The 57,671-nt window shown below is 61.0% G+C and carries 50 protein-coding genes (2 of these 50 only partly in view); 13 read left to right on the top strand and 37 right to left on the bottom strand.

Translation table 11 applies throughout. The features are described 5' to 3' along the window. Positions 1–3,898: the 5' portion of an SdrD B-like domain-containing protein gene (locus tag ACYU0X_RS15945; protein WP_461901678.1), read on the bottom strand. 2,258 nt of this gene lie to the left of the window's left edge; the window shows 3,898 of its 6,156 coding nt (coding positions 1–3,898); it begins with the start codon at positions 3,896–3,898; its stop codon lies beyond the left edge, outside the window. A gap of 594 nt (positions 3,899–4,492) precedes the next feature. On the opposite strand from ACYU0X_RS15945, the gene ACYU0X_RS15950 reads away from it, so the two are divergent. Next, positions 4,493–5,071, top strand: coding sequence for an NADPH-dependent FMN reductase (locus ACYU0X_RS15950; protein WP_418907745.1), 579 nt, complete (start codon positions 4,493–4,495; stop codon positions 5,069–5,071). A 198-nt stretch (positions 5,072–5,269) separates the two neighbouring features. On the opposite strand, the gene ACYU0X_RS15955 is transcribed toward ACYU0X_RS15950, so the two are convergent. Further along, on the bottom strand, positions 5,270–5,644 hold the full coding sequence (locus ACYU0X_RS15955; protein ID WP_418907746.1) for a winged helix-turn-helix transcriptional regulator: 375 nt from the start codon (positions 5,642–5,644) through the stop codon (positions 5,270–5,272). An 80-nt stretch (positions 5,645–5,724) separates the two neighbouring features. Here ACYU0X_RS15955 and ACYU0X_RS15960 point away from each other — a divergent pair, with 80 nt between their 5' ends. After that, positions 5,725–6,132: a RidA family protein gene (locus tag ACYU0X_RS15960; protein WP_418907747.1), complete on the top strand. Its 408-nt coding sequence runs from the start codon at positions 5,725–5,727 to the stop codon at positions 6,130–6,132. 126 nt (positions 6,133–6,258) lie between these two features. Here ACYU0X_RS15960 and ACYU0X_RS15965 read toward each other — a convergent pair whose 3' ends face one another. Then, positions 6,259–7,725, bottom strand: coding sequence for a chlorohydrolase family protein (locus tag ACYU0X_RS15965; protein ID WP_418907748.1), 1,467 nt, complete (start codon positions 7,723–7,725; stop codon positions 6,259–6,261). Positions 7,726–8,459: 734 nt separating this feature from the next. Here ACYU0X_RS15965 and ACYU0X_RS15970 point away from each other — a divergent pair. After that, positions 8,460–8,975 (top strand): tetratricopeptide repeat protein, encoded by a 516-nt coding sequence (locus ACYU0X_RS15970; RefSeq protein ID WP_418907749.1) that lies wholly within the window; start codon positions 8,460–8,462, stop codon positions 8,973–8,975. Here the strand turns inward: ACYU0X_RS15970 and ACYU0X_RS15975 are convergent. Beyond that, complete coding sequence (locus ACYU0X_RS15975; RefSeq protein ID WP_418907750.1) at positions 8,972–10,294, bottom strand: YjiH family protein; 1,323 nt, start codon at positions 10,292–10,294, stop codon at positions 8,972–8,974. The genes ACYU0X_RS15970 and ACYU0X_RS15975 overlap by 4 nt on opposite strands. A gap of 763 nt (positions 10,295–11,057) precedes the next feature. On the opposite strand from ACYU0X_RS15975, the gene ACYU0X_RS15980 reads away from it, so the two are divergent. Then, positions 11,058–13,019: a S8 family serine peptidase gene (locus tag ACYU0X_RS15980; RefSeq protein WP_461901679.1), complete on the top strand. Its 1,962-nt coding sequence runs from the start codon at positions 11,058–11,060 to the stop codon at positions 13,017–13,019. 275 nt (positions 13,020–13,294) lie between these two features. Here the strand turns inward: ACYU0X_RS15980 and ACYU0X_RS15985 are convergent, their stop codons facing one another. Then, entirely contained in the window at positions 13,295–14,305 is a 1,011-nt protein-coding gene (locus ACYU0X_RS15985; protein WP_461901680.1) for an FUSC family protein, read from the bottom strand. 266 nt (positions 14,306–14,571) lie between these two features. Continuing rightward, complete coding sequence (locus ACYU0X_RS15990; protein WP_461901681.1) at positions 14,572–15,489, bottom strand: LysR family transcriptional regulator; 918 nt, start codon at positions 15,487–15,489, stop codon at positions 14,572–14,574. Positions 15,490–15,629: 140 nt separating this feature from the next. On the opposite strand from ACYU0X_RS15990, the gene ACYU0X_RS15995 reads away from it, so the two are divergent. Further along, the gene (locus ACYU0X_RS15995; RefSeq protein WP_461901682.1) at positions 15,630–16,181 is read left to right on the top strand and encodes an AAA family ATPase; all 552 of its coding nucleotides are present in this window, start codon (positions 15,630–15,632) and stop codon (positions 16,179–16,181) included. A gap of 70 nt (positions 16,182–16,251) precedes the next feature. After that, positions 16,252–16,665 carry an SRPBCC family protein gene (locus ACYU0X_RS16000; protein WP_461901683.1) on the top strand — a complete coding sequence of 138 codons (414 nt, stop codon included), beginning with the start codon at positions 16,252–16,254 and terminating at the stop codon, positions 16,663–16,665. 69 nt (positions 16,666–16,734) lie between these two features. Here ACYU0X_RS16000 and trpS read toward each other — a convergent pair whose 3' ends face one another. The 10 genes from trpS to eat form a co-directional block, all read right to left on the bottom strand. Further along, complete coding sequence (gene trpS / locus ACYU0X_RS16005) at positions 16,735–17,775, bottom strand: tryptophan--tRNA ligase (RefSeq protein ID WP_461901684.1); 1,041 nt, start codon at positions 17,773–17,775, stop codon at positions 16,735–16,737. A 139-nt stretch (positions 17,776–17,914) separates the two neighbouring features. Further along, positions 17,915–18,097 (bottom strand): hypothetical protein, encoded by a 183-nt coding sequence (locus ACYU0X_RS16010; RefSeq protein ID WP_418907757.1) that lies wholly within the window; start codon positions 18,095–18,097, stop codon positions 17,915–17,917. Between the two features lie 142 nt (positions 18,098–18,239). Then, positions 18,240–19,196, bottom strand: a complete 957-nt coding sequence (locus tag ACYU0X_RS16015) for a D-alanine--D-alanine ligase family protein (protein ID WP_461901685.1) — start codon at positions 19,194–19,196, stop codon at positions 18,240–18,242. Continuing rightward, complete coding sequence (alr, locus tag ACYU0X_RS16020; protein WP_461901686.1) at positions 19,193–20,296, bottom strand: alanine racemase; 1,104 nt, start codon at positions 20,294–20,296, stop codon at positions 19,193–19,195. The genes ACYU0X_RS16015 and alr overlap by 4 nt, the downstream gene beginning before the upstream one ends. Next, positions 20,293–20,952, bottom strand: coding sequence for a M15 family metallopeptidase (locus ACYU0X_RS16025; protein WP_461901687.1), 660 nt, complete (start codon positions 20,950–20,952; stop codon positions 20,293–20,295). Before ACYU0X_RS16025 ends, alr begins: the two co-directional genes overlap by 4 nt. Before the next feature lie 200 nt (positions 20,953–21,152). After that, positions 21,153–21,953 (bottom strand): 3-oxoacyl-ACP reductase, encoded by an 801-nt coding sequence (locus ACYU0X_RS16030; RefSeq protein ID WP_461901688.1) that lies wholly within the window; start codon positions 21,951–21,953, stop codon positions 21,153–21,155. A gap of 36 nt (positions 21,954–21,989) precedes the next feature. Further along, entirely contained in the window at positions 21,990–23,366 is a 1,377-nt protein-coding gene (locus tag ACYU0X_RS16035; RefSeq protein WP_461901689.1) for an aldehyde dehydrogenase family protein, read from the bottom strand. Continuing rightward, complete coding sequence (locus ACYU0X_RS16040; RefSeq protein ID WP_418907763.1) at positions 23,363–24,130, bottom strand: gamma-glutamyl-gamma-aminobutyrate hydrolase family protein; 768 nt, start codon at positions 24,128–24,130, stop codon at positions 23,363–23,365. Before ACYU0X_RS16040 ends, ACYU0X_RS16035 begins: the two co-directional genes overlap by 4 nt. Before the next feature lie 33 nt (positions 24,131–24,163). Further along, entirely contained in the window at positions 24,164–25,561 is a 1,398-nt protein-coding gene (locus ACYU0X_RS16045; RefSeq protein WP_418907764.1) for a glutamine synthetase family protein, read from the bottom strand. Between the two features lie 54 nt (positions 25,562–25,615). Further along, positions 25,616–27,052, bottom strand: a complete 1,437-nt coding sequence (gene eat / locus ACYU0X_RS16050; protein WP_461901690.1) for an ethanolamine permease — start codon at positions 27,050–27,052, stop codon at positions 25,616–25,618. A gap of 175 nt (positions 27,053–27,227) precedes the next feature. Here eat and ACYU0X_RS16055 point away from each other — a divergent pair, with 175 nt between their 5' ends. From ACYU0X_RS16055 to ACYU0X_RS16065, 3 genes are all read left to right on the top strand, one after another. Beyond that, positions 27,228–27,953, top strand: a complete 726-nt coding sequence (locus ACYU0X_RS16055; protein WP_459274398.1) for a FadR/GntR family transcriptional regulator — start codon at positions 27,228–27,230, stop codon at positions 27,951–27,953. A gap of 99 nt (positions 27,954–28,052) precedes the next feature. Then, entirely contained in the window at positions 28,053–28,742 is a 690-nt protein-coding gene (locus ACYU0X_RS16060) for a response regulator transcription factor (RefSeq protein ID WP_461901691.1), read from the top strand. Next, entirely contained in the window at positions 28,732–29,826 is a 1,095-nt protein-coding gene (locus ACYU0X_RS16065) for a sensor histidine kinase (RefSeq protein ID WP_461901692.1), read from the top strand. Before ACYU0X_RS16060 ends, ACYU0X_RS16065 begins: the two co-directional genes overlap by 11 nt. On the opposite strand, the gene ACYU0X_RS16070 is transcribed toward ACYU0X_RS16065, so the two are convergent. From ACYU0X_RS16070 to ACYU0X_RS16170, 21 genes are all read right to left on the bottom strand, one after another. Next, on the bottom strand, positions 29,823–30,110 hold the full coding sequence (locus tag ACYU0X_RS16070) for a putative quinol monooxygenase (protein ID WP_418907769.1): 288 nt from the start codon (positions 30,108–30,110) through the stop codon (positions 29,823–29,825). The genes ACYU0X_RS16065 and ACYU0X_RS16070 overlap by 4 nt on opposite strands. 128 nt (positions 30,111–30,238) lie before the next feature. Then, complete coding sequence (locus tag ACYU0X_RS16075) at positions 30,239–31,177, bottom strand: hypothetical protein (protein WP_461901693.1); 939 nt, start codon at positions 31,175–31,177, stop codon at positions 30,239–30,241. Positions 31,178–31,441: 264 nt separating this feature from the next. Then, positions 31,442–32,665: an amidohydrolase family protein gene (locus ACYU0X_RS16080; protein WP_418907771.1), complete on the bottom strand. Its 1,224-nt coding sequence runs from the start codon at positions 32,663–32,665 to the stop codon at positions 31,442–31,444. 39 nt (positions 32,666–32,704) lie between these two features. Beyond that, positions 32,705–33,703: an ABC transporter ATP-binding protein gene (locus ACYU0X_RS16085; protein ID WP_461901694.1), complete on the bottom strand. Its 999-nt coding sequence runs from the start codon at positions 33,701–33,703 to the stop codon at positions 32,705–32,707. Continuing rightward, positions 33,700–34,707 (bottom strand): ABC transporter ATP-binding protein, encoded by a 1,008-nt coding sequence (locus ACYU0X_RS16090; protein ID WP_461901695.1) that lies wholly within the window; start codon positions 34,705–34,707, stop codon positions 33,700–33,702. The genes ACYU0X_RS16085 and ACYU0X_RS16090 overlap by 4 nt, the downstream gene beginning before the upstream one ends. Positions 34,708–34,709: 2 nt before the next feature. After that, positions 34,710–35,711, bottom strand: a complete 1,002-nt coding sequence (locus tag ACYU0X_RS16095) for an ABC transporter permease (protein ID WP_309409901.1) — start codon at positions 35,709–35,711, stop codon at positions 34,710–34,712. A gap of 10 nt (positions 35,712–35,721) precedes the next feature. Then, positions 35,722–37,437 (bottom strand): ABC transporter substrate-binding protein, encoded by a 1,716-nt coding sequence (locus ACYU0X_RS16100; protein WP_461901696.1) that lies wholly within the window; start codon positions 37,435–37,437, stop codon positions 35,722–35,724. Between the two features lie 52 nt (positions 37,438–37,489). Continuing rightward, on the bottom strand, positions 37,490–38,479 hold the full coding sequence (locus ACYU0X_RS16105) for an ABC transporter permease (RefSeq protein ID WP_418907775.1): 990 nt from the start codon (positions 38,477–38,479) through the stop codon (positions 37,490–37,492). Positions 38,480–38,719: 240 nt separating this feature from the next. Then, entirely contained in the window at positions 38,720–39,379 is a 660-nt protein-coding gene (locus ACYU0X_RS16110) for a GntR family transcriptional regulator (protein ID WP_418907776.1), read from the bottom strand. A 13-nt stretch (positions 39,380–39,392) separates the two neighbouring features. Further along, positions 39,393–40,379 carry an ornithine cyclodeaminase family protein gene (locus ACYU0X_RS16115; RefSeq protein ID WP_418907777.1) on the bottom strand — a complete coding sequence of 329 codons (987 nt, stop codon included), beginning with the start codon at positions 40,377–40,379 and terminating at the stop codon, positions 39,393–39,395. A 209-nt stretch (positions 40,380–40,588) separates the two neighbouring features. Next, positions 40,589–42,031 carry an amidase gene (locus ACYU0X_RS16120; RefSeq protein WP_418907778.1) on the bottom strand — a complete coding sequence of 481 codons (1,443 nt, stop codon included), beginning with the start codon at positions 42,029–42,031 and terminating at the stop codon, positions 40,589–40,591. Positions 42,032–42,060: 29 nt separating this feature from the next. Next, positions 42,061–43,431 carry an MFS transporter gene (locus ACYU0X_RS16125; protein ID WP_461901697.1) on the bottom strand — a complete coding sequence of 457 codons (1,371 nt, stop codon included), beginning with the start codon at positions 43,429–43,431 and terminating at the stop codon, positions 42,061–42,063. A 388-nt stretch (positions 43,432–43,819) separates the two neighbouring features. Continuing rightward, positions 43,820–44,587 (bottom strand): maleate cis-trans isomerase family protein, encoded by a 768-nt coding sequence (locus ACYU0X_RS16130; RefSeq protein ID WP_418907780.1) that lies wholly within the window; start codon positions 44,585–44,587, stop codon positions 43,820–43,822. Positions 44,588–44,600: 13 nt separating this feature from the next. Continuing rightward, positions 44,601–46,034 (bottom strand): amidohydrolase family protein, encoded by a 1,434-nt coding sequence (locus ACYU0X_RS16135; RefSeq protein ID WP_418907781.1) that lies wholly within the window; start codon positions 46,032–46,034, stop codon positions 44,601–44,603. After that, a complete protein-coding gene (locus ACYU0X_RS16140) occupies positions 46,031–46,798 on the bottom strand; it encodes an aspartate/glutamate racemase family protein (protein WP_418907782.1) in 768 nt (255 codons plus the stop codon). The genes ACYU0X_RS16135 and ACYU0X_RS16140 overlap by 4 nt, the downstream gene beginning before the upstream one ends. Then, a complete protein-coding gene (locus ACYU0X_RS16145; protein WP_418907783.1) occupies positions 46,795–47,463 on the bottom strand; it encodes a GntR family transcriptional regulator in 669 nt (222 codons plus the stop codon). The genes ACYU0X_RS16140 and ACYU0X_RS16145 overlap by 4 nt, the downstream gene beginning before the upstream one ends. Before the next feature lie 17 nt (positions 47,464–47,480). After that, entirely contained in the window at positions 47,481–48,809 is a 1,329-nt protein-coding gene (locus ACYU0X_RS16150; RefSeq protein ID WP_418907784.1) for an MFS transporter, read from the bottom strand. A 247-nt stretch (positions 48,810–49,056) separates the two neighbouring features. Next, positions 49,057–50,508: an amino acid permease gene (locus ACYU0X_RS16155; RefSeq protein WP_461901698.1), complete on the bottom strand. Its 1,452-nt coding sequence runs from the start codon at positions 50,506–50,508 to the stop codon at positions 49,057–49,059. A gap of 140 nt (positions 50,509–50,648) precedes the next feature. Further along, positions 50,649–51,329: a GntR family transcriptional regulator gene (locus ACYU0X_RS16160; RefSeq protein WP_418907786.1), complete on the bottom strand. Its 681-nt coding sequence runs from the start codon at positions 51,327–51,329 to the stop codon at positions 50,649–50,651. A 93-nt stretch (positions 51,330–51,422) separates the two neighbouring features. Beyond that, positions 51,423–52,784: an LssY C-terminal domain-containing protein gene (locus ACYU0X_RS16165; RefSeq protein ID WP_461901699.1), complete on the bottom strand. Its 1,362-nt coding sequence runs from the start codon at positions 52,782–52,784 to the stop codon at positions 51,423–51,425. Between the two features lie 102 nt (positions 52,785–52,886). Then, on the bottom strand, positions 52,887–53,258 hold the full coding sequence (locus ACYU0X_RS16170; protein WP_418907788.1) for a DUF3817 domain-containing protein: 372 nt from the start codon (positions 53,256–53,258) through the stop codon (positions 52,887–52,889). A 201-nt stretch (positions 53,259–53,459) separates the two neighbouring features. Here ACYU0X_RS16170 and ACYU0X_RS16175 point away from each other — a divergent pair, with 201 nt between their 5' ends. The 4 genes in view from ACYU0X_RS16175 to ACYU0X_RS16190 are tightly spaced (at most 15 nt apart) and all read left to right on the top strand, a layout consistent with a single transcriptional unit that may run on beyond the window. Further along, positions 53,460–54,191 (top strand): ABC transporter ATP-binding protein, encoded by a 732-nt coding sequence (locus ACYU0X_RS16175; RefSeq protein ID WP_418907789.1) that lies wholly within the window; start codon positions 53,460–53,462, stop codon positions 54,189–54,191. Then, complete coding sequence (locus ACYU0X_RS16180) at positions 54,188–54,961, top strand: ABC transporter ATP-binding protein (protein ID WP_418907790.1); 774 nt, start codon at positions 54,188–54,190, stop codon at positions 54,959–54,961. The genes ACYU0X_RS16175 and ACYU0X_RS16180 overlap by 4 nt, the downstream gene beginning before the upstream one ends. Continuing rightward, entirely contained in the window at positions 54,958–56,181 is a 1,224-nt protein-coding gene (locus ACYU0X_RS16185) for an MFS transporter (protein WP_461901700.1), read from the top strand. Before ACYU0X_RS16180 ends, ACYU0X_RS16185 begins: the two co-directional genes overlap by 4 nt. Positions 56,182–56,196: 15 nt before the next feature. Further along, positions 56,197–57,671, top strand: partial view of an ABC transporter substrate-binding protein gene (locus ACYU0X_RS16190; RefSeq protein ID WP_461901701.1) — the 5' portion only. 46 nt of this gene lie beyond the right edge of the window; only the first 1,475 of its 1,521 coding nucleotides appear in the window; its start codon is at positions 56,197–56,199; its stop codon lies off the right edge, out of view.

The following is a 57,671-nucleotide window of genomic DNA, read 5'->3' on the forward strand; positions in this document are numbered from 1 at the left end:
CGGTCTCAACCGTGGTGACGGTTTCTCCGTCAGCGTTGACGAGGGTTACAGTGACGCCTTCAGCGCCAGCTTCACCTTCATCCTGAATACCGTCCTTGTCCAGGTCGTACCAGACGAAGTCACCAATCGAACACACCTCAGCAGCCGGCGGAACAATACCCGCGTCCACATCAGTACGATCGTTCGGCACCTCGCCACCAACAGTGAACTCATCAGTCACACCAACAGTCGGGTCATCCTCAGAAGGAACCGGATCGGAATCAACACCCTCATCCTCACCCGCATTCGGGGCAGTGAACGTATTACCCTCCGGCAGATCCGAGAACTGAACACGATAAGTACCGCACTCAATACCCGAGAACACATACAGACCATTGGCATCAGTGGTCAACGGCTCAACACCCTCAACCGGAGTGCCATCAGCATTCAGCAGAGTAACGGTCACACCCTCAACCGGGGCCTCACCCTCATCCTGAACACCATTGCCATTCTCATCAACCCAGACATAGTCACCAATCGAACACACCTCAGCAGCCGGCGGAACAATACCCGCGTCCACATCAGTACGATCGTTCGGCACCTCGCCACCAACAGTGAACTCATCAGTCACACCAACAGTCGGGTCATCCTCAGAAGGAACCGGATCGGAATCAACACCCTCATCCTCACCCGCATTCGGGGCAGTGAACGTATTACCCTCCGGCAGATCCGAGAACTGAACACGATAAGTACCGCACTCAATACCCGAGAACACATACAGACCATTGGCATCAGTGGTCAACGGCTCAACACCCTCAACCGGAGTGCCATCAGCATTCAGCAGAGTAACGGTCACACCCTCAACCGGGGCCTCACCCTCATCCTGAACACCATTGCCATTCTCATCAACCCAGACATAGTCACCAATCGAACACACCTCAGCAGCCGGCGGAACAATACCCGCGTCCACATCAGTACGATCGTTCGGCACCTCGCCACCAACAGTGAACTCATCAGTCACACCAACAGTCGGGTCATCCTCAGAAGGAACCGGATCGGAATCAACACCCTCATCCTCACCCGCATTCGGGGCAGTGAACGTATTACCCTCCGGCAGATCCGAGAACTGAACACGATAAGTACCGCACTCAATACCCGAGAACACATACAGACCATTGGCATCAGTGGTCAACGGCTCAACACCCTCAACCGGAGTGCCATCAGCATTCAGCAGAGTAACGGTCACACCCTCAACCGGGGCCTCACCCTCATCCTGAACACCATTGCCATTCTCATCAACCCAGACGAAGTCACCAATCGAACACACCTCAGCAGCCGGCGGAACAATACCCGCGTCCACATCAGTACGATCGTTCGGCACCTCGCCACCAACAGTGAACTCATCAGTCACACCAACAGTCGGGTCATCCTCAGAAGGAACCGGATCGGAATCAACACCCTCATCCTCACCCGCATTCGGGGCAGTGAACGTATTACCCTCCGGCAGATCCGAGAACTGAACACGATAAGTACCGCACTCAATACCCGAGAACACATACAGACCATTGGCATCAGTGGTCAACGGCTCAACACCCTCAACCGGAGTGCCATCAGCATTCAGCAGAGTAACGGTCACACCCTCAACCGGGGCCTCACCCTCATCCTGAACACCATTGCCATTCTCATCAACCCAGACGAAGTCACCAATCGAACACACCTCAGCAGCCGGGACAAACCCGGCGTCGTAGGTGTGGTTCGCACCGCTTGTAGGCGTCACCAATTCAATCGTCGGCACGCCCTGCTCGTCGAGCACTGCGTTCGAGTCGATTGCAGTGTTTTCTCCCGCGAGTTCGGTCGTCAGCTCCAAGCCTTCAGCCGTGGTTCCGGCAGTTTCGAAATGCAGGGAACACTCAACATTCTGTGCCAAGCCACCGTCGACATTCGAGTCGTTGAAGTAGTATTCGCCGTCCTCATTCGTCGTGGTCGTGGCCGTAGTGGTGCCGCAGGTCAAGGTGACCACGACCCCGGAAACCGATTCCTCGTCGGCGTCCTGCACTCCGTCGCGATCGGTATCGATCCACACGCGGTTACCGACCTCTACGTGATCGGCGACGAGGGCATCGAGATCTCCCAGCCCTGAAGCCTTACCCATGGATCCATCGCGGGTGAAACCGCCGTCTTGGGTCCAGGAACTATTTATCGTCGCCCAACCATTGCCGTCTTTACCGCCATACTGACCGGTGGCGTTCTCGTAGAAACGGAAACCGTTGGTCCAGATTGCGTCTCCTACGTCAAAACCAGTACCGACGAAATCAACGAAGCCTGGAATCTGCAATACAGCACCGAGAGCGATCTGATCGTGTGCTCGAACCCCGTTAGCATCTACGAACTCGTCGTCGTAGTACTCACCGCCATCAACTCCAATACCGTTGTTGGGGAAGGCGCCAGTGGTACCACCGCACGAAGCGTTTGACTCGAGCGCGAAACTTCCGTCGCCGGTGGCACAGGCACGAAGAAGCTCACCGGCAGTGGCCGACGAATAGGGATCGTCCGTGTTATCCGTCGGGTGACCTGCTTGGTAGCCCGCTTGATCACCGAACCGGTCCTTAACAGCAACCGTAAGATCCCCGTTCTCATCGAATCCGATATCGGAGACCAGTGGTTGTGGGTAAGCGATCCACTCTTCAGTTGAGCCCTGCCAAATAGCTGCCGGGTCATCGGTCCACGCGTGCCAATTTGCGGTGGGGTCCGGTGCCACGTTGAACGCAGTACCGCGTTCGTAGTCCATCGGTACTTCAAGAACGGGGCCGGTCCCAACGAGAGTGCCGTCCAGCGCCAACTCGAAAATATATCCACGCAGGTCTGCTTCGGTTGGTCCAGCGCAGGTACCGCTGACCCAGACACTTCCGTCATGGACAGATACCCCAAATGGCCTAACATTCTCCGAAGCGCAACTGGCTCCGGGAAGAGAGGACAAGTCAGCGATCGCTGCCGGCTCACCGGCAACTGGCGTTCCGCTACTCATGTCTACGGGCACCTGATACAGCGACTTATCGTTCAAGTTAACCGCGTAGAGCGCATCAAATGAAGGAGTCGCGGCAAGGCCACCCAGTCCGATCTTGCCGATCTCTGGCCAGGCGGCCATGTCATGGAACCAGTCATAGGCCGCTGGCCCCGCTTCCGACCCAAGAGGACGCGGATCGGTTCCCACATTTGGGATCGTGGCAAAGACCGAAGCATTCGGGTCTGCAGCGGTATCAGTGAGGTAGATTGCGCCAAGGCCGCCTGGGCCGGTAATGACGTGGCGCTTGAACAGCGCGGAGCTGGCAACGTGGTTTTCGCCAAGATTCGCGATGCCCCAGATCGCGCCGGTCTGCGCCACGGTGGCTTCCGTCGTTGCGCCACGTTGATCACCGCGGTCGCCATACAGCATCGAACCGATGCTGCGCTGGGTTGACGGGTCGATCCAGTTCGTCGTGTTTTCAGTAGCCTGTGCCCGTTGCTCGGCCCAAACTAAGGGCGGATTATCATCGGCTGGCTGCCCGGGGATGACGAAGCCGACATCTGCGGTTTTACCCGGTGCCACGAACTGGACTGTGGAACCTGCGGTAGCACCGTCGATTCCAACTGGTGCTGGCGCGTATCCATCAGGGGTAGAGAATTCTAGGCGAACCTCAACCGAATCATCGGCGGTATCGACGTCAAGCACATAGTTGCCGTCGGCCGAAGTAACTGCCGTGCCGGCTTCCTGACCTTCGCTTCCGAAGGCAGTAACCTGAACGCCTTCGAGACCGCTTTCCCCTGCGTCGTATTGACCGTTGGAGTTCCTGTCATTGAAAGCAGAACCGGTAATTTGTCCCTGTGCTGCATTGGCAGCGGCTGGAACTAAGCTACTCGCAAACAATCCCAAGACGAGCACGGCGGCTGTTGATGCAGCGCGTGCTTGTCTTCCCTTACGCGCATTCCTTGGTTCAATACCAAGCCCGCTAGCTCGCGGGCGTGATCTTATTCGTTCCACGAATACGTACCCTTCCTCTGAGAAACTTGAAGGCGAGTCAAACGACCCAGCCTTCCGAGCTCGGGCCTTTCATCTCTAAAGATGCGAGTATGACCCGACGGCTATTTCCACCCAGCACAAATAAGGCATGCTAGGTACTTCAACGGCTCCCCCTTATACCGTCGGCAGCAGTAGCCAGAGCCGATCCTAGAGTTATGGAGATGCATAATTCTACGAGTTGACCAAAAACATAAATGGTCATCGCCCAAGCAATTTTGTTGCAGTTTCAATTAACTGGAAGGAATCTCTTGTTTCATTAGGTCGTTTCCAGATTTCCGCTCGCCAAGGTGGAAAATCGTGAAAATTTGCATCCATTGATGTAAATCTCGCGTAGATAGAATTCGTCGGTGACTTAAGACTGGAGACTGCGGGAGGAGCTCAACATCAGAGTATTAGCCAACTCGGACGGCAGATTCCCTAGCGAAGTAGGCAGAATCTTTCTGCTAGGGTACGGGTGTGCCACTGACACTCCCTGTGATTTCCTGCAGCCTTGACCCCGCCAGCCTTAGCCGCGGCTTGGCCGTCCAAGCAGCGCAAATCCTGCAGAATCACGGGCACAATTCGGAAGTAATCGATCTGGCGGAATTCGAACTTCCAATCTTCGACAATAACGAGATTTTCAGCGACCCAGGATTTGCGCTTTTACATCGGCGCATTCGGGAAAGCGACGGCATTGTCCTCACTTTCCCGATTTACAATTGGGCTCCCAACGCCGCAGTCAAATCTCTGATTGAAGCTACCGGAGCCACCGGCGATGGCCGTAATACCTCGGCGTGGTTCGACAAGGTCGTTTCGTTCGTGTGCTCGGCTGGTCTCCCACACAGTTACATGGCGACGACGTCGCTTGCCGGTTCGTTGATGAATGATTTCAAGTGCGTGATCAACCCGTATTCCGCATACTTTTCCGGTCGCGACTGGGAAGAGGGAAAGCTTTCAGATGACCGGACGAAACGTCTTACCAAGACCATGCATGTTCACGCCGAACTCGCTGCCCTACTCTCCTCGCGTAGCTACACGTCAACATGGGAAGTGTAAGTTCATCGCGTTCAACCTTCAGAGAAATCGCGAAACGCAACCCTATTCTCAAGGGCTCCAGGCTACTAATCCGGATGACCGCCACAACTCCCTAGGACTTCCCTGAAGCAATCCACTCAGGTAACAAGCTCAAGGCACTGCCTTATTGGGTCGGCATGTCAGCGCCTAGGTGCTCTACTGGCCGAATACTAGAGAAATCTATGAGTCTGCCCCGGCTTCAGCGTCGTCAAATGCTTCGCGCGCGGCGTCAATCTCCGGTAAGTAGTCCTCGGCCCATTTCAATAGTTCATCCACCGGCCTGCGCAGGGTTTTCCCGAGTGGTGTAATGCTGTACGTTACTGCGACCGGACGAGTGCTGGCCACGCTCCGCTCTATGACACCGTTTCGCTCAAGTCGTCGCAGAGTTCCCGTCAATGACTTCTGAGTAACCCGTGGAATCGCCCGGCGTAACTCATTGAATCGACAAGGTTTCTCACAAAGTTCGTTCATGACCGAGAGCGACAATTTGTCGAGCACTTGATCAAGCAGCTCACGGTGCGCCGGCGTGACGCGTAGCTCGTTAGTGGTATCCATGCTGAAACCTAGTCTCGTTGAAGTGCCCCGTAACGGGCGCATAGCTTGATGATACCCACTCACAACAAAGGAGAAACTCCGTGGCCGTTCATCGATTCAGTCCCGCCAATATGCTGGAACCAGCCCCCTATGACCACGTCGCGGTTGCGACTGGCACTCGTCACATCCATGTCGCCGGACAGGTGGCGTACCGACCTGACGGTGCGCAAACTCCGGACAATCTCAGAGATCAGGCGGCGCAAGCCTTACGCAATACCGCAACGGGATTGGCCTCTGTCGGCGCGACCTTCGACGATGTCGTCCGGCTAACGATCTACGTCACCGACTGGCAAACTGGGAAAATCAACGAGCTCATGGAGGGCATCTATTCCGTAGCCCAAGAAGTGGGGCTACCTACCCCAATGCCACCGTCCTCGCTCATCGGCGTCGAAATGCTCTTTGATGCCCAAACGCTCATAGAGATCGAGGCGACGGCCATTCTCGATTAAGCCCAATGGTGGGCTGCTACATTGCAACTGTGGCATGCCCACCAACAACACGTCGTACCTCGGAGCCGACCGTCAGGAGGCCCCCAACTCCGAAAGCCGCCTGCGACGATATCCTAGGGACGAAAGTTAGCGCACCGGAAAGCTCGCCGGGAAGAGCTCCGCGGTGGGCCGATGCTTATAGTCACTGACGCTAAATGCGGCCATGTACTTATCTAGAAAATCTTGTGCGCGCCGCTGATAGTCGCTGGTGTCCACGGTAACGATCTGTTTGTCGGACACGATGGTTCGTCCGGCCACCGCGACATGTGTGATATCGCGGCCGTCGCAGTTCATGATTAGAGTGCGGATCGGGTCGGCATTCGGTCCGATATGGGTGCCGTTGAGGTCCAGCACGAAATAGTCGGCCTGCGCACCGGGCGCCAGCCGGCCCAGATCCTCGCGACCTAACGCATTCGCCGGCTCTAAGGTAGCGGCCCGGAAGAGATCTCGTCCCTGGGCGCTGGTCATCGAACCCGTATGTGCCTTGGTCATGCCCATCGCCAAGTCCATCGCGCGGATCATGTTCGGCGGGGCGGAGTCGGTCCCCAGCACCACCCGCACTCCCTGCTCGCGGTAGGAGTCGAAATCTTCAAGGCAAACACCGTAGTGCGCGGTAGGAATCGGGCAGAAAATCACCGATGCTCCCGAGGCGGCGAGTAGCGCAAGATCGTCGCCCTCTCCAAATTCTTCGGGCATATGCCGGTTTCCGGGCACCGTCCAAGCGTGCGGTATAAAAGTTCTTTCGGTCAGAAAGCCCAGCGAATCCAAGTACGGGAGCGGGCGCATTCCGGTGCGCTCGACGATGGCCTGCACTTCGAATAGCCCCTGAGCGGCATGCAAACGTACCGGAACACCCAATTCGTCAGCGGCCTGGCGGGTAAGTTTGAGCGTTTGTTCGGTCTGGGTTTCAATGCGCGCAGGGAGTAGCGCCGTGCGGATCAGCCCATTTGCGGCGTTCTCAAAGTCTCGACAGAATTCTATGGCCTGCTGTAGGCCCACAAGCCCTTTGCCTTCGTCCAAGTGCAACAGCTGCTGCGTGCCATCGGTATAGGGAACGTGAGTGCGGTAGCTTGGTCCGAGGTACGCGCGCAGTCCTAGCGCTTCGACGGCCTGGGCCATTTGAGCCATGTCGGCGTAGTCCTCGCACCACGGCTTATAGGTTTCGGCCGCGATCGGCATGATCGTGGTGATGCCGTTGCGCACTAGCTGGCTGATGGCGAATTGGCGGCGGAACGCCTCTTCTTCCTCGGTGAATACCGCACCATGGTTATGCAAGTACTCCTCGGACCACGCCAGTCCTCGGCGTAGGTCGCCGCTGGTGAAGGAATCAAAGATTGCGTGGTCGATATCCGAGAGCGCGTTGAGGTCGATAAAGCCAGGCGACACGATGGCATTTCCTGAGTCCACTTCGATGTCGACATGCCCTGGATAGTCGCGTCCAACGAAGAGCACGATGCCGTCCTCATGGACAAGTTCACCCTGCGGCCAAATGCAGTGGTCCCCGTCTTGGTAGCCGATGACGAAAGCGGCGCTGATGCGGGTGACCTGCCCCATTGAGTACTCCTTGGCTCGCGTGGAAAGCTGCGGTGCGGTTAGGTGCGCACCGTGCTCCAGCCTACCGACTTAGATCCACATTTGGTATACCGAAAGATACATCCGTCCGCCAAGCGCATTCATCCGACCTTGCACCACCGTGCTGGCGTCGAGGCCTCGCGAAACCGTCTAGAGGGATACGGTTTGGACCGAGCAGCCAGGGGTCCAGAAGTCTTCACATCCAGCACCATCGCCGTCGACCACCTGGGCCTGGTGTTACTTGCGGTTAGACTTCTTTCACTCGTAGCTCTGAGCATCGCGGAATCGAAGAAGCGAGAACGGACATAGGATCGCCTCTCGCGCCATAACGCCGTTTCAGCACTTGCTTGAGGCGCTTCAACTGCACCGATTCACATCGCTCACTTCAGTCAGTAACGTCCTTGAAAGTTGGCGCCAGTTCAGGACTCATGACGAAGGACCAAAAAAAGCAGACTAATCTCCCATCACGCCGAGCACAGTCGGCACTAACGAGAGGACCTTGCCCCTAAGTCTTAACTGCCCGATCGCACAAGGAAAAATTTGCAAAGTTTCGACTAGGCTCGACGTCGCCGCCGCTCCATTTAGTTCAGATCTAGCCAAATACCATCGAAGGCTTGTTCTCGAATTACGAAGCGGCGGCCATGCTGAACAAGAGCGCCAAGCCGTCAGCCCCCATGCAAGAATGAGCCACTTGGCACTACGACAGGAGAACCGCAATGTACGAGGGTTTGTCTCACGACCTCGCCGAAGCAATTCGGTCGGGGTATGCGTTGCGCAACCGCAACGACATGGCGCCAACGATTCGCTTCTTCGAGCAACTACTAGAGCAATATCCCAACAATGCCGTTGTCCGCTACGAATTGGCCGGAGCTCACGATTCCGCGGGACATGAGCAGCAAGCGCGTGAGCTCTACGAGCAAGCCTTGCAACAAGGCTTGAGTGGCGAACCCCTGCGGCGTTGCCTCTGCCAATATGCAAGCACGCTGCGTTGGCTGGGCGAACTCGACGCCTCGCGTGCCATACTTGAGCAAGCACGCGCCCAGTTCCCCAATTCGGAAGGTGTGAAGGTGTTTTCCGCACTCACCTCCCTTGAAGCTGGCCAGACCGACGCGGCCGTTGGCGAACTGCTCGAGGTCATCACCGCGCACCACGGGCATACGGACCTCGGGCGCTGGAGCGACGGCCTGGCAAGCCTGGGTCGCTGGCTGAAGGACGGGCGACTCAATACCTAGAGGATCAGTGAGACAAGCGGCGTTGCGATAAGAATCGTCAGCGCCACACGCTGGAACCAGATGACGACCATCTGCCATAGTTTCAGCGGAATGCTGGTCGCCAAAATACAAGGCACCAATGCGGAGAAGAAGATAATCGCCGAGACACACACGATGCCGATCACCATACGCAGCTCGAGTGACTCGTGACCTGCGGCCAGCGTTGCCGGCAGGAACATTTCAGCGATCCCTGTGGCCGAGGCCTTGCCAGCCAGTAGCGGATCGTCGAGACCAACCACCCAGCCGAAGGGTGCAAACAGGTAGCCGAGCCAGGTGAATATCGGAGTGAATCGGGCCAGGACCAGCCCGAGCAAACCAATCGAAAGAATCGAGGGAAGGATGGCCATCGCCATCTTCAACCCGTCGAGAAGATTCTCGCCGATATTACGTCCCAGCCCCGGTGCTCGCTTAAGTGCGATCATGGCCTCAGCGGACGCCACCTTAAAGCGGTTGCCCTGGGCCTTTTCCTCTGGCAAGTGCTTCACACCCAAGTAGGTAGTGTCAGGAATGCGCGATAGCGGCGGAATCCGCACGGTAATTGCCGTGACCGCAAAGGTCACGAGGAGCGCTAACCAGAAGTAGGTCCCCCAGTACGGCATCAGGTCCACAGCTTTGGCAACAATCACCATGAAGCTGGCCGATACGGTGGAAAACCCTGTGGCAATGATCGCCGCTTCACGCCCGGTGTAGCGTCCGCCCCTATACATGCGGTCGGTGAGCAACAGACCCAGCGAGTAGCTACCTACAAAAGAAGCCACCGCATCAACGGCCGAGCGTCCCGGGGTGCGCCAAAGGGGCTTCATGATCGGCTGGCAGAACACTCCAATGAATTCCATGAGGCCATAGCTGACCAGCATGGCCAAGAAAATCGCGCCGATCGGCACGATGAGGCCCACCGGCACCACGAGCGAGTTCAGCAGGAATGGCCCCATATCCTTTTGCAAGAGCCACTGTGGTCCCCAACCAAAGGTCAGCGCCACGCCCACAACCAATCCAACAATATTGGCGAAGGCAAAGAACATGCGCATCGGCGATTTCTTCCACGCACCATTGGCGAAAGGCAGCACGGTACCGGCGGCCAAGAGCGCCAGAATGTAATAAGGCACGGCTCCGCCCGCAGCGGCACGCACCCAGGTGACCAAATGATCGAGCAGAATGGTGCTCTTCTCGTTGATGGTCACCGGCACGAAAAACACGGTGATGCCGATCGCGCTATACAGCACGAAGCGCAAGACATCCCACGGTTTGGTAGGCTCTCTGGTTTCCAGAGCGTTAGACATGATGGTGTTCCCTTCGGGCAATGATCTTAGATCTATGGAACCCGACGGCAGCGGCCGATAGTGACCCCGATCGCACCCTGTGTCTGGAATATCGGATTTCCCATGCGATTCGGCTTAGCATCCCGTGCGATCCCGACACCTTGAGAGCGGCGAGCCTGCTTCACTCCGAGACCCCTGCACCAGCGCCCGGCCAAAGCCACGCCTCGAGCCACCGAACGCTTTTGGTGAGCTTCCCCTCTGGCTTGGGTCCCAACACATACTCAACTCCGAAACGCCGACATGTGAGTCAGAAGCGAAGCGAGCGAAAAACGCCTAGCCATTTCATTAGCTGCGAACCAGTGCTTCATTAAGGCCAAACCGTTTAATCAATAGATTAGTCAATCATCCGCAAGTCTTTAGTTCACATGGGCGCACACTTGACCGCCGGGGTCGATTGCACCCAACTCACGGCCGTCCACTTCAACAAAGATGCTCTTACCGGTGCGCGAGTTACACGTTTAGTGTGGTCAGAACAGATATGAAAATTTTGCACTCTCGAAACTCGCATTAGATCGCCATTCATTTTTCAAACCCGCGAACCCATTGGGGAGCTCGCTCGGAAATATGTGAAATATCTTTTTAGTACATGCGTGAATATAAAAGATTTATTTGAGAAGTGCTTCCATTCAGGACAACAATGCGGCTAGGCTCCATGTCGGCACACACCAAACCGATTGATCACCGGCTTTTGTGCGCCCAAAATCATCCAACAAGGAGAACATCAATGGTACGTTTTTCTACCCCACTGAGGCGATCTTTGGCTGCCTCCGCAGCGGTCGTGATCGGATTGACCGGCTTCGGCGCCGGTGCATTGCCAGCATCCGCACTTCCCGTGATGGCACCAGCAGAAAAGCCCGCTCCAGCGCCAAGCAACGACGCTAAAGTCATGCTCGGTTCCGTTCAGCCCGGCGAGCCATACGACCAATTCATCGTCACCTACAAGGCCTCGGCCAAGGAGTCGGGCAAGTCTGGTCGGGCCAAGGCGTGGGGTAAAGCGGCCAAAGAAGCAGGGGTATCCGTCAAGGAACTGCGCTCAATGGCAACCGGCGGTTTTGTGGTCAAGGCCAACAAAAAACTCAAGGACAGCGACGCCAAATCTTTCATGGCTGAAATCGCCAAGTCAGGTCTCGTGGAATCCGTAGAACCCGATGCAATCATGAAGATTTCCATGACTCCGAATGACACCCGCTACGGCGAGCAATGGCACTACAGCGGAACCAACGGCATGCGTTTGCCTTCTGCTTGGGACATCTCCACCGGATCGGGCAGCGTTGTTGCTGTCTTGGATACGGGGATCACCTCGCACTCGGACCTGAACGCTAACGTTCTCTCCGGATACGACTTCGTCTCCGACTCTTCGTCGGCCCGCGATGGCAACGGCCGTGACGCAAATCCCCAAGATGAAGGCGACTGGTACGCCGCAGGCGAATGTGGCAGCCGCAGCTCAGGTAATTCCTCCTGGCACGGCACCCACGTAGCCGGTACCGTCGCCGCGGTCACCGGAAATGCCAAGGGCGTTGCCGGAGTTGCACCTAACGCCAAGATCCAGCCAGTTCGTGTTCTGGCCAAATGCGGAGGAAACCTCTCCGATATCGCAGACGCCATTGTCTGGGCCTCGGGCGGATCTGTACCGGGCGTCCCAGCCAACAGCACCCCAGCCGACGCGATCAACATGTCCCTCGGCGGTGGCGGCGCGTGCGGCGCCACCTACCAGGCAGCCATCGACTCTGCCGTTTCTCGAGGCACCTCTGTCGTTGTCGCCGCTGGCAACGAAAGCCAGAACGCATCGAACTCGCGTCCAGCAAACTGCAACAATGTCATTACCGTGGCCGCCAGCAACCCCTCAGGAGCCCCGTCCTACTACACGAACTACGGCTCAGCTGTTGACGTGACGGCCCCCGGCGGCGACACTCGCTACTCCGGCCAAGGTGTACTCTCTACCATCAATACCGGTAGCACCACACCGTCATCTGAAGGCTACGCTTTCTACCAGGGCACCTCCATGGCTACCCCTCACGTAGCTGGCTTGGTGGCGCTGATGAAGTCCCAAAAGCCTTCGCTGACGCCAGCCCAGGTTGAAACCGCTGTAAAGAGCGGCACCCGCCCAATGCCAGGTGGCTGCAACATCGGTTGTGGCACCGGATTGGTTGACGCAACCAAGGTCATGTCCGCCCTCTCCGGCTCCACTCCGGATCCGACTCCGGACCCAACGCCAGCCCCTGAGCCAAGTGGAAACCTGGTGAAGAACCCAGGCTTCGAAGACGGCTCAACGAACTGGAGCTCCAATCGCGCCGACACCTTCGAGAGCGGTGCAGCCGCCCGCTCCGGCAACGGCCTGGCTGGGCTCAACGGCTGGGGTAGCCCGAGCACCTACACGCTGGACCAGAAAGTGAGCATTCCATCAAATGCCTCCAGCGCACAGCTGGACTTCTACCTGCGGGTGTTGACCAATGAATACACCTCGTACACCGCATACGACAAACTTTTCGTCCAGATTATCGACGGCTCCAATACCTACAATGTAGGCACCTGGTCGAATTTGGATGCCAGCTCGTCGTACGAGAAGAAGAGCATCAGCTTGGATAATTTCCGCGGCAAGACTGTCACCCTGCGCTTCTACGGAGCAGAAGACAGCGCGCTGGCGACTGTATTCCGCATCGATGACGTATCGGTGACCGCCGGGTAGTCCCGCACTTCAGTGAACGCCACATAGGCAGAGGGAAGAGGCTCGCGCCTTGCCCTCTGCCTATGCTTTTTCATACCTCCCTCGAAATTTTCGAGGTCAGGTTCACTCCAAGGCCCACCGACCGGTCTTGCCGGTCGCCGAAGACGGTTGGCGTATGGAACGAGGCTCGGTTCCGATACGTTCCGACGAAGCCACCGACATTCCAACTCTCGGCGTACCATTGCTGCTAACCTACCGACAAGGTACAACAAATTCGGTACCCGCGCGGAGCGAAGTTAGCCCACGGCTCCACTTGCATATTGCGTGCGTGGCCGGCGCTCGAACACGGCGGCCGCTGCGATCCCGAGAATCACGCCCAGCAGGTTACCGATGGCGCAGTCCCACATCACCTGAACACCGAGCGTCGGGTTAGCCAGCTGCAACATCAGAATGATTACCGGCGTGAAGAAGCTCAGGGCCAACCCGTAATTGCGAACCATATAAGCCTCAGTCGGAAACATCAGCGCGAGGATCACCAAACCCAACATCAGCTCGCTTGGCCGCAGATAGTAGATTCCCAGAAGCACACCCATGCCCACCAGCGTTCCGGCGATCCGGTGTGCACCGCGCTTCAGCCGTCCCCGAGCACTGCCAGCGGCCAGCGGCACTACGGCCCCGACCATGATCCACTGCAGATGCTCCACCTGCAGGGTGATGCCCACGGTCCCCGCCACAAGGACCACGGCCAGGTACGTGCCTGCACGGCGCAGAACGTTAGGCCAAGGAAAGGCTATCGTTTCGACTCCGCGTTCTGTCGACGGTCCGAACTTTGCCGCCTGACCCAGCAGAATGCTGACCAACGCGGTGACCACGAACGTTGCCAAACCGTCTACGGCCGGATGTTCTCCGACCGGGAGCGTTCCCAAGGCACAAAAAGCGAAGAGCGGAAAGAAGGCGCCGCCGGGCTTGAGGCCGTACCGATCCGCGACCACCGAGCTGAAGGCAGCCCAGAGCATTCCTCCAGCCAGCAAAGACCACCCATGCAACCCAAAGGGTGCCAGCATGATGCCGCAAATACCGGCACAGAGCATCATGGCCGCGCCATGCACCTGATTCTTGAAGCGCTGTAGCCGACGCGGGTCACGCCCATACATTCCGACAACCGAGCCGAAAACTGCATAAACAAGAAGATCTGTGCGGCCAACAACTAAAAGCGCCGCCCCTGGAACGGCCAGTCCGAGACCAACGCGCAGAGCAGGTCGGATTTCCGGGACATGGGAGATCAGAAACAATTGCCAGTTTGCCAAGGCTGCCAGCCTCGTTCGGATCGACGAGCTTTCACCCGTTGTGCGCAACTGATCACCAGCCATCAGCGGACCACCCGAACCAACGAGGTGCTGAACCGCGAGCGCACACCCCTCAACATCACCCGTAGCACCGTGCTGCGTTCTTCCACGTTTTCTCCCCCGTATGACTTGGCGCCGCTCATTCCTTTGTGAATCCGGGCCTGTTACTAGGGTTGACGAGTCTGGTTCATTAGATCAAACAATTAGTACCGATGACTCAATAGAAGCTACTTATCATACCTACTAGACGCAGGTTCAGTCGTCGGGAAGGCATCGAAAATGACTTTCGTTAACGCCTGCGACATGAGCGTTTGAGGGTTACCGTCTTCCATGACAAGAGAGATTTGCGACGTGACGACGGGGTCATCAAGTTTGGTGATCATGATTTCCGGCAATTGACCCAAGGGTGGCAGCCACTGCTTAGGAACGATGCTCGCCCAATGCCCCGTAGCGACATGCGCCAGCAAGGTCACAATCGAATCGCATTCAATGCGCGGCGAGACGCTCAGACCTTCTTGAGCCAGCCTCTGTTCAAGGACCTGACGACCGCGCAACGAAGAATCCAACAAGCACAGCGGCAGTTCCAACGCCTTCTGCCAGGTAGCGTCCCCCAGGCAATCGAGCATGTCCACTGACGTAAGCAGGACATGCTCCTCCGAATACAACCGGTAGACCAGCAACCCCGCTAGGTCTTCTGGCTCAGCGTAGATGAGACCTGCGTCCAGCTCGTAGTTCCGAATCCGCCGAAGAATATCTGCGGAGTGCAGACCCGCCTGCACGTTGACCGTGACGTCTGGATGCGTGCGAGCAAACCTATCCGTCAGGACAGCCACGGTCGACGAGGCCGCCGGTACGGTACCCACTCGTAGCGTTCCCCTCAGACCCTCTTGGAGTACGGAGATCTCCTGTTTTAACGACTCTTGATCCTTGAGCAGTTTCCGCGCCCACTTCAACACCGCCTCGCCTTCGACGGTGAATCCTTGGAATGCGTGCCCGCGACGGACTAACGGTGTGCCGAGCTCCTTTTCCAGCTTGCGAATCCCCTCGGACAGTGCCGGTTGGGACACCGAGCATTCGTCGGCGGCGTGGGCGAAGTGCCGTTCATTGGCCAACGCTACGAGGTACTCCAGCTGTCTAAGCATCATGGCTCTATTGCATCATTCCCCGAAGCCTCAAGAGGCACACAAGGCCTACCTCGAGTCTCCGCGCCTAAGCTCGAGTCGTTTACGCATCATTAGAAGCCACGTCATACCGGCTTGAGCTGGGTCCTGCCTACCATTGGATAATGCGCACCGGGTCTGAAACCACTCGTCTGATCGTTATCCGCGGAAACTCTGGCAGCGGCAAGAGCTCGCTCGCGGCGGCATTGCGTCAGGCGAACGAGCGGCCCACCGCGATCCTCGGTCAAGATGTGCTGCGCCGCCAGATCCTGCACGTAGCAGAACGCCAGGGCAACGCGGCGATCGGCTACCTAGATCTCTCGGCGCGCTACGCGCTGGACCTCGGGATGGACGTCGTCATCGAGGGCATCCTCTACGCTGAAATCTACGGAGACATGCTGGCGCAGTTGGCCGCGGATCATCGGGGCCCTAGCCTTTTCTACCGCTATGAGGTGGGCTTCGAGGAAACGCTACGACGACACAACACAAAACCTAGCTCGGGCGAGTTCGGGGAGCGCGAGATGCGCTCGTGGTGGCGCGGACGCGACCCGCTGCCCCATATCGCCGAGACCGCGCTCGGTGAAGACTTCGGGCTCGGCGAAGCGGTGACCCGCATCCTCGCAGATTCCAGGTGCCGCCCTACACCCGAACCTCCGCGGGCACCACCGCCGCACTAAGCCATCTGCGCGCAAGCCAGCCAGCTAGATGGACCCCGCTGCTACGATGCCGAACATGGTGAAATTTCCGATGATCACAGCAACTTCGCGAGTAGCTCCCCAGCATTTTCATGCTCGGTGGTGCGATGTGGAAACCCACCCCGAGTGGGCCCCGGGGATGGAGTACATTCGTCTCGAGGGACCATTGCGGCCCGGGGTCCGCGGGGTCATGAAGACTCGCGACGGCGATGAAACACCGATGATGGTGAGCGATATTGTTCCGGGACTCGCCTTCCAAGACACGGTATTCCTCGACGGCGGCTCGTTGACGGTCCGCCACGAGTCTCATGCAGCGGATGGGGGAAGCCGACTCGAACTTCATGCCACCGTCGACGGGCCAAAGTCCGAGGAGCTTGCTTCGGCTATGGCCGGGCTGGAAGAAGTACTTGCCTCAGATCTTGCCGGGCTCATCGCACTAGTCGAACGCGAGCAGGCGGCCCACTAGGCGCTGTGTTGGTGGAGGCAACCCCGAATGCTGGATTGCCCGTGCTCGCTGCTCCACGGGTCGCGATAGCTAGTAAAGCGTGCCCATTGCCTGGCGCACGTCGGCTAGCGTCTGTTCGGCTTCGTCATTGGCACGTTGCGCCCCGCGCTGAAGGATCTGCGACACCAACTCCGGTTGCGCGGCAAACTCTGCCCGCCGCGCGCGGTGCTCGCGCAGGAAATCGTTAACGGCATCCGTGACCAATCGTTTGAGCGCGCCACTTCCGGCGGCACCTATCTCGTCAGCTAATTGCAGTTCCTCGCGCCCGAGACAGAGCGCGGCGGTGCTCAGTAGCGCCGAAACACCTGGTCGCCGTTCTGGATCGAAGCTCACGTGCCGTTGAGAATCGGTGCGCGCTCCTCGGATGAGGGCGGCCGTCTCATCGGCACTCATCCCCAAACCAATAGCATTTCCGTAGCTCTTGGACATCTTGCGCCCATCGAGTCCGGGTACGTGCGGCGCTGCGGTCAGTAGCGCGTCTGGTTCCGGGAAGAGCGCACCGTAGCGGTCGTTGAACCTGCGGGCAATAGTGCGGGTCATTTCAACATGCGGGAGGTTGTCTTTACCCACGGGCACCACATTGGCCTTGCAGAAAAGGATGTCTGCGGCCTGGTGCACCGGATAGGTCAAGAGCAGTCCCGACATGGCTCGACCCGACGATTCGCGTTCGGCCTTCACTGTGGGATTGCGGTGCAGTTCGGCTTCTGAAACGAGTGAGAGGAAAGGAAGCATCAGTTGGTTCAGTGCTGGAACCGCTGAGTGCGTGAAAATTGTCGTTGTCTCCGGATCCAAACCCGCCGCCAAGTAATCCAAGACCGCGTTGTGCACATTCTGGCGCACCGCGCCCATGGAATCTCGGTCGGTAATCACCTGGTAGTCGGCGAGAATGATAAAGGTTTCCACTCCCGCTTGTTGAAGCCGCAGGCGTTCGACGATGCTGCCAAAGTAGTGGCCCAGATGGAGGGCACCGGTGGGGCGTTCGCCACTCAGCACCCGGTATTCCTGTGGCGCTTGAGTGATGTGATGAGACAGTTGCTCGGAACGTTCTTGAGCGGACAGAAAAGTTTGCATGATTTCTCCGTGCGATAGGGCGCCCACGGGCCCGCACGGTCGTCATGCGACCATAAAAAATCCACGAACCGGCGGGCAGCTCGTGGACATGACTGAACCGGGCTGCGTTAGCGCAGCCACCACCAATTGAGGTTTAGGTTCATGGTTCTACCTTATCGCGTGTTTCACGTTGAAGCTCGCGTTCGATGGTCTCCTCGCGCCGCTCCGCCCGAGATGTGTAGGTCAGCACGCGATACAACACGACAACAAGGGCGATTACCGTCAGTGCGGGCAGCACAAAGATGAATACAACTTCGTACGCATTAGGCGTCATGATATTCACCGGATCAACTCTTCTCATCGAATCTTCACGTAACGGCGGGCGGCTAACACCCGCATGTTGTGCTGGAATTTTCTCTATTAGGCTAACATTTCCGGATCGGACGGGCCCTCCTCCTAAAGGAGGAGGGCGCAGCTTTCCCGTCCTAGGGTCGCAATGCCGCGCGGACCATGGATTGCACCAGATCTGCGTACTCGATGCCCGCTGCAGCGAACATCTGTGGCACCTGGGAGTGTGCTGTCATGCCGGGCATCGTATTCACTTCGATCAGCACCGGGCCCCGCGTGGTGAGAAAGAAGTCCATCCGTGCCACGCCCGCGCAACCTAACTCGCGGTACAGGGCCTTTGCCGCGTCACTGAGCGACTGGGCCTCTGCAGGTGTCAGCGCCGCCGGCACACTGAACGTCGCCGTTCCGTCGTATTTGGTCGCGGTATCGAACAGCCCCTGCGCGTGGATTTCAAGGGCCGGAGGTGTAAATAGTTCACCGCCGGGTTCTTGCAGGACTGCGACGTCGATTTCTCGCCCGCGCACCATGTGTTCGACGATGATGCGCTCGTCGAACTGCGCAGCGGTTTCTAAGGCCTCGCGTAATTCCTCAGGGGTGGAGGCCACCGACACACCGTAGCTGGATCCGCTCGAGGCGGGCTTGACGACCACCTCTCCCTCGAAATGTACCCGATCGCGCTCGGCGGCGGAGACCAGCTGTCCTTGGGCGGTGGCGATCCCCAAACTTTGCGCCACGAGCTTGGTGGACCACTTATCCATGCCCAACGCTCCGGCGCGCAGGCCAGAGCCCACCACCGGGACGCAGGTCAGTGCACAGAGCGCCGCCAGTGTCCCGTCTTCACCCAGTGGCCCATGGACCGCGGGAAAGACCACCTCGGCCTGATCGAAGAAGCGCAGGGCGGAGGCTACCGAGGCGGCAACGGTCTCGCCGAGCGGCTCCCCATCTTTGCTCCAGCGTCCATCGAGGTCGATCGTCAACGCGATCACGGAATATCCCCGGGAGCTCAGTGCCTTTCCGATAGCTGCTGCGGTGGCCAGCGATACGTTGTGCTCGGCATTTTGGCCGCCACCGATAACGAGAATGTGGGTAGTCATTGAACGCTCCTGATAACACGTGGTCCGATAGTGCAAATTATGGTGTGGGCGATGCTCTGGGCCCAGTTGGCCCAATCGGCCAGGGTGGGTGCGCCGCTGGCCGCTGCCCCGAAGATGGTGGCCATGGTGCCGCGTGCATAGCGGTGGGGCCCGGTGTCGATGATGATTTGGTCCATGCTGACCCGGCCCACCACCCTGTGCCGACGGCCTGCGATCTGCACGCTGGCATCGGTAGAGATCTCCCGTGGGATGCCGTCGGCGTAGCCGACCGGCAAGACACTCAGGTACCCGTCGTGGGTGCTACGGTACATGCCGCCGTAGCCCACACTGGTACCTTCCGAAGCCCAGACACTATGCACCACCGGTGCGGTCAGCCGGGCAGGAGCGGCAAGATCGGTGCGCCCAGAGGGGTCGATCCCGGCCAGTCCGGCGCCGAATCTCACCATATCGAAATGGGTGGTTGGGTCGGTGAGGGTGGCCGCGGTGGCCGCTAGGTGCAACTTAAGCTGTCCCAGCCCTAATGCGGTGGCCCGCGCTTTCGCCGCAGACATAGCCCGTACGGCTTGGGCATTAAGTTCCGGTTCGGCACGATCTGCCTGCGCCAAATGCCCCATCAGCCCACCGACCCGGATCTTGTTTTGGCGCTGGGCCCGGGCGGCCGACTCGAAGAGCGCCGGCCAATCCAAGGGCGAGGCTCCCTCCCGGCACATGCCCACATCGAGGTGCAGGTGCACGGTGACCGGCGCGGTCGAGTGTTGCCGCAGGAGCGCATTGAGCTCCTCGAGCGAACCAATCGCCACCGCGATTTGGTGCTCCGCGGCCGCCGCAGCGTCAACACCGGAAGCGTTGAGCCACGTCAGTATTGGCGCACGCACACCGGCCTCGCGCAGTGCCACAGCTTCGCCCAAATCCGTGGTCCCAAGACGTGTGGCACCGCCACCAAGTGCGGCGCGAGCCAAAGTGTGTGTGCCCAAACCGTAGCCATTGGCCTTGACTACCGCCATCACTTCGGCGGCGTTCCGGCTTCGGGCGAGGGCAATATTCTGCGCAATCGCCCGAGGGTCAATCCAGAGGGTTGGTCGATGCAAGTCCCCGTTCACGAATGCATCCGTGGGTCTTCGGTGGGGTCCTTATACATTTCCGGGCAGCCGGTTTCGCTGGCCTCGGAGCGGTATTCAAAGTGCCACGACTCGTTGGCGTAAATCTGGCAGAGACCATAGTGTGCCCCATACCGGGAGAGCCAGTCGCGGGCGTCCGCTTGCCCCACGTCGACCGCGTCGCCGGAAACGTGGGCGGAAGTTTCGGCGGTGGCGACCCAACGGGCCGCCTCGGCCGCGGAACCATAATTGGCTTCGGCCTGCTCAAGCAACTGACGTTGCAGAGCCGGCGAGCGCCAGCCGCTGTTGATGTAGATGGTGATCCCGCGCTTTTGCGCATCACTCGCGGCCGCACTCAATGCTTGGCGCAGTTCCGAATCGAGCTTGCGAACCCCGGCAGTATCCGAGTGCACCGTAGTTCCCTTGGGAACATCTCCCCCGTCCTCGCCTACTCCACCAGAGAACAGTTTCGTGACGGCCTTGGTCACGTGACTAAAGGAGTCGGAGAGCCAGGCAGTGGGGCGCAGGTTGCCGGTGTCCAGGACCATGGCCGGGAGCATGGCAGCGAGCATTACGAGCAGGGCCACCACTCCGCGTGCTGCCAGTGCCGTCAGGCGCTTCTCGCCCGGTGTGTGCTTGGAGTTCTCATCATTGCTCATGAGGACTAGTCAACGCGGAGGGATGTTGCCAGAGCGTATCTACTTTTCAATACATTTTCGATATGTGCACGCAGGTAGCCTCATATGATGCGCACACCGGTGGCGGCAGTTCTACGCCGCTGTGTATACCCACTAACAATGCCGAGTGGCGCGGACCGTTCCCGGTCTGCGCCACCCGGCAAGTTCGCCGGCGATACCGCTTAGAGCGGGGTCACGTAGGCACCGGCGATACCGCCGTCGACCAGGAACTGGCTGGCGGTGATGAAGGAGGAATCATCGGAGGCAAGGAAGGCCACGGCGGCGGCAAGCTCATCTGGTTCCGCAAATCGTCCCAGCGGAACGTGGACCAGGCGCCGGGCGGCTCGTTCGGGATCCTTGGCGAACAGCTCCTTGAGCAGCGGGGTGTTCACCGGGCCTGGGCATAGTGCGTTCACGCGGATGCCCTGCCGGGCGAATTCCACACCCAGTTCTCGGCTCATGGACAGTACGCCGCCCTTGGAGGCCGAGTAGCTGATCTGGCTGGTGGCCGCTCCCATCACCGCGACAAAGGACGCCGTATTGATGATCGAGCCGCGGCCCTGTTCTTGCATATAGGGAAGTACATACTTGCAGCAGTAGTACACGCTGGTCAGGTTGACTTCCTGCACCTTGCGCCAGGCCTCGATCCCGGTCTCCAAGATGGAGGCGTCGTCCGCCGGAGAGATTCCCGCGTTATTGAAGGCGATATCCACCGAACCATGGGTCTCTTTAGTGGTTGCGAACAGGTTCTTTACATCCTCTTCGTTGGTGACGTCGGTGCGGACAAAGGAGCCACCGATCTGATCGGCGACCTGTTGGCCGACCTCGTCCGCGCAGATATCGGCGATCACCACGGTGGCGCCCTCATGGGCCAGGCGTTTTGCGGTGGCTAGGCCAATACCCGAGGCGCCCCCGGTGATGGTCGCTACGCGGCCGGCCAGTCGGTTGGTGACCAGTCCGTTGTAGGGTGCGGTTTCGCTCATGATATTTCTCCTTAGGTTTCGGGTTAGAGCTCGTGCTTAGTCGTCGGTACCGATGAAAACGTTCTTGACCTCGGTGAAGGAATCCAGGGCGTCGGGACCGAGTTCGCGCCCGAGTCCTGACTTTTTGAAGCCGCCAAAGGGCGTGGAATAACGCACTGAGGAGTGCGAATTCACCGAGAGGTTCCCGGCTTCCACACCGCGCGAGACGCGCAGGGCTCGGCCCACGTCACGGGTCCAGATTGAGCCGGACAGCCCATAGTCGCTGTCGTTGGCCAGTGCGATGGCCTCGGCTTCGTCCTCGAAGGGCACCACAGCGACAACGGGGCCGAAAACTTCTTCGCGCAAGATGCGATCCGCGCGATCGCGTGGCAACACCACGGTGGGCGGGAACCAAAAACCCTCGCCGCCCGGTGCCTCACCCTGAAAGGCGATGTCGGCGCGCCGCCCCTGCTCACCTTCGAGGAAGGACGCCACGGTTTCACGTTGCCTTGCCGAAATCAGCGGGCCCATGACCGTGTCCTCATGCAGCGGATCTCCCACCCGAACCTGGCGAACAGACTCTTCGAACTTTTCCATGAACGTCTCGAAAACGCTGCGTTGGACGAGGATCCGCGAACGCGCGCAACAGTCCTGTCCGGCATTGTCGAAAACTCCGCCCGGCGCCTGGGCCGCGGCCAGTTCCAGATCCGCGTCGGCGAAAATGATGTTCGCGGATTTGCCGCCAAGCTCGAGGGTGACGCGTTTGAGTTGTTCGGCGCAGCCACGCATGATGCCCTGGCCGACGCCGGTGGAGCCGGTAAAGACCACCTTGCGCACCGCCGGATGAGTCACGAAACGCTCTCCGACGATCGAACCCTTGCCCGGCAGGATCGTCAGCACACCCTCGGGGATACCGGCTTCCAGCGCGAGCTCTCCGAGACGCAGCGCAGTCAGCGGGGTCAGCTCGGCCGGTTTGAGCACCACCGTGTTGCCTGCAGCGAGCGCTGGGGCGAACCCCCAGGCGGCGATCGGCATCGGGAAGTTCCACGGAACAATTACCCCGACGACCCCTAACGGTTCGTGGAAGGTGATATTCACGCCGCCGGCCACCGGAATCTGTTTGCCGAAGTTCCGTTCTGGCGCGGCGGCATAGTAGTTCAGCACGTCCCGCACGTTGCCGGCCTCCCAGCGCGCGTTACCCAGGGTGTGCCCGGCGTTGGCAACTTCGAGCAGGGCCAACGCTTCAATCTCGCGGTCAACGATGGCAGCAAAACGGCGCAAGAGCAGGGCCCGGTCCGCCGGGGCCGTATGGCGCCAGGATTCGTAGGCGGCCGCGGCACGGGCGATGGCTCGATCCGTGTGCTCTAGGTCGGCCAGGGCGACGTCGCGGATCGGCTGTGCGGTTGCGGGGTTGATGACGGTATAGCTGCTCACAGTTGACCCTGCCTTTCTCGGTGTTGTGTGGTGCGTGCATAGCTGCGGGCGGCCTCGACGAACCCGGCAAAGAGCCGCAGGTCCTCGAGGTTTTCCTCGGGATGAAACTGGGTGCCCAGCACCCAGCCGGGGGCCTGTGGCATCTCGATCACTTCGGCGGTGCCATCGGCCGCGCGCGCCGTGACCTGCAGACCCTCGGCCACGTTCTCCAGGCTCTGATGGTGGTAGCAGGGTGCCGTGGCCTGCTGCCCGAGCAGGGTTTCGGCCAGCGAGCCACGCACCGTGGTGAAGTCCACGCTGCCAAACACCCCCGGGGCCGGCTGGTAGCGTGCCGCGGCATCCGGAATCAGGTCCGGCAGATGCTGGTTCAAGGTGCCGCCACGTTCCACATTCAGGATCTGCGCGCCACGACATATCGCGAACAACGGCAGTGCCCTCTCCAATGCGGCAGCGGTCAGAGCCATATCGTGGTCGTCGCGTTCGGGCTGCGCGGCCGTGGTGGGGTGCGCTTCGCGCTGGTAGTTCGCCGGGTCAACATCGACGCCGCCAATCACGATCAGCCCATCGAGCAGATCGAGCACCGTGGTGTCGGTGCCCAATGGTGGCAACAACAACGGGGTGCCGCCCACGGCCACGACCGCTTGGACATATTTGCCCGGCACAATTGCTGCCTGTGACTGCCAGACGCCCCAGGAGGCCTCCTGCCAGTAGGTCGTCAACCCGATGCGCGGACGGTACTCGTCGCTAAGGGGGTTTAAGTTCACCGTCGTCTCGATCCCTTCGATCGTTCTCGCTTGCTAGTGCCGCTCGAATCCGCGGCGCACTTCCCAGTCGGTGACCGCGGCGTTGAACTGTTCCAGTTCAATGTCGGCGTAGTGGGTGTAGTGCTTCACGACTTCTTCGCCAAATACCTCGAGGGCGATCTTTGAGTTGGCGAAGAGCTCTCTTGCCTCGGCCATGGTGTGTGGCACATGTTCTGCATCCGAGGCGTAGGCATTGCCCTCGATCATCTCCGGCAGCTCTAGTTCGTGCTTCATTCCGTACAGCCCACCAGCGAGCATGGCGGCCATTGCCAGATAGGGGTTTGCGTCGGCTCCGGGCAGGCGGTTCTCCATGCGCGCCCCATGCCCTTCGCCCACCAACCGTACCGAGCAGGTACGGTTATCCAAGCCCCAAGCCACCGCGGTGGGTGCGAAGGAGCCCTTGGCGAAGCGCTTATAGGAGTTGATATTCGGGGCGTAGAAGAGCGTGAACTCGCGCATCGTGGCCAGCACGCCGGCAATGAAATGGTTGTAAAGCTTGGTGCGCTTCCCCGTGGCAGGGTCCCAAAACGCCAAGGAGCCATCCAACCCGCGGAGCGACATGTGAATATGGCAGCTCGAGCCTTCTCGCTCGTTCGGCTTGGCCATGAAGGTGATCGACTGTCCGCGCTGGGCGGCCATATGTTTGGCCGAAAGCTTGTAGAACGTGTGGTTATCCGCCGTGGTGATCACATCGTCATAGCGGAAGGCGATCTCGTGCTGGCCGAAGTTGCATTCGCCCTTGGCCGATTCGACGATCATACCGGCCTCGTACATGGCGTTGCGGATATCGCGTAGTAGCGGTTCCACGCGCATCGATCCGAGGATCGAGTAGTCAACGTTGTATTGGTTGGCCGGGGTCAGATCTTTGAAGTTGCGTAGCGTGGCGTCCTCGTAGGAGTCCGCATACATCACGAATTCCAGTTCGGTGCCGGCTAATGCCACCAGTCCCAGCTCATTGGCCTTATCTTGCTGGGCACGTAGCAAGGAACGCGGCGAAACCGGCACCGGTCGGCCATCGGTGGTGGCGATATCGGCTTGGATGATCGCAGTCTTCTCCAGGTAGGGCACCCGGCGGATGGTCTGATAGTCCAGAACGAACTCCATATCGCCGTACCCGGTTTCCCAGCTGGTCAGCTTGTATCCATCGACGGTGTTCATGTCCGTGTCCACCGCGAGCAGGTAATTACAGGCCTCAGTGCCGTGGCTGAGCACGGTATCGAGGAAGAATTGACCGTGAATGATTTTTCCTTGGAGGCGTCCCTGCATATCGGTGAAGGCGAGAACGACTGAATCGATCACCCCGGCTTCGATGTCTTTGCTCAGTTGCTCGACCGATAGCATCCGGGAGTTCTTCACGGTGCTCTGCTTGTTCTGTGTGTCCTGAGTGGTCATGTGAAGTCCTGTTCCTAAGTCTCGTGGGTATCCGCTGGTGAAGTGTCTTGCCGCCTAGTTCAGTTGCTCCTCCTCGTTCTCGAGGAGAGCGAACTCTTCCTCCGGAGCGTTGGCGACGAGGTGGTGCCGGCTGTAGAACCAGAAGTAGGCCAGCGCGGCGAGGAATACGAGCGCGGTAATGCCTGCGGCGAGGACGTCGACCACGAAGGTGGCGATCAAGGCAACCACGGCCAATACCAGCGCGATCCCCGTGGTGATCGTGCCGCCCGGTGTCAGGTATCCGCGTTCTAGGTTTGGTTCCTTGATCCGCAGCACGATGTGGCTGAGATTCAAAAGTACGTAGGAGACCGTGGCTCCGAATACGGCGATATTGATTAGCAGGCCACCGTTGCCGGTGAATGCCGCGAGCAGGAAGCCAATGGTGCCGGGAACCAAGAGGGCGACCCATGGCGTGTGGCGGCCCGAGGTCAGCGAAAGCACCCGCGGCAGATAGCCGGCGCGCGATAGCGCAAAGAGCTGACGCGAATAGGCGAAGACGATGGAGAAGAAGCTGGCGATCAGCCCAGCAAGGCCGGCGTAGTTCACGAAGTTCGCAAGCATCGATCCCTCACCGAGCCCGGCCCGCAACGCTTCGGGAAGCGGCGACTCGGAATCGCTCATCGCTTGGGCGCCGGCGACTCCTGGCACCAGAACGAGCATCAAGGCGCCAAACACCAGCAGGATCATCATGGCGGTGATAATGCCCTTGGGCATGTCACGCTTCGGGTCGCTCGATTCCTCCGCAGCCAACGGCACGCCCTCGACCGCCAGGAAGAACCAGATACCAAAGACCAGAGCGCCCAGTGCGCCGGAGATACCAAAGGGCAAAAAGGCGCTGGATCCGGCCGAGCCGTCGGGCACGATATCGAAAAGGTTTGCCGCATCGAAGTGCGGGAGCAAGCCGACGACGGTCACAATCAACGCGACGACGGCAATGGCGGTAATTCCAAACATCACCTTGAGCGCCTCGCCGACGCCCCACAGGTGAATACCGACAAAGACGACGTACGTCACCAGATAGACCGGCCAGGAATTGGTCATTCCGAAGAGCCCGAGCGCCTCGATGTAGCCACCGATGAATGTGGCGATGGCGGCCGGTGCCACGGCGTACTCGATCAGCACCGCCATGCCGGTGGCGAACCCACCTAGTGGCCCGAGTGCCCGTCGGGCGAAGCCATAGCCGGCACCTGACGTGGGCAGGGTGGAGGAAAGCTCGGCGAGACCGAAGACCATGCAGGTGTACATGACGCCCATCAGCAGGAAGGCGATCAGTAGCCCGCCCCAGCCGCCGACCCCTAGCCCTAGGTTCCATCCGGAGAAGTCGCCGGAGATCACGTAGGCGACCCCGAGTCCGGCGAGCAGAATCCAGCCGGCGACGCCCCGGCGTAGTTGGCGGTGCTTCAAGTAGTCTTTGTCGACTGCGGCGTAGTCGATATGTGAGTTCTTTGCCATGGATGTTCCTCTGTCCTACAGAGATCGAATCTATTGGACTGAAATCAGTCCTTTGTTCCGGAACAACTGTGTCTTGCATCACTAGCTAGTGTCAATAGTTCTGGAGAAAACTCTTGCTCAAAAGTCTGAGAGCTGACCATTACATATCGGTTTAACCTGTGGCAAGCTAGAGACTATGACGGAGAACGAGCCGGTTGAGCCCAATAGAGGCCTGCAGTTTCTGGGACAAGTCCGTAAGGGCAACGTCTTTGAGGAGACCGTGGGGCAGCTACTGCGCTCGATGCGCTTGGGCGTCTTCCCGCCCGGGGAAAAACTGCCCGCGGAACGGGACCTCGCCGAATCGCTGGGAGTTTCTCGCGCCACATTGCGCGATGCCTTGGCCGAGTTGCAATCAGCCGGTTTCTTGAGCATCCAACGAGGCCGGTACGGCGGTGCTGTCGTGAGTGCAAGCCCCAAAACCGGAGCCGAGCCGTTACGCCAAACCGATCGTCCGCGCGTTGAAGACGTGCTGGTCTACCGCTCCGTAGTGGAGCCTGCCGCGGCGGGCCTCGCGGCGGCAGCTCCTCTGAGCGCCGAACAACGTCAACGGCTCATGGCGGCACTCGCCTCCTTGGACTCCGCCGAGAAAGAGACCTACCGGCCACTGGACGCGCGTCTGCACATTATGATTGCCGACCTCTCGGGTTCGGCACTGCTCGCCAAGGCCGTGGCCGAGGCTCGCGACGCCACGAGCGAGCTACTGGATCGCATCCCGTTCTTAGAGCCGAATATCGAGCATTCCCGGGAACAACATTCGCGCATCGTCGCAGCCATCATGGCCGGTCAGCCCGATGAAGCCAGAGCACTTATGCACGAGCATCTGGAAGGAACCGCTGCGCTGCTACGTGGTTTCCTCGACTAAGGAAAACTACCGTCAAACGATGTCCAAGCACACCACGGTCCCCCGCGCAGGCTAGTTTTCAATACATTCACGATATGTGCGCGCTCGTAGGATGGGAGCATGCGCGTACTGATCGTCGAGGACGAACCCCTAATGGCCGAAGGAATCCGTGACGGACTGCGGTTGGAAGCCATCGCCTCCGACATCGCCGGTGATGGCCACAGCGCCCTCGAGCTCCTAGCGGTGAACTCCTACGACATCGCAATCCTCGACCGTGACATCCCCGGCCCCACAGGCGACGATGTTGCCCGGCAGATCGTGGCATCCGGCACAGGGCTGCCGATTCTGATGCTCACCGCGGCAGACCGCATCGATGAAAAGGCCAGTGGGTTCGAGCTTGGGGCCGATGACTACCTGACCAAGCCCTTCGACTTACAGGAACTGGTGATGCGGCTACGCGCGTTAAATCGACGTCGTGCCCATCATCGACCTCCGGTACGTGAATTGGCCGGCGTGAAATTAGATCCTTTCCGCCGCGAGGTTTACCGCGACGGGCGCTACGTCGCCCTGACGCGGAAACAATTCGCGGTACTTGAGGTGCTACTCGCCGCCGAAGGTGGTGTGGTCAGCGCCGAAGAGCTGCTCGAACGAGCCTGGGACGAAAACGCGGACCCCTTTACGAATGCGGTACGCATAACCGTCTCGGCACTCCGTAAACGACTGGGTGAACCCTGGGTCATTGGCACAGTTCCCGGGGCAGGCTATCGGATCGTAGATCGGCCAGATGAGGAGACTAGCGATGATGCGTAGATCCCACGGGCTGAGCATCTCGCTGAAATTCACGCTCGGCTACTTCCTCTTTCTCGCCTTCGGTGGCGCCCTTTTACTCGTTGTAATCTGGCTTTTCCTGCTGCGTTACGTACCCGACGGAAACCTGGGCCTGATCAGTGGACACATTCCGAACCGTTCGGACCTGTGGCGGGCTTTTAGCCCGCATGCCGCCCGGGCGTTGATCTTCCTGCTGCTGCTAGCTCTGATCGGCGGGTGGCTGATCGCGCGCACCATGCTCGCGCCGCTGAAACGGATCACGGCGGTGACCGATGCGGTGGCCAAGGGCGATCTCTCGCGCCGTATCAACTTGCCGGGGCGAAGCAATGAACTGAGCAAACTGGCCGATGCCTTCGACGGAATGCTCGATCAACTACAAGCCCATGTCGATGAACAGCGACGCTTCGCGGCCAATGCGTCCCACGAACTGCGCACCCCATTGGCGATCACCCAAACCTTGCTTTCCGTGGCCCAACAACAATCGGAACCACCCAGCCGGGAATTGCTTGAGAAACTCGGTGTGCTCAACACTCGGGCCATCGACCTCACCGAATCCCTGCTCCTGTTGGCCCGTGCCGACGCCCGGGCCTTCGAACGCGAAGAACTTGACCTCTCGCTCCTGGCCGAAGAGGCCACCGAGACAATGTTGCCGCTGATCGAGGAACGCAACATCACCCTCGACTTCGACTCGCAACCGGCGCCGACCTACGGCAATTTTGCTCTGTTGCTCCAGCTGGTCAGTACCTTGTTGCACAATGCGATCGTCCACAACGGCGGCCCCGACCAACACATTTGGATACGCACCAGCATCAACGGAGACTCGGTATCCCTCTGCGTGGAAAACACCGGCGCGCCGGTTCCCGCAGGAACATTGCGGACTCTGCTCGAACCGTTCCAACGCGGGGCGGCACGTCGGCACGACACCGAGCGGGCCGGGGTCGGTCTGGGCCTAGCGATCGCACAAAGTATCACGCGGGCGCACGCCGGTAAGCTCGAACTGACCGCGCGTGACACCGGTGGACTCCGCGCCATGGTCACGCTACCTAGGGGCGCGCGGACGGCTTAATTGCCGGGGAGCTCCACGATCTCGTAATCGCGTCGAATTCCCGCGGTGGCCTGACCCCAAGTACTGGCTGCGGTGCGCGCCTGATGCGCGTCGAAGGCCGCACGATCGCTAAAGAGCTCGTTGACTTCCCACACCAGTTCGCTAGCCGTGGGAACGACCTCGAATTTCAGGCAGCCCGGTTCGTCATGGGTCAGCCGCTGATGCAGTGGAAGATTCCGGCGCACGATATCCGCCTCGTGCGCATCGGAGCAGTGCAATGTCCCGATGAGTTTGATCTGTGCCATGGGAGCCTCCCGGAGAGTGTACGGGCATCATAGCAACGGCCGGTGGCATACGCGCGCACCGCACGGCTTTGACATCCTTCGGCTGACGAGCTGGCTTCAGCCAAAGCGCACATGCTCCTCTAATTGGTCTAGTGGTGCTCCCGAGGAATCTGCGTCAGTTCCGACAATTGACGCTCCTGCAATGTGCGCAAGTTATGCAAACCCGGGTAAGACCTAAGACCCGATTTCCCGTGCAGTACTCGGACCGCTACGGCAGCGGCCAGCAGCCCACCACGCCCGCCAAGCATTAGCGGCTCGCCTTGTTGAAATTGGAGGATCAACGTGCCGCTGTTTCCGTCAGCGTCAATATTGGTTACCCCGTTGAAATAGAAGCTCAACCACACACCGTCATTGCGTCGACATAGGATTCGCTGGGTCGTGACTATGACATGGACTATCTGTTGCTCTCGCCATTGGGCCTGGGCGAAAGCTTGAGCCTGCCGACGTCGTGCGGCATTGCCCATAGCGGTAATTGCCATACCCACAGCGACAAATGAGGCTCTCCCCATAAAGAAAGCTGAACTATGCATATACGTCGCATCGGTTCCGTAGAAACGCGCGTAGTGCCCCGGTGCAGAACATATAGCTTGTTCCTCAGGATGCAGGACAACTGACCAATCTATACCCATTGGTTGCCAGGAGTCCTCTAGTAAGTGTCCGGCGAGTTCAGCGGCAGCGTATTGAGCGCTGAGCAGTTCCTCCCGCTCGGCAACAATCAATTTCTCGGCACGGGTAAAACGCCCACGCGCCCGGCGGAAAGCGCGCCACGCCAATCGCATTTTTCCAATAGATGTCAGAAGAAAAAAGATGCTTGCGCCGAGCATGGCCAACCACAGTAGGCCAAGGCCAAGGACAGTCCCGGGTTGTTTCTCGCTGTCCAGCTCGGTACCTACGTAGGCTATGAGAGCGAACCCGCTAATCCAGAGCATAGCGGCAAGTAACAAACGAAGCACCCACGGAAGGTGACGTTTCCACGTCGGATAATGGTCATATTCCATTGCCTTTATAGTGGCGAATCTGCCGGCCATGTGGTGACCGCTCCCTTTAGTCTAAGTTTTGTTGCTATCCAATCAGCCCAGAATATCCGACGACAAACGGGAAAATCTCATGTGTGACATCGCAAGAGATCGCGTCCTGCAACCCTTCTGAAGGCTCCGTTCCTTGAGTCAGTCACTTCCCTGCGAGCACATTCTCCGAGCTGCACTAACACAACCTGTACAGGCGGTAAATAGACGGCCGGTGGCGTACGCTCGCACCGCACGCCACCGGCCATAAGTTCGTAGGGGCTACCGCTAGTAGCTTTCCTGCACCGAGAGGACCTTCAACCCATCGGCGACAACTCGACCGTCGTGAATGACGGTGCGGTCGGTGCCGCGGTCCATCACGGTTGAGGCGATAGTTTCACCGTCCACCAGTACCAAATCAGCACGGTCCCCCACGGCCACGCCAGGACGATCCGCGACCGAGGCTAGACGCGGGACCTCGTGGCTCATGATCGAGGCGCCGCCGATAGTGGCCACAGCAAGGGCGTGCTCGATCAGTTCGTCCTTGCGGAACCCGTTGACGAAAGCCAGCTGCCAGGTGCGGTCCAAGAGATCGCAGTTGCCATAGGGGCTCCAGTAGTCACGCTGCCCATCTTCGCCAAGCCCGAAACGGACCCCGGCCTCGGTCAGCTGCACCAGTGGCAAGTGATTCGAGGTGCTCGGCGCCACCGAGGTCAGCGAGATGTCCAGCTCGGCGAAGGTGTCGATCAGTCGGCGGGTGGTGGCCTCGTTGACGCTTCCCAGCTCGTAGGCATGGGAGAGGTTGACCTTTCCCTGCATGCCTAATGCACGGGTGCGTTCGGCGATGAGTTCGGCGGAGAAGACGCCCTGAGTACCGTGCTCGTGCAGATGAATATCGACCTCCACCTGGTACTTTTCGGCCAAACCGAACACCACATCGAGATGGCGGACCGGGTCACGATCCAGTTCGCAGGGGTCAATGCCACCCATCACGTCCGCGCCTGCCTTCAGCGCATCCTCGAGGTACTTTTCGGTGCCCGGCTCAAGCAGGATTCCGGCCTGCGGGAAAACCATCACCTGCACCTCGGCCTCGTTCGCGAACTTCTCCTTCGCCGCGATAACCGCCTCGTACTTCTCCAGCTTGGTGTCCACATCCACCTGAGCAAAGGAGCGTACCCGGGTGGTGCCGCGCGCGATCATCCGCTCGAGGGTTCCGGCCACACGCTCGGTGAGTCCGATCTCCGCATCTCGCCAGTTCTCACGATCGTTACTCATCATCCCCCAGACGCCGGGGCGACCGGTGTGCTCCCGGAAGGGCAATCCGATGCGAGTGGAATCGAGGTGTACGTGAACATCGGAGAATGAGGGGATCAGAATTCGTCCGCGCCCGTCGACGTCGGCGTCCTCGAGGGACCGGTTCGGGTCGTGGGCCGTGATTGAGGCGATCTTCCCGTCGGTGATCAGGATGTCGCTGGGTTCACCGGCCCAGGGGCGGGCATTGCTGATGAGCACTGTGTAGTTCCTTCCTACGCTGTGGTGGTGTTTTCGAGGTTAGCGGTGGGCGGCGACCGCTGCCAGCGGAGCGCTAGGGAAATGGCAGGCGACCTCACCGGTCGGCACCTGGTCGGCGCATCGTGCGCGGTCGGTTTCGGGCAACAAGGCATAGGCCGGGCAACGGGTACGGAAGACACAGCCAGAGGGTGGATTGCTGGGACTAGGCAGGTCCCCACCGAGCCTGATGCGTTCGGTCAACGCCGCATCCAAATCCACGCTGGGCACGGCGGAGAGCAACGCGCGAGTGTAGGGGTGCTGCGGGTCAGCAAAGATTTGCTCGTTGCTCCCCTGCTCCATGATCTTGCCCAGATACATCACCGCGACCTCATCGGCCATGTGCTTGACCACGGCCAGGTCGTGGGCGATGAAGATGTAGGAAATTCCGGTGTCGCGCTGAATGTCCTTGAGCAGGTTGACCACCTGGGCTTGCACCGAAACGTCGAGGGCGGACACCGGTTCGTCGCAGATCACCACGTCCGGGTCCAACGCCAGGGCGCGGGCGATGCCGATACGCTGACGCTGCCCTCCGGAGAACTCGTGCGGAAACCGGTTAGCATGCTCCGGACGCAGCCCGACCCGGTCCATCAGGTCGCGCACCTTAGCTTTCACCCCGCCGGGTGGCTTGATGCCTTGCTCAATGAGCGGGGCGGCAATCGCCGCGCCAATGGAGGCACGCGGGTTGAGCGAGGAAGCGGGGTTTTGAAAGACCATCTGAACCCGACGACGAAAGGCGTTCAGTTCCTTGCCTTTGAAGGTGGAGATCTCCTCACCGTCGAGTTTGATGCTGCCGCTGGTCGGGTCCAGCAGCCGCATCAGCACCTTACCGGTGGTGGATTTGCCGCAACCAGACTCACCGACCAATCCTAAGGTGGTGCCGCGCTGCAGGGTGAAGCTCACCGAATCCACGGCCTTGACCGCTCCCACGGTGCGCCCGAAGGCGCCCTTGATCGGGAAGTGCTTACGTAGCTCGCTTACTTCGAGTAGTGGTGTGTTCATGCCCCCACCTTGATTATCTTGGGAAGTAGGCCCATTTCGTGTCCGTGGCATCGCGCCGCATGCTCCCCGGCGAGCAGCAGTTGCGGTCGTTCATTCTGGCACCGGCTATCCGGCACGAGTGCCGCGAATTCACAGCGATCGGCGAAGATACATCCGGAGGGTAGATCCAGCAGTGCCGGCGGCGAACCCGGGATCGGGGTGAGCCGGTCATCTTCTCCGGACAGGTGCGGCATCGAGGCCATCAGTCCGCGGGTGTAGGGGTGTGAGGGGGCGGTGAAGATTTCGCGCACGCTGGCCTGTTCGACGCATTGTCCGCCATACATCACCACGACGCGCTGGCACAGTTGGGCCACCACGCCCAGATCGTGGGTCACGAAAATGACCGCGGAATTCGTTTCGGCCTGTAGTTCCGAAATCAGGTCCAGAATCTGGGCCTGGACGGTGACGTCCAGCGCGGTGGTCGGTTCGTCGGCGATCAGCAATTCCGGTTCACAGACCAGAGCCATCGCGATCATCGCACGTTGTCGCATGCCACCGGAGAATTCGTGTGGGTAGTTATCGACCCGTTTCTTCGGGTCGGGGATCCCCACGCGGGCAAGCATGTCGATGGCCACCTGTTTCGCGGCCTTGCGGGAGACCTTGTTGTGCACCCGGTAGGCCTCGGCGATCTGTGACCCCACGGTATAGAAAGGATGCATGGCCGAGAGCGGGTCCTGGAAGATCATACCGATCTTCTTGCCACGGAAGCCGCGCATGCGGTCCTCGCTCAGGGCCAACAGGTCGGTACCCTCGAAGGTGATCTCACCGGAAATCTTGGCCTTGGTCTCCTTGAACAGCCCCATGATCGCCTGGCTGGTCACCGATTTACCCGAACCGGATTCACCCACCAAGCCCACGGTTTCGCCGCGGTGCAGCTGTAGATCCATGCCGTTCAGTGCGGCGACCATGCCGTCATCGGTGGGGAACTGTACCGACAGGTTCTTCACGCTAAGCATTGGTTCCATGGTTAGTTCACCCGCACTCGAGGATCGATGAAGGCGTAGGAGACGTCCACGATCACGTTGAAAAGAATGATGAAGAAGGCCGCGAGCATTGTGATCGCCATGGTCACCGGCAGATCCCCGCTGGTAGCCGCGCGCACCGCGGTGAAGCCCAGGCCCGGAACCGAGAAGATCTGCTCGGTGAGCACCGCTCCCCCGAGCATCGCTCCGAGGTCCAGTCCGAGCATGGTCACGATCGGTGTGATGCCCGCGCGCACGCCGTGTTTGAACACGATGGTGCCGCGGCTCAATCCCTTGGCTCGCGCGGTGCGCATGAAGTCCTCGGAGAAGGTCTCGATCATATTGTTGCGGGTAATACGCACGTACTGGGCGGAGAAGAGCACCGCCAAAGCGATCCAGGCCAGCAAGTAATTGGTGGTCCAGCCGAAGAATCCGGCCTCACCGAAGGGCGATCTGATCGCGTTGGTGGTAAATGGCAGCCACCCTAGGGTGCCGACGAACACCAGCAGGAGCACCAGGCCGGTGACCGGGATCGGCAGAGACACCCCGAAGGACGCGGCCCCAACGATCAGCCGGTCGGCCAGTTTCCCCTTCCGCAGGGCCGCGAATAGCCCCATCCCCACGCCCACCACGGTCCACAGCACTACCGCACCGACGGTGAGCGACACCGTGTAGGGCAGTGCGTTGGCGATCATGTCCGTGACATTCTCGTTGGTCTGGAAGCTCTTGCCGAGGCAGGGCCATGCGCACACCTGCTCGGCTCCCGGCGCCCCGAGCATGCGGGGGCCAACGAGACCGGAGAGGAACGCTAGGTACTGCACAAAGAAGGGCTTATCCAGACCCAGTGCGATCCGCGCCTGTTCAACGCGCTCCGGGGTGCATTCCTGACCGCAAGATGCTGCGGCCGGGTCCGCCGGACCGAACTGGAAAAGGGTGAAGGTAATGAAGCTGACGACGAGCAACAAGATGAGCATCGCGCCGAGCCTGCGGAAGAGGAAACCGATCATGATGGTGGCCCTACTGTTCGACGCCCACGGTGTTCAGGTCAATCGCACCGAAGAAGTAGCCGACCTGGGCGTTGCGGATATTGGATCCGACCACCGAGTTGGTGTAGCTGTGAATGGTCGGGATCAGCGGGTAGGTGGCCATGACCTCGTTGTAGACGTCGGACCACTGGGCGCCGAGCTCTTCGGCCGTGCCGGTGGCACCGCGCAGTTCGTACATGCGCTTGGAGAGTTCCTCGTCGTAGAAGCGCGGAATGTTGCTGAACCCGTAGGTTTTGCCATCCAGCGATGGGCCGAGGTTCGGGTCAACAGTCATGCGAGCCGAGGAGGAGTCGGCGCCGCCGCACCAACCGGCGCGAGCAATATCCGGCATCCCGTCACCGGCCAGGGTGGTGTAGTAGTTGGCCGCAGGAATCGGGCGTAGCTCCAAGGTGATACCCAGTTCCTTGAGGTTCTGCTGCAGCACGGTGCCGATGTTCTTATAGCGTTCGGTGGAGTTGGCGTAGCCGTAAACCAGTTCCTTGGGCACGTCCTTGCCCTTCAGCAGGGCCTTGGCTTCGTCGAGCTTCGGCTTACCGGTCGGGTCCAGATCCGAGACCTGCTCGGTCAGGCCCACCATGTTCTCGGTGAGCTGGCTGTTGACCAGCTGGCCGAAGCGGGCTCCGCCGTACTGCACCTGGATGGCGCTACGGTCGATCGACAGGGCGATGGCCTTGCGGATCTCGGGATCGCTAATGGATTCGGTGTTCAGGTTCAGTGTGTCAATGCACCCGAGGAAACCACCGGCGGTACGTGCCGAAATCTTCTCGTCGTTCAGGCTCGCCGCATCCGAGGCCTGCAGCGCGCCGTTGGAGTCCAAGGTGATCGCGTTCGGGTCGGCGTCCGAGATCAGCTTCTGCGAAATGGTGGACTGTGAGGTCGACAGCGAGAAACGGAATTCGTCGGGTAGGGCCGGGCGGTTCGGATCGGTGGCAGGATCCCACTGATCGTTACGTTCAAGCACCAGTTCACGGCCACGGTCGTAGCTCTTGATTTTGTATGGGCCCGAGGCGACCGGGTGGTTGGTGTAGTCCTGCTTGGTGTCCTTGGCTTCGGGGACCGGCGCGGTATTCGAGCGGGAAACCAACGCCGGGAACTCGGCGAAGGGCTGCTTGAGGTGGAAGATGAGTGTCTTCTCATCCGGGGTTTCGATGGCCTTGAAGTCGCCACCCTTGTAGGGACCCTTGTAGTCATCGTGGCTCAACGCGGAGTTCAGCTCCTGCGGGGCCTGCGTGTAAACGTCGCGAGCATAGGTGCGCTCGACCCCGTACTTAATGTCCTGCGCGGTGATCGGCGAACCATCTTCGTACTTCAGCCCATCTTTGAGGGTGAAAGTCCAGGTCAATCCATCCTCGGAAACTTGCCCGGTGTCGGTGGCCAGATCCGGCACGATCTCCGGCGGCTGTCCGGCGGTCTCCTTGGCCATGGTCAGCGTGCGGTAGTACAGCTGACCCACGTTGGCGGTCTGCACGTAGTTCGAGTTGCCCGGGTCCAGGGTGGCGAAGTCCGAGGACATCAACACGTTGACGGTGCCACCCTTTTCGGAGAAGCCTTGCTCGACGATCACCGGGGCGTAGGGGTCGCCCTGTCCGGCGGATGGAGCCTTGGCTGCTCCACCGCCACCACAGGCGGTCAGGCCGAATGCAACCACGGCGGCCGCGGCCAGCATTTTTGTTGCTCGCATCTTCATTGAGAATCCTCCTTGGACATGTGCGAGGTGATAACTCAGGCGGCGCGGCGCGCTACCGTGAGGACTTGGGGTCGAGGGCGTCACGCAGGGCGTCTCCGAGCAGATTGAACGCGAGCACCGTGATGATCAGGGCGATGCTGGGCACCGCCAGGAACCATGGGTCGCTGAGGTACCAGTTGCCGGCCTGCGCCGCGTTAAGCATCTGCCCCCAGGAGGGGGTCGGGTCCTTGACGCCCACGCCGAGGAAGGACAGGGCCGCCTCGGCGGTGATATTCGTCGGGATCATCATCGTGGCGTACACCAGCACCACGCCGGTGACGTTGGGAATCACCTGCTTGAAGATCATGGAGCGGTGCGAGGTCCCGTAGGACTGGGCCGCATCGATGAACTCCTGCTGGCGGATGGTCAACACCTGACCGCGTACGACGCGGGCCAAATAGGCCCAGCCGAAGAATCCGAGCACGATCACCAGTGAGGCGATCGGGACAAAGGAGCCGCTACCCAGCGCGGTACCGGCCAACCGGGACTGCAGGATCGGGGCGATCGAAAGCACCAGTAGCAGGTGCGGGAAGGCCAAGAAGAGGTCCATAATGCGGCTGATAACCATGTCGACCTTGCCGCCGAAATAGCCGGCCGCGGCCCCGAGGATCGTGCCCAGCACCACCGATACCAGCGTGGCCAGCAGTGCAATGACCAGCGAAACACGTGCCCCGTAGGCTAGGCGGGCGAAGAGGTCACGGCCCAGGCCCGGCTCGACGCCGAGCCAGTGTTCGGCGCTCGGATACATGTACTGCGGCAGCGGCAGTCCCGGGGTGTAGAAGTTATCCAGCACCTCGGGCGTGGTGTTGGTGGTGTTTGGATCTTGCCCTTCAATGGCCACGAGCACCGGAGCCAAAATGGCGAAGAGCACCATGGCCACCACAACGGCCAGGCTGGCCATGGCGATCCGGCTCCGTCGGATCCGCATCCATGCGGTGGCCAGCAGGGAACGTCCCGTAGCCACGGGCTTGGCCGTGGTCGGCGTTGAGGCCGTGGCGGTCATATCCCATCCCCTTAGACGATGTAAGTGATCTAGCTAACACAGAAACCGTATACCAAAACCGAGACATTTGGAATACCAAAACAAGAAATTGGCGCCGGCGCGATTTCCTGCGGCAGCATACTGTGGCGCCGACAGAAGGTTGAAACTACAGCAAAGAAGCCGAGACTTGACCACAAAATATCCACTCGACTAGGTCGAACAAGGGTTCAACGGGCCTCGATCAACCAACAAGAGTGTCAGCTAGGAGAGATCCGCGGCGCTCAAGTCAGCGGCCAGACGCGCCGTACTGCGCTTACTTGTCGCCAAATGATGGGATACCAATAGCGCGACGCGGTCTTCATCGCGGGCGGCGATCGCCTCCAGCAGCTCCTGGTGCTCGCGCCCAATCGCCTGCAAGTCGTCATGCTGCACCAACAGCCACCGCATGCGCGCCGAAAGCACCCCGTGCAGCTCCAGCAACAGGTCATTGCCGGCAAGCCGATTGACGCATTCGTGAAACTCGGCGCCCGCGCGGCGAGCCGCCGCCCCGTCCCCAGTGCGTGCGGCAGTCAACTCCTCCTGCACGATCTCGCGCAAGCGCTCTAGACCCTCGCGGGTATGCCGCCGAGCAGCCAGCCTGAAAGTCATCGACTCCAAACCCACTCGCACCTCGTGCAGATCCGCAATATCCGTCGCCGTGAACTCGCGGACCACCGCCCAAGAGCGAGGGCGCAAGCGCACCATTCCCTCGGTCTCTAGGGTTTTGATCGCGTCGCGTACCGGCAGGCGGCTGACCCCGAGATCAAGGGCGAGGTCACGCTCGACCAGCTTGCTACCCGGAGGGCGCGTGCCATCGATAATTTCGGTGCGAATCTTCTCTGCAATCCGCACCGACTCGGGCTCAAAACCGCCAGCGGCCATCACAGTTGCCTCATTACAGCGAGAGGTCCACAGCCTGGCCGAGCCCCCGCTCCAGCGCACGGTCATAGGCTAGGCGGCCAATGGCCAGATCCAGCGCGCCGATACCGACGGAATTGAACAGCGTGATCTCCCGCGCATCGCGGCGCCCGAGGATTTCACCGGCGGCCACCTGCCCCAGCTCCCCCACGATGGCCTGCTCGGTAATGGCCCCTTCGGCGAGCGCCAGTAGGTAATCGCCGGACTTGGCCCGCGCAGTCCCCCAGTGATCAACGAACACGCGGGCGCGAGCCATGCCCTCGGCATCGATTTCGCGCTCAGTAGGGCGCGGACGGGCACCGACCGCGTTGATGTGCTGGCCGGGCTGGAACCAACTGCCATGCACGATCGGTTCCACCGAGGGAGTCAGCGTGCACAGCACATCGCAGGCGGACACCACCTCTTCGGCCGTAGCCACTGGCACGACTTCGAGTCCATGGTGGGCCACGGCGGCAGCGAATTCGGTGACACGTTGCTTGGTGCGCGACCAGACAACGATCTTTTCAAAGCGGCGCACACAGAGCATGGCCTCGACGTGCGCCACCGCTAGCGCGCCGGCGCCAATGAGTCCGAGGACGGTGCTTTCGGGGCGCGAAAGATACTTGGTGGCCACGGCGGTGGCTGCTGCGGTGCGAATACGCGTCGGAACCTTGCCATCCAAGATGGCCAGCGGATCGCCGGTAATGTGATCGGCCAACATGATCAGGGAACGCTGCGAGGGCAGTCCACGCTGGGCGTTGGAAGGGATGTCGGCCAATAGCTTGACGCTAGCCAGGGCAGGCTCGGCCGCCACGCTGGGCATCACAATAAAGCTCGAGTCTGCGCTCGGAACCCCCATAGCCGACGGAGTCGGCTGGGCCGCCGTGCCTCGCGCCAAATCGGCAAAGATCCGATCAACGGCCTGGACCGTGGAAGGCATATCGAGCACGGCCTGCAGCGCCGAGGCATTGAGCATGAGGGTCATCGGTGGCTTCTTTCAAACAGTGCGGTGTTTCCTAGCTCACACTGTAGCCGATTTGGTATTCCAAAAGGTAGGGTGCTGACGCAATAATCGCTCACAATTCCCTTACTCCCCGAGATTTCGCGCCTCTTGGGTATACCAAAAATAGAAGAACTGGCAGAAAAATGGCCCCGCCACGCACTGCGATGCGTGACAGGGCCAGTCAGGGCCGGCTAGTGACCGACGGTAAAGATCCCGAAAGCCTCCTCGAGCCACTGAGCTACTTCGATGACCTGCAGGTCCTCGTGTGGACGGCCTACCACCTGCACACCCACCGGCAAACCTTCCGCGCTGTAACCGCAGGGCACAACGGCCACCGGGAAACCGAGAATGCTAATGGCACGGCAGCTTGAGCCCAGCTCCGTCCATGGAATCTTTACCCCTTCGATCTCAAACTCCGTCTGCCGCGGATCCACCGCCGGGACACTGGCTACCGGAAGCAATAGAATCTGGAACTCATCGAGGAAATGAAGCATCTGCGACCAGATCTCATCGCGGGCATCAAGCGCCTGCCGATACTCGGCTACCGAATAATCCGACGCACCCAAAATGGAGCTACGCATCGGCTCACTCACCTGATCCTCGCGCCCCTGCGCCAATTCACGCACCTCGGGCATACCTGCGGTAGTGCGCAACCGGATAAAGGTTTCTGCTGCACGTTCAAGGGCTGCCGGACGACGCCGGACGGTCCGCAGACCACGAGTAGCGAGGGCCTCGGCCGCACGTTGCACCACCTCCACGACGTCGGCACGCACCGGGAAATTACCTTCTCCGTCGCACCAGGCGATCGCGGAAGGTTGCTCGTGGGCCGGGCGAGGTGCCACCGGGACCGTGTTCGGGTCGATACCGTCCGGGCCGGCGAGCACCTGCAATAGCGTGGCGTGGTCCGCGACCGAGCGCGCCAACCAGCCCACCGAGGAGAGCCGGTGCAGTACCGACATGGAGTTTGGCGCCGGGAAAGAATCTGGACGCGGAACAAAGGGCAACATTCCGGTCTGCGGGATCAGTCCAACGGTGGGTCGCATACTCGTCAGCCCCGTGCAGTGCGCGGGCCAGCGGATGGAGCCGCCGAAGTCGGTGCCAAGACCAAAGGCCGCCATTCCGGCGGCGACCGCCGCACTGTCGCCGCCGGATGAACCGCCGGAGGTGAGTTCGCGATTCCAGGGATTCCAGGTGTCCCCGAAGACCGGATTGCTCGAATGGGTTGGCACGGCCAGTTCGGAACAGTTCGCCTTGCCCACCACGATCGCCCCCGCATCGAGCAGGCGCTGCACGGCAGTGGCCGAGGCATGCGGATGGTAATCCTTCAGCAAGGTACTGCCCGCGGTGGCCCGCATTCCGGCCACCGACAAGGTGTCTTTGACCGTAAAGGGAACACCATGCAGTGCTCCGAGCCACCGCCCACGGGCCGCCGCCGCGTCGGCGGCCCGTGCTTGTTCCATGGCCAGGGGGTTGAGCGTCACCACCGCGTTCAACGCCGGATTCGCTCGGTCGAGAACTTTCAGGTGTAGCGCCATGCAATCTTCGGCGCTGATCTCACCAGCGCGGATGCGGCGAGCCCATTCGGTGGCCGGTACGCCCAATGTGGTGCTGATGTCGTCGGTGAGATGACTCATGGCTTTCCTGTTCCTTGTTGACCGGAGATTTATCGCGTGTGCGGGTCGCTGGCACTACCGGCCTCCGTCATAGCGATCTTGCTGGTTTCCTTGGCGAGGTAGACGCACAACACCATCAGTCCCAGCGCCAAGGATAGGTAACCGGCCACCGTGAATCTGGTCTGTGTCAGCACGATCAGTTGCATGGCGATCATCGGGGCGAAGCCGCCACCGAAAACGCCGGCCATCTGGAAGCCCACGGCCGACCCGGTGTACCGAACCTTCGTGGCAAAAAGCTCCGGAATGAAAGAGGCGATTGGCGCATACATGGCCGCCACGATCACCAAGCCGATGGCCGGCGCGATCAGCACTAGGAATGGAATGCGCGAATCGAGCATCGCAAAGAAGACGAAGCTATAGGCAATGCCTGCCAAGGCGCCGCCGATCATCACCGGGCGCCGACCCAACTTATCGCACAGCGAGCCAAAGAACGGCAGTGCGATCATCTGGGCGACGGCAGAAATCGTGGACGCGGCCAACGCCAGTGACTTGCTCAAGCCGAGGTGCTCGGTACCGTAGACCAAGATAAACATCGCGAAGATGTAGAACGCGATATCGCTACCGATGCGCGAGCCAATGGCCAGAGCCAGTTCCTTCTTGTAGTGCTTGAGCACGTGAAGCAGCGGGGCCTTGACCTCGCTGGCGCGCTGCGCTTCCTCCCTGGCCTCGGCCTGGGCGAATACCGGGGATTCCGCCAACTTCACGCGAATGTACAGGCCGATGGCCACCAGTGCGAAGCTAACCAGGAACGGGATGCGCCAACCCCAGCTGAGGAACTGCTCCTCGGTGGTCACGGCGGTAATCAGCGCGAAGACGCCGGTGGCCAACAACAGTCCGGTCGGCGCGGCGGTCTGCACCATGGAGCCGAAGAAGCCGCGTCGCCCCGAGGTGTCCGACTCGGTGACCATCAGCGCCGCGCCGCCCCATTCTCCGCCTAGGCCCAAGCCCTGCACGAAGCGCATGAGCACCAGCAGAGCCGGTGCGGCCACGCCGATCGCCGCGTAGGTCGGCAGAAGACCTACGGCGGCGCTGGCCAAGCCCATCATCAAAAGGGTGGCCACCAGAACGTTCTTGCGCCCAATCTTGTCTCCATAATGGCCAAAGAGGGCCGCACCCAGAGGCCGCACCACGTAGCCCACGGCGTAGGTGGCCAACGCCAGCAATAGCCCGGTGGCTGGTTCGGAGCCCGGGAAGAAGAGTACCGGGAACACAATGGCTGCGGCGGTGCCATAGGCGAAAAAGTCGTAGTACTCGAGCGTGGTGCCCACGAAGCTTGCGGCGACTACACGCTTCATGGAGTTATCGCCGCCCCGAGGCTTGGAACCCCTGGCGGAACGCTGAATGGCTGATGTGCTGGGCATGGGCCCTCCTGATACTGCGTGGGTGGGTGGCGTGTGTTGCGCGGTTGAAACCGTGGTGCCACGCCGTGCCACCGGTGAAGATACTGCGGATCGTCTCTGAATTCAGAGTGGCCGACCCGGGGTCTACCGGTGCCGGAATTTGGGATCCCGTATGTGGATCCCAAATAAATGATTGCGTGATCCGCATCACTGAGCAATGCCTATTTGGGCTGTAATTTCAGCCAAAAATCCCATGATTTCGCGGATCCCTACCTGCCGCTTGGATGAACCTTCAGGCGGGAAGGGCCGGCAGTCCACCGCTCAAGATCATGGCGGGACGGACGCCACGCAGCACGAGGACCGGCGCGCCATGGCGGCGCACCGGTCCTCGCAGAAGGGTCGATCGTTGCTAGCTGGAGAGCAGTCGGCCCCAGCGTGCGTCCAGCGGCGCTCCCCCAGCCAGCGTCAGGGCATGCCAGAGCGTCACGGCCACCGAGTCGAGCACCGGTAGTCCGCTTTCGGCTTCCAACTGTTCCACCACGGGTGCTCCGTAGAGGTTGGTGCACAGGAAGATCAATGCATCGGGATTCGTAGCAAGCAACTGCCGCGAACCATCGAGCAGGTCCCGCGGTTGGACACGGGCAAAGGACTCGTTGTCGCTCAAATCGAAGTGACGACTTCCGGTGATCTGCACTCCGCAGTCGGCGTAACGCGCCGCGATCTGCAGGTTCACATCCGGGGTGTAGGGCGTGAGCAGACCGATGCGCTGTAGCTCGAAGCGGTCGAAGGCTTCGAGATAGGCCAGTGTGCTGGTGGTGGCCGGGATACCGGTGGCCTCGGTGATACAGGCCGCGATCTTCCGATCGTGCTCGGCACCCAGCCAGGATCCGCTGGTCCCGTTCCAGGCGATGACGTCCACATCGGCGGTGGCCAGTAGCTCGGCGGCGGCCTGCATGCCGGCCACGTCGAACTGCTGATCCGAATCTGCGTCCAAGGCGATCCGGGTGACCGGGATGCGGGTGCTGTGCACCGTAACGTCGTCCCGGTCCCCGAGGATTCGGTAGGTCTGCGGCTCTAAGCAGGTATTCGAGGAGGGAACGATCATGCCCAGCCGGAGCGGGCGGGTGGCCGAGGTGTCGGCCGTCAACGCGACCGACTCGGTCAGGTTTTTCAACATAGCGGCTCCTTGATTAGCGGACGGTCAGCGGGGCTGGATGGGGTTGGCCGAGCGATGGCCAGTTCACCGCTTCGGAGTAGCGCGCCTGCGGTAAGAAGCGTCCCACCGCGCCGGGGTCGGTGAAGCCTTCGGCATCGAGCACGACGGTGCCGCGGCTGAGCACGGTCTCGGGCCAGCCGCGCAGTTCCATCCCTTCGAAGGGTGAGAAGTCGGTGCCCATGCGAAGCGTCGTGCCATCCACCGCGCGCATCTTAGCGGGGTCGATGAGCACCAGGTCGGCGTCGAAGCCTGGTGCGATGCTGCCCTTGCCGACCAGCCCGTTGAGTCGGGCCGGGGCGGTTGCGAAGACCGAGACGAAAGTCTCCAGCCCGCTCAGGTCCTCGCCGACCATGTGGGTGTAGGTCACCGGCAGACGGGTTTCCACACCGGGCAGGCCGTGGGGCATCATCCGCAGATCGTCCAGACGCTCACGCTTCTGGCTCAGATTGTAGGCCGAATGATCGGAGGCGACCGTGTCGATGGCCCCGTCGGTGAGGCGCTGGCGCAGCGCGAGCATGGTGGCCTTGTCCCGCATGGGCGGGCAGCAGGCGTAGAACTCGGGCAGCTCGCCTGCGTAGACCTCGTCGTTCAGTGCCACGTAGTGCGGGCAGGTTTCCGAATGGATCGGCAGGCCACGCTCGCGGGCGGCGCTGACTAGATCCACGGCGCCCGGGGTGGACTGGTGCACAAAGTAGACCGCGGCGCCGGTGTATTCGGCCATATCCAGCACCTCGCGCACGCTGGCTTCCTCGGCCAGCTCCGGACGGGTGGCCGGGAGGTGCTCGATGCTAATCTGCCCCTCCTCGGCATGCCGGGTGGTGCAGTCCACGATGATCGGGTCATGTTCGGCGTGCACATAGGCCAGCCCGTCGATCCGCGCCATTTCGCGCAGCACCTTGATCATGGTGTCGCCGTCGGCCATGGTGGTGCCGCGGTTGGTGGTGTAGAGCTTGACCGAGCGGATGCCGCGTTCGACCAGTGCGTCGAGCTGCGCCGGTACCGTCTCGTCCCAGTCGATCACCGAGGCATGCAGGGCCACATCGCAGCGTGCCTGGTCGAGCAGCGAGAGTTTATACTCGGCGGCTTCGAGGGGGCTCTGGCTGGTGTCGGCGGGTATGCCGAAGTCCAGAACCGTGGTGGTGCCTCCGGCCAACGCCGCGGCGGTGGTGGTGGCGTAGTCGTCTACGGTGTCGTAGCGCCCGGTGCGCTGGGCGATATGGCAATGCCCGTCCACTCCGCCGGGAATTACGAGCTTTCCGCTGGCGTCGATGATGCGCTCGGCTGCGGGTACGGGTTCGCTGGCATCGATGACGCGCTCGATGAGTCCGCCACGGATGAGCACATGCGCGTGGCGCCGCCCGTCGGCGTTGACCACGAGCCCGTGGGCGATGACCACTGTGTCTTTCATGCCTTTACCTTTTCCGCTGTGCCCTGTCGGGCAGCTAGTTGTGCGTCGAGGGCCGCGGAGAGTCCGCGGCGTTCCTTGCGAGGGGGTGGCCCGTAGGAGCCGGCGCGGTGCGTGCCGCTATGCAGGGCCACAATGGCCTCGGTGAGTTTCACGCCGGCGGAGATGCCGTCAACCACGGGTACCGGGATCTGGTCGGAAACCTCGCGGGCCAATCCGGCCAGCGGCGCTCCGGCCAGAATGATCACATCGGCTCCGTCGTGCTCCACAGCGTGGCGAGCGAGTTCCACCAGCTTGTCGCCGAAGTCCCGCTGCACGGTGCCGATGCCGCCGAGCGGGTCGCTCAACGAGTGGATCGAGGCGAGCCGCGAACCGTAGCCATAGGATTCAACGGTGTCGCGGTACCAGGCGGTGATCCGCGCGGAGATCGCGATGATCGAGAAGCGGCTGCCTTGCAGCGCGGCGGCCGCTAAGGCGGCCTCGGTCATTCCGATCACCGGCACCTGGCACAGTTCTTTGAGGGCAGGCATCCCGGGGTCGCCAAAGGCGGCGACCAGCACGGCGTCGTGGCCGGGGTTCTCCGCGATCGCCTCGGCCACCGCGGGTGCGGCGATCAACGACTCGAGACGGGTTTCGATATATTGCATGCCCGTGGCGGCGGTCCGTACGCTCAGCTCGGTGTCGGCCGCGGCGCTGCGTTGCGCCTCGGCGGCGATCAGCGCGCTGACGTCGTCGGAGATATTGGGGTTGATCACTAGTAGTTTCATTGTTGTCCTGAGGTGACGGTGGCGTGCAGTTCGGGAAACTGCGCACGGTATTTGGCGATGTGACGGGCCGATTCGGCGGCGGCGGTGTCCGGCTCACCGCTCGCGATGGCCGCCAGTAGCCGACGATGTTCGCCGATCAGTTCGGCGAGGTCATCCACGTGCCGGAAGAGCCAGTGCAGGCGTCCGGTCAGTGGGGCCAGTGCGGCCCGTAGCAGGTCGTTGTCGGCGATGTCGATGACGCGGTCGTGGAACTCGTTGTTCGTGCGTTGCGCCTTGTCGCGGCGGCCGGCCGCAAGGAGCGCATCGGCCGCGTCCAGTAATTCGGAGAGGTCTTCCAACTGCGTTGCGGTGGCTCGTTCGGCCGCCAATCGGCAGGCCAGAACCTCCAGCGCCCCGCGCAGATCGAAGAGGTCTCGCACGTCTTTTTCGGTGAGTGAGGCGACCAGCGATCCGCGGGTGGCCTTTTCGACCACCAGACCCTCTTGGCGCAGCATGCGTAGCGCTTCGCGCACCGGCAGGCGCGACACACTGAACTCCGCGGCCAGATCGCGTTCGATCAGCCGGGTGCCCGGTGCGTAGTAGCCATCGAAAATACGTTGACGGATGGTGTCGCGCACCTGTTCGCGTAGTGGTGCGGCCTTAGGGGTTCGCGGATCGCCGGTCATGGGTTTGCCTTTACTTCTTAGATGGCCAGTCGCTTGGAGTAGTCGAGGGTAATCACGGAGATCCCCATGATCAGGGCCGACCCGACGAAGTAGAGCAATGCCCAGGTGTAGCCGCCGGTGGCACCCACGATCAGACCCACCGCGATGGGAGTGAGGAAGCCGGCGATATTGCCACTGAAGTTCATCGCGCCACCGAGCACGCCGGCGTTAGCACGGCCGCCTAACGTGGCCGGAACGGCCCAGAACAGGCCTACCCAGCGCAGGAAGAACAGCACGATCGACAGCATGATGACCGCGGTAATCGGATCCGGGATCACGGTGGTACCCACCAAGCCTAGGGTCACCATGACCGCCGAGAGCCCCAGCAGCGTGCGCATGACCTTATTGGTGCCAAAACCCTTGCTCTGCAGGGTGTCGGCCAAGCGTCCGCCGATAATTTCCCCGACGAATCCGGCGCCGAAGATCACAAAGGTGGACCAGCCGATTTCCTTCAGGTCGAAACCCTTGGATTCCGAAAGATACAGCGGGCCCCAGGTAAGCAGGCCGTAGAAGACACCGTTGAAACCGAACCAGCCGAAGCACATGGACCAGAAGGAACGGTACTTCAGGTAGTTGCGTAGCTTGCCCTTGCCGTTGCTGCCGGCATTGGCTTCGTCTTCTTCGCGGTGCGCAGCCTCGATATAGTCGGCTTCGGCCTCGCTCATGGATGGGTGACTGCGGGGGTTATCGCGTACGTACCACCACACGGCCCAACCCAATAGCACGGTGGCCGCACCGGCGATGATAAAGGCCCAGCGCCAGGAACCGGTCAACGCGATCAGGCCGGCAATGGCGATGCCGCCAAGACCCGCACCCAGTGGGGCACCGGCATCCAGAATGGTGGCACCGCGGCCGCGTTCCTTCGCTGGCATCCACAGGGCGTTGAGCTTTCCGCCAGCCGGCATCACACCGGCCTCGGTCACGCCGATACCCATTCGAGCGATGAACATGGACAGGAAACCACCGGAAAGGCCGGAGGCCGCGGTGGCCGCTCCCCAGCCCACGCAGGAGGCGGTGAGCATTTTGCGGGGACCGAAACGGTCGATCAACCAGCCGACCGGTACCTGCATTGCCGCATAAGTCCAGAAGAAAGCCGAGAGCAAGAGCCCCAGCAGTTCCGGTGGCAGGTTGAATTCTTTCTGAATCATCGGCAGAGCGACCGAAATCGAACCACGGTCGATGTAGTTCACGGTGACCAGAATCAGCAGCAGAATGAATAGTTTCCAGCGCACATTGGTGACCTTGGCGGTCGAATCGGTGCGCGGCGCGTCCTTGAGTGGAGGGGATGTTCGTTGGTTCGTAGACATATAACGTCCTCGTCGAAGCTGCGGTGTATGGGGGCGGCAGTCGACGGGGCGCGCTTCCCATCGTGGTGCGTTCGCACGGCATCCTGCCTTGGGATCCCAAATTGGGATCCCATTTAAGATTAGGTGTGAGCCACGCCACCAACAAGGGCGCTTTGGGCTTCTTTTCCATCCCAAATCCGCATGAAGAAGGGGGCCGCAGGTGCGTAGCAACGCACTCGCGACCCCCGCTAACCCTCGGTGACTAGGGCTACCGCAGACCGTCCACGGATTCGACCTGATGCTGCAGTTCGAGCTCGCCATCGGGCTGTTCATCGAATTCGTCGTTTTCGGGCGCTTGCTTACCGCGCACGAAGAACCAGTAGCAGGCGCCAAGAGCCAGCACCCAGACCGCGCCGGTAATTAGCGCGCTACGGGTATCGGGCACCACGCCGATCATGACGATCACGAAGATCATGAAGGCCACGGCTAGGTAGCTGCCCAGCGGCCAGAAGGGAATCTGGAAACCTGCGGACTTCAGGCCCCTGCGGGCAATTTCGCGCTTCATCCCAATATGCGAGAGCAGAATCATCAGCCACACCACAACGGTGGCGAAGGTAGCCAAGGCGGCGATCAGGAAGAAGATCTGATCCTCGAACCAGATATTGAGCACCACGCCGATCAGCAACGCCACAATCATCGACAGCGAGGTCACCCACGGCACGCCATTGGCGGTGGTTTTGGTAAAGACCATGGGCGCCTGGCCCTGCTTGGCCATACCGTGAATCATGCGTCCGGCACCGAAGATATCGGCGTTGATGGCCGAAAGCGCTGCGGTGATCACGATGAAGTTCAGCACGTGAGCCGCCGAGGACAGTCCGATGCTCGAGAAGATCGATACGAAGGGGCTTTCATCGCCATTGATGGTGTTCCACGGCTGAATGGACATGATGACGCCGAGGGTCAGTACGTAGAAGAGCAGAATGCGGATCGGAACCGAATTGATAGCCTTCGGAATCACCTTGCGTGGATTCTGCGCTTCACCGGCGGTGATGCCAATGACTTCGGTGCCGCCGAAGGCGAACATCACGATGGTGAAGGACATGAGCATGCCCATGATGCCATTGGGCATGAACCCGTCATGCGAGAAGAGATTCGAGATGCCTGCGGCACCTTCGGACTGGTTGCCCAGGCCAAAGACGATCACGGCGATACCACCGGCGATCATCGCGATGATCGCCACGACCTTGATCAGCGAGAACCAGAATTCCAGCTCACCAAATACCTTCACGGAGAGCAAATTGACCGCGGCGATAAAGAAGACCACCGCTAGGATCCAGATCCACCGCTCAACATTCGGGAACCAGAAACCCATGTAGACGCCGAAGGCAGTGACATCGGCCAGTGCGACAACGAACATTTCGAAGGTATAGGTCCAGCCCGTCACGAACCCGGCGAAGCGTCCCACATAGCGGGTGGCGTAGGAGCCGAAGGACCCGGAGATCGGATTGCGCACCGCCATCTCACCGAGGGCACGCATCACCATGAACACCACGGCGCCGCCGATCACATAGGCAAGCAACACCGCCGGACCTGCCATTCGGATGGCGCCGGCCGAACCGTAGAACAGCCCTGTGCCGATGGCCGAGCCGAGCGCGATGAACCGGATGTGCCGGGTACTTAGTCCTCTTTTGAGACTCTGGGCGGGTTGGCTGGTTCTCACGATACTCCTTGGAACTGCGGACTCTTACACACGGCCCACGAGGGCCACGCCCTCTATGTAATCGCGCTCACAAGTCTGCCGTACCGCAGAATTCACACCGGCCGTCCGGAATCCCGGACTACCCGATTGATATTCAAGAGTTAGTGAATACCGGCCTCGGTTGCAGCTTCATCCTCACGGGCTCGCTTATCGGCGAGGCTACCGCGGCTGGTATTCAGGTGCTGCTCGACCAACCGCTTGACCAGCTCGACATCGCGTTCCGCGATGGCCTCGAAAAGTAACTCATGCTCGTGGGCCATAGTCTGCAGATCGTCGTGTTGCGCCAAAAGCCAACGCATTCGCGGAGCCAACGAACTTTGCAACTCCAAGAGCAAATCGTTGCCCGCCAGCTTGATAACCACTTCGTGAAAGCTCGCCCCGGCACGTCGCGCCGTGGTGTAATCCTGGTTCGCCGCGGCAGCCAACTCCCGGTCGAGCACCTCGCGAAGTTCCGCCAGTCCTTCCCGAGTATGGCGTTGTGCGGCCAGGGTAAAGGTCATGGCCTCGAGCGCCGCGCGCACTTCGTGCAGGTCGGCCACGTCGGAGGCCGAAAATTCGCGGACCGTGGCCCAGGTGCGCGGACGCGGAGTCACCAAACCTTCGGAGACCAGCACCCGCAGAGCATCGCGGATGGGCAATCGGCTGACACCGAGTTCTTCGGCGAGATCGCGCTCCACCAGACGGCTACCGGGCTTGCGCACGCCATCGATAATTTCGTTCCGGATTTGCTCGATGACACGCACCGATTCCGGTTCGAAGTCCTTACCTGCCAAGCCATTCACCTGCTTTACGCCGTCAACTGTCCGTTGTTAATTGTTGCTTAAAAATCGCCATTTAAGGGGAAACGCGAAAGAACTCGTTCACAATTTCTTGGTCTACGCCTCGAGTGCTGGACGCGGTTTCACGCGGACCCAGGCGGCGGCCCGATCACTTGTGATACCGATCAGGGCCACGCACTGCAGGGTCGCCATGGTCAGTGTCCCATCCAAACGAATACTGACCCCGGGTGAAAAGTAATCAAGAGCTGTCAATAAGACACCCGCCGCGAGGGTCGCCATCAGCACAAATCGAGCCCGGTGGCGGCGCTTGAACATCAGACGCACCAGTTCGATTTGGAAGGCCAACAGCACTACGAAAAAGCCGATGATCATGGCCACCCAAGTGGTCCTTTGCCAATCTTCAATGGGCTGATCGACAAATCCAGATGGGTCGGTCACCGCCGAGATCGCCGTGATCAGGGTAATGGCTATGGCCAGCAGACCGCCGGTGACCATACCCAGCGGTGCCTTGGTCAGGGCCTCGTGCGAATGGCGGATCTGCACCTCTTCGCCCTCATCCGAGGACTGCGCCGCAACTTGGCTGACATCGACAATTGGCAGGTTGCCGTCGGTGATAAAGCGGTCACCGCCACCGTTTCGGCTGTGGTAACCGGTGGTGAAATTCTCCAACACGCTGACCGTCAATTCGGGAGTGTGCTCGGTCATCGAGCTGATGACGTGATCGCGTTCGATATCGGTATTCTCGTCGATCCGGTGCGTGATCTGCATGGTGAACAACGACAGACCGACGTTCGAATCGAAAGTACCGGCACCTAGCCAATCCACGTCCGTGCCGCCGGGCAAGAGCCACCCTTGCGGGGTGTGCCAGAACCTCACGTGATGGCGCTTCTTGGGATTGCCCTCCACCTCTTGCTGATAGGCCACGTTTTGCGGGCGACCGAAGAGCATCAGCGGCGACACCGGGGCGGTGGGATAACTGCGCCGGAAGATCGTGGAAACTACGATCTTCAACGCCGAGCTCAGCGTGACGTCCTCCGCGCGATGCCACCCGGCCTGGCGCATGGCCTGGTCAAGCTGCGCCAAGGAGCCGTTGACCGCAAGGTTGATCGGATCTCCGAGCAAGCCATCGGCAGTTCGCGAACGCCCGAAGAAGTAATCCGGGACGTAGAGATCCGAAAGCATCCGGTGAATGCGCGGCAACGCCAAATAGGCCAAGATAGCCCAGACGGGGATAAATAGTAACGGCCCAAGGACGTGCCGAAAGCCCTGGGTGGAGACCACTACCGCGAGCCAGAGGGCGGCCACGGTTGCGAAGAGAAAGAAGATCCGGTCTACGAGCGTCGAATGCGAGACCGGCTGCTGCATGCTCAGCGCCCAGCGGCGCACCGAAGCACGGCTCGCATCAAATTTCGCGTCGTCTTTCACCCGGTCTATGGCGGCTCGCCAATCCCACGGCATCGTCCCGGTCGTCCTTTCGGTGGCTAATGTGCGGGCTTAGCGCCCCGTCTTCATTATGGCCGCCCCCGGGCACGCCGCGAGGTCATCGTGGGGATGACTTTTCTAACCGGAGACGCGTAACCGCCCAGAACGTGCCATCCACAGCTCGAAGGGCCAGGTAAGGAACGGGAGCGTGGAGACCGCGCAGCCGAGAAGGAATACCCAGATTTTCCAGCGGAATACCACCGCCGCGGCGAGCGCGGAGGCCAAGAAAAGCAGCCAGGTTATACCGTGGGCCCAACCAAAAATCGTCACGCCGAGGGCATTTCCGTTGATCACGTATTTAAACAGCAAGGACGTGAGCATGCCGACCCACGTGAGGCATTCGAGCAATGCAATACCCCGAAAGACGCCGGCGACCCAGCGCTGTTGCACTGCGGTGCCACGGGCCGGAAGCGTGCTCGGCGTGGAGGTCATTTCCTGAGTTAATGACACGTGGGTTCCTTGTGCTGTCTTGGTTGATGGTTAACCTCACCAGAATATCGAGGTAGCGCCGGCCGAGGGGCAGTTGGTAAGGCAGCTAACATTCTGCGCTGCCCCCTACGTCGTGGAACGTAAAGCTACTCTACCGTAGTTTTGATATTGCAACTCATTCGCAATAAGGTTTAGGTGCCCCTCCGAACATTGCGAGCCACCATGAAATCACCCGCCGTAGAATTCGACGCCCTGCACCTGAGCGTTGGCCATACCGAACTGCTGAAGAATCTCAGCTTCCGCATTGAGGAAGGCGAACGCGTCGCGCTCATTGGCCGTTCCGGTTCCGGTAAATCGCTCTGCGCCGGGCTAATGCACGGTGCCACCGGCCCGGCGCAACAGAGGCGCGGCTCCGTGCGTCTCTTCGGACAGGACCTACGTTTCAGTGCGCGCAAAGACCGGGCGGCTCTCACCCGTGTCAGCAGCATGTCTCAGGATTCCTTCACCGCGCTTAACCCTCTGGTGCGCGTGGGTCGGCAGCTCGCCAAGGCCTTGGGCGCGCCGAGCGGCAATGACCCGCAGGTCCTGCAGATGCTCGAACGGGTCGGCTTCGAAGACCCGAGCCCGGTGGCGCGTTGCTACTCCGGCACGCTCTCCGGCGGGCAACGACAACGCATCTGCCTCGCGATGGCCCTAGCCCAGCGCGCCGATCTGCTCATTCTCGACGAGCCCACCACCGCACTGGATATGGTCACCCAGGCAAGTATCCTGCGACTGATCGATCAGACCGTGACCGAGCTGGGCGCCACGCTGGTCTTCATCACCCACGACCTGCCCGTGGCGGCACAGCTCTGCGACCGCGCGATCGAATTGCGCCACGGGACGGTGCATACGCAGCGTAGCCTGGCCCTGTCCGAAGCAGCGCACCCGCACGCACTGGCGGCGAGCGCATGAGCACCTTGCAAGCCCACGCACTGAGTAAGCGCTTTGGCCGCGGTCGGCAGGCACGCCAGGTGCTCACCGATGTGAGCCTGAGCATCGCGCCCGGTGAACGGCTAGGGCTCATTGGCCGTTCGGGAGCCGGAAAGACCACGCTGGCGCGCATCTTGCTGGGCCTGTTGCCGCCCGATGCCGGCAGCCTGGAGTTCGATGGGCAGGCGGTTCGGGCCACCGCGCGCTCCACCCTGCACTGGTACCGGCGCGCCGTGCAATATATACCGCAGGATGCCGCGGCAAGCCTCAGCCCGCGACTGACGGTGGCCAGCGCGCTGGCCGAACCGATGAAATACCTCGCCGTGCCCGGGGACCGGAAACTGCAGGCCCGTGCGGCCCTCGAGGCCGTCCAGCTACCGGCGACGGTGCTCGAGCGCTATCCGCAGGAGCTTTCCGGCGGCCAGGCACAGCGCGTGGCAATCGCCCGTGCCCTGTGCACCGGGGCGCAACTTCTGCTTGCCGACGAACCGGTCAGCGGCCTCGATCCGGAATTACGTGAGGCGGTGCTCAACTTGTTCATCCGGCTCGGTGCCGAGCGCGGCTCCGGAATGCTCTTCATCACCCACGACCTGCACGCCTTGGAGCGGCTCTGCGAGCGCACCCTGGTGCTCGATGGTGGGCGCATCGTCGAGCAAGGCGCTACCAGCGACATTCTGCGTAACTCCACCGCCGACTTCCCACGGCTGTTGCGTGCCTCGGTACCGGTGCCCCGGAGCGCTGTGAGCCGGTGAAGGCGAGCTCCACCCTGCGGTTCGCGCTGATCGCCCAGTGCGGATGCAATATCGGTTTCTTCGCGGTCATGCCGCTCCTGGCGCATGTGCTGGCCACCTCGCATGCGCTGAGCACCAGCGCTATCGCCCTGGTGCTGTCGCTACGCACCTTTAGCCAACAGGGCATGTTCTTGCTCGGCGGGATGCTCACCGACCGTTTCGGGGCGCGATCCACCCTGGTCTGTGGCTTCGCCCTGCGCATCGTCGGGTTTATGGCCTTGGGCTTTAGCGGGACGCTACCCTGGCTGGTGCTCGGTGCGCTGTGCACCGGCATCGGGGCGGCCCTGTTCTCCCCCGCGCTTCAGGTGCTCGTCTCACGGGCCGGTGCCAACTCTGCCCGCGGCACCGCCGGAAGTTTCGCCCTGTTTAATATGGTCGGCGAAATTGGCACGGCGCTGGGACCGCTAGTGGCGCTGCTTTTGCTTCCCACCGGTTTCGCGGCGCTGGCCACCGGCTGCGTGCTGCTTTTCGCGGTACTTGCGGTCGTCGCTTGGCGCGTGGTCCCGCCGCACCGAGCGGCGCCCTCCGGTGCCCGCCCCAGCAGGTCGCGGCCCAGGTTTTCCCGGCGCTTTCTCGCCTTCACGATCTTCAGCGCCATTAACCTCGTGGGCTACAACCAGCTATATCTCGGGCTGCCGGTGGAACTGCGCCGCATCCAGGCGCCGGGAGCGAGCATCGCCTGGATCTTCCTGGGGATCTCGCTGTTGTCCATTGCCTGCCAGCTGCCCTTGGCACGCCTCGGACGCCACCTGGGCCCTGGCGCCACCCTGCGCACCGGTTTCGGGCTCATGACCCTAGGGTTCGGCACGCTGGCGCTCGCGGCGCTGAGCCCGGGACGCGAACCGTGGAGTTACCTGCCGGTGGGTTGCATGGTGCTGTGCTTCATCCTCGGGCACCTATTGGTCGGCCCCACCATTTTGCACTTATGCAGTCAGGGTCCGGAGGCTTCGCGCGGCGCCCGGCTCGGCTTGCAGGCCAGCGTTTCGGGTGTCGCGATGCTACTCACCGGGCTCGTCCTCGGCCCGCTGCTAGAACGCGCGGCACACAGCGGACCGCTGGCCGCACTGCCCTGGGCCCTGCTTGCAGTGCTCGGGCTGCTCAGCGCCGCGGTGATCACCCGCACCATACCGCCCGTGGCGGCCTCGGCCACCGCGGAATCCCAGCTTTCAACCACCAACTAAAGGAGTTGAACCACGATGTTCACCCGCACTCGCACCCGACTAGTTTCCGGCCTTGCGCTGATCGGCCTGATGCCGATGGCCCTGACCGGTTGCTTCTCTTCGTCGCAGGCCTCCGCCGAGCAGGAGAGCGAGCAACGCATCTCGCTGGCCATGCTGCAGCCGCCACGTTCCGGGCTGAGCCCGCTGAGCGATGATGCCTTTAAACTCTCCCGCTGGAACACCGCCGAAACGCTGACCGTGCTCAACGAGCAGGACGAGGCCGAACCGAAGCTGGCCAGCGCCGTAAACCGCGTCGACGAGCGCACCTGGTCCTTCACCATCCGTGACGGGGTGAGCTTTCACGACGGCACCGAGCTGACCGCCGAGGTGGCGGCCGCCGCCCTGCAACATGCCGTGGATGCCACCCCGCAGCCACGCATTCTCGACGGGGTGGAACTGAGCATCCGTACCGAGGGTGACAAGCTACTGATCACCACCGCGCAGCCCGACCCGCTGCTCTCGCACCGGTTCTCCAGCCCGCAGCTGTCCATCCTCTCCCCCGCCGCCTACACCGGACAGACGGTGTACCCGGTGGGCACCGGCACCGGCCCCTACGAACTCGTTGCCTCCAATGGCACCTCCTCGGCCACGCTGAACCGCTTTGAGAAGTACTGGGGCGAGCCGGCCGCCGCGGCCGGACTCGACGTGCACTATGTGCCCGACGGAACGGCTCGCGCGGCCGCGCTACGCACCGGCGAGGCCGATATCGTCGAGGCCATCCCGGTGGGCCAGGCCGCGCAGATCGACCCCTCGCTCATTTTCGAGGTGCCCATGCCACGCACCAATACGCTCTACTTGAACACCGAATCCGGTCCCTTCAAGGACCCTGCGGTGCGGGCCGCGGCCCGTGAAGCCATCGACCGGGCGCGGATCGTCGCCGACGTATACGAGCAGCGCGCCGACCAGGCCGCCGGTTTGCTCGGCCCGGCGCTACCCTGGGTCGCCGCCGAACGCGAGGCAGCCGCCTATCAGCAGACGCTGAACACGCGACCGGCCGCGGCGAAGGTGGACGGGGCGAAGATCAAGCTGGGTACCTTCACGGACCGGGCCGAACTTCCCGAGGTGGCCGTGCTCATTGAACAGCAACTCGAGGCGGCCGGCTTCGAGGTCACCCAGGACGTGCGCGAATACCAGTACATCGAGGCCGATGCGCTCGAGGGCAAATTCGACGCCTTCATTCTCTCCCGCGCCACCGTACTGGACTCCGGTGACCCGGTGGCTTACATGTACTCAGACTTCGCCTGCAAGGGTTCCTTCAACATTTCTCAGCTCTGCGATAAGGACATCGACCGGGCGTTGGCCGAGGCCAGTGCCGCGGCCCCCGGCGCCGAGCGTCGAGCCGCGATCGCCCGGGCCGAGTCGCTGATTTTGGCCAGCGATGCGGCGATCCCGATGCTCCACGAACGCGTCATTCAGGGTGAGCGGCAGGTACGCGACGCGGTCCGTGATCC

The organism is Glutamicibacter sp. X7 (assembly GCF_054889245.1).

What these genes read in the sequence shown, in the direction of transcription:
- ACYU0X_RS16175 (WP_418907789.1), top strand. Translation starts at nt 53,460, where the DNA reads ATGAAATCACCCGCCGTAGAATTCGACGCCCTGCACCTGAGCGTTGGC.
- ACYU0X_RS16135 (WP_418907781.1), bottom strand. Translation starts at nt 46,034, where the DNA reads ATGAAAGACACAGTGGTCATCGCCCACGGGCTCGTGGTCAACGCCGAC.
- ACYU0X_RS16075 (WP_461901693.1), bottom strand. Translation starts at nt 31,177, where the DNA reads ATGGCCGGCAGATTCGCCACTATAAAGGCAATGGAATATGACCATTAT.
- ACYU0X_RS16090 (WP_461901695.1), bottom strand. Translation starts at nt 34,707, where the DNA reads ATGGAACCAATGCTTAGCGTGAAGAACCTGTCGGTACAGTTCCCCACC.
- ACYU0X_RS16100 (WP_461901696.1), bottom strand. Translation starts at nt 37,437, where the DNA reads ATGAAGATGCGAGCAACAAAAATGCTGGCCGCGGCCGCCGTGGTTGCA.
- ACYU0X_RS16065 (WP_461901692.1), top strand. Translation starts at nt 28,732, where the DNA reads ATGATGCGTAGATCCCACGGGCTGAGCATCTCGCTGAAATTCACGCTC.
- ACYU0X_RS15955 (WP_418907746.1), bottom strand. Translation starts at nt 5,644, where the DNA reads ATGGATACCACTAACGAGCTACGCGTCACGCCGGCGCACCGTGAGCTG.
- ACYU0X_RS16125 (WP_461901697.1), bottom strand. Translation starts at nt 43,431, where the DNA reads ATGCCCAGCACATCAGCCATTCAGCGTTCCGCCAGGGGTTCCAAGCCT.
- ACYU0X_RS16015 (WP_461901685.1), bottom strand. Translation starts at nt 19,196, where the DNA reads ATGACTACCCACATTCTCGTTATCGGTGGCGGCCAAAATGCCGAGCAC.
- ACYU0X_RS16115 (WP_418907777.1), bottom strand. Translation starts at nt 40,379, where the DNA reads ATGACCCTCATGCTCAATGCCTCGGCGCTGCAGGCCGTGCTCGATATG.
- ACYU0X_RS15975 (WP_418907750.1), bottom strand. Translation starts at nt 10,294, where the DNA reads ATGTCTAACGCTCTGGAAACCAGAGAGCCTACCAAACCGTGGGATGTC.
- ACYU0X_RS16140 (WP_418907782.1), bottom strand. Translation starts at nt 46,798, where the DNA reads ATGAAACTACTAGTGATCAACCCCAATATCTCCGACGACGTCAGCGCG.
- ACYU0X_RS15970 (WP_418907749.1), top strand. Translation starts at nt 8,460, where the DNA reads ATGTACGAGGGTTTGTCTCACGACCTCGCCGAAGCAATTCGGTCGGGG.
- ACYU0X_RS15980 (WP_461901679.1), top strand. Translation starts at nt 11,058, where the DNA reads ATGGTACGTTTTTCTACCCCACTGAGGCGATCTTTGGCTGCCTCCGCA.
- ACYU0X_RS16130 (WP_418907780.1), bottom strand. Translation starts at nt 44,587, where the DNA reads ATGTTGAAAAACCTGACCGAGTCGGTCGCGTTGACGGCCGACACCTCG.
- ACYU0X_RS15990 (WP_461901681.1), bottom strand. Translation starts at nt 15,489, where the DNA reads ATGATGCTTAGACAGCTGGAGTACCTCGTAGCGTTGGCCAATGAACGG.
- ACYU0X_RS16145 (WP_418907783.1), bottom strand. Translation starts at nt 47,463, where the DNA reads ATGACCGGCGATCCGCGAACCCCTAAGGCCGCACCACTACGCGAACAG.
- ACYU0X_RS16055 (WP_459274398.1), top strand. Translation starts at nt 27,228, where the DNA reads ATGACGGAGAACGAGCCGGTTGAGCCCAATAGAGGCCTGCAGTTTCTG.
- ACYU0X_RS16120 (WP_418907778.1), bottom strand. Translation starts at nt 42,031, where the DNA reads ATGAGTCATCTCACCGACGACATCAGCACCACATTGGGCGTACCGGCC.
- ACYU0X_RS16105 (WP_418907775.1), bottom strand. Translation starts at nt 38,479, where the DNA reads ATGACCGCCACGGCCTCAACGCCGACCACGGCCAAGCCCGTGGCTACG.
- ACYU0X_RS16070 (WP_418907769.1), bottom strand. Translation starts at nt 30,110, where the DNA reads ATGGCACAGATCAAACTCATCGGGACATTGCACTGCTCCGATGCGCAC.
- eat (WP_461901690.1), bottom strand. Translation starts at nt 27,052, where the DNA reads ATGGCAAAGAACTCACATATCGACTACGCCGCAGTCGACAAAGACTAC.
- ACYU0X_RS16085 (WP_461901694.1), bottom strand. Translation starts at nt 33,703, where the DNA reads ATGAACACACCACTACTCGAAGTAAGCGAGCTACGTAAGCACTTCCCG.
- trpS (WP_461901684.1), bottom strand. Translation starts at nt 17,775, where the DNA reads ATGCAAACTTTTCTGTCCGCTCAAGAACGTTCCGAGCAACTGTCTCAT.
- ACYU0X_RS16180 (WP_418907790.1), top strand. Translation starts at nt 54,188, where the DNA reads ATGAGCACCTTGCAAGCCCACGCACTGAGTAAGCGCTTTGGCCGCGGT.
- ACYU0X_RS16110 (WP_418907776.1), bottom strand. Translation starts at nt 39,379, where the DNA reads ATGGCCGCTGGCGGTTTTGAGCCCGAGTCGGTGCGGATTGCAGAGAAG.
- ACYU0X_RS16045 (WP_418907764.1), bottom strand. Translation starts at nt 25,561, where the DNA reads ATGACCACTCAGGACACACAGAACAAGCAGAGCACCGTGAAGAACTCC.
- ACYU0X_RS16030 (WP_461901688.1), bottom strand. Translation starts at nt 21,953, where the DNA reads ATGAGCGAAACCGCACCCTACAACGGACTGGTCACCAACCGACTGGCC.
- ACYU0X_RS16150 (WP_418907784.1), bottom strand. Translation starts at nt 48,809, where the DNA reads ATGTCTACGAACCAACGAACATCCCCTCCACTCAAGGACGCGCCGCGC.
- ACYU0X_RS16000 (WP_461901683.1), top strand. Translation starts at nt 16,252, where the DNA reads ATGATCACAGCAACTTCGCGAGTAGCTCCCCAGCATTTTCATGCTCGG.
- ACYU0X_RS15995 (WP_461901682.1), top strand. Translation starts at nt 15,630, where the DNA reads ATGCGCACCGGGTCTGAAACCACTCGTCTGATCGTTATCCGCGGAAAC.
- ACYU0X_RS16025 (WP_461901687.1), bottom strand. Translation starts at nt 20,952, where the DNA reads ATGAGCAATGATGAGAACTCCAAGCACACACCGGGCGAGAAGCGCCTG.
- ACYU0X_RS16060 (WP_461901691.1), top strand. Translation starts at nt 28,053, where the DNA reads ATGCGCGTACTGATCGTCGAGGACGAACCCCTAATGGCCGAAGGAATC.
- ACYU0X_RS16165 (WP_461901699.1), bottom strand. Translation starts at nt 52,784, where the DNA reads ATGCCGTGGGATTGGCGAGCCGCCATAGACCGGGTGAAAGACGACGCG.
- ACYU0X_RS16095 (WP_309409901.1), bottom strand. Translation starts at nt 35,711, where the DNA reads ATGATCGGTTTCCTCTTCCGCAGGCTCGGCGCGATGCTCATCTTGTTG.
- ACYU0X_RS15965 (WP_418907748.1), bottom strand. Translation starts at nt 7,725, where the DNA reads ATGGGGCAGGTCACCCGCATCAGCGCCGCTTTCGTCATCGGCTACCAA.